The organism is Streptomyces sp. NPDC089799, assembly GCF_040684755.1.
GTDB lineage: Bacteria > Actinomycetota > Actinomycetes > Streptomycetales > Streptomycetaceae > Streptomyces.
The window spans coordinates 1-54643 of sequence record NZ_JBFBGR010000003.1 but is presented as its reverse complement, the minus strand read 5'-3'; the positions used below and the strand labels follow the sequence as shown (position 1 = coordinate 54643).

Below are 54643 nucleotides of genomic sequence, written 5' to 3'. Positions count from 1 at the left end.
GGAGGCCGTCGCCCTTGGCCGGCCTGTCGGCCGCGCCCGGGAGACCGGGCTCGGGAGCCCGGCCGACCGTAGAGCGGCTTTCGGGCCGACCGCACCGAGCCGTCGGCTGGTCGGCGAAGCCGGACCACCGCTCGGACGTCGGGCCCGTACGTCGGGACCGAAGGCTGGCCCGTACGTCCGGCTGCGCGCCGTTCCCCGACCTACCGCGGACCGAGCCGTCGGCCGGACATCGAAGCCGGCCGCGGCCCGGGCGCCGGGTCCGCAGGAGCGGGATCGGTCCGGGCCAACCTTCGGACCACGCTCCGATTCCCGCCCGAGCGCGGACCGCACCACGGTCCTGGGACAGGTAGGGACGTGTGCCGGACGGCAGGCCGTCCGAGCCCCCGCCTGCCCGCGGACGGTGCAGTGCGCCGGAGCGCCGGCCCGTGGACCGGAACTCCATCCGAGCCACGTCCCCGGACGGAGCCCGGGACGGATGCCTGACCGACAGCTGTCCGGGTCGCCCCCGCCTGCCGGCGGGCCAGGCCTCACTCGGGACGCCGGACCGGGCAGAGGGCCCGACGGTGAGCCGGGCCGGCGCTCGGTGTGCGGGTCGCTGCGAGGTCCGGACGAGGGTCAGTCGACCGAGGAGGCGCGGACTTCGGGCCAGACGAGGACCGTCGAGCCCCACGACAGGCCGGCGCCGAAGGCGGAGAGCAGCACCCGCTGGCCCGCCTTGAGGTCGCCGCGGGCCGCGTAGTCGTTGAGCAGCAGCGGCACGGACGCCGACAGGGTGTTCCCGACCCGGTCGATGTTCACCGCGACCCGCTCCTCGGGCAGCTCCAGTTCCTCGGCCACCGCCGACACGATGCGGATGTTGGCCTGGTGGCCGACGAACCAGTCGACGTCGTCCACGCTCCAGTCGGCCCGCTTGAGGACCGCCTGCGCCGACTGCGTCATCCGCTCGACGGCCTGGGTGTAGAGGGCCCGGCCCTCCATCCGCAGGTACCAGTCCTCCGTGGGGACGGAGGAGTGGCCGAGACCGCCGTCGGCGGACCGCTGGCGCGAGCCGCCGGCCGGGATCGCCAGCAGGTCGGCGAGCGCACCGTCGCTGCCGAGGTCGAACGGGCCCAGCGCACCGGGCTCGTCGGGGGTCCCGCGGCGCAGCACCACCGCCCCGGCGCCGTCGCCGAAGATGGGCGCGGTGGCCCGGTCGGCCTGGTTCACCAGCGTGGTGAACGCCTCGGACCCGATGAACAGCACCGTGTCGGCGGTGCCGGACTCGATCAGTCCGGCCGCGGTGGCGAGCCCGTAGAGGAACCCGCTGCACGCCGACGTCAGGTCGAACGCGGCGATCGTGCCCAGCCCCAGCCGGGAGGCGACCTCCGGTGCGACCGCGGGGCAGAGCCGCTCGGGCGAGGTGGTCGCCACCACGAGTGCGTCGACACCGCTCAGCCCGGCCGATTCCAGGGCCCGGGCGCCGGCCCGCACCGCGAGCTCGCCCGTCGACAAGCCCTCGGAGACGACCCGCCGTTCCCGGATGCCGGTCCGGGTACGTATCCACTCGTCGGTCGTGTCCAGCGTCCGCGAGAGGTCGTCGTTGGTGACCGCCCTGGGCGGGAGGTACCCCCCGATCCCGGTGACCACTGCCGCCATTGACCCACCCCTTCGCTTCTGCCGCATCCACGGCCCGATCTGGCGTCAACAGACTTGCCGACACGGCTGTGACCAGGCAATTGGCCCTTGGTACACCTCCCCTTCGACCGTGTACCAAGGGTCAATTGACCCCGTCCCGGGCCGGTGCGAGCCTCCCGGCTATGAGCACGACATCCTCTGAAACCGCCGGGCTCCTCACCTCCGATCTCGCCGGGCTGCTCCCCGCCGGACGCGTGGTCACCGACCCGGCCGTGCTGGCGTCCTACGCACACGACGAGGCCGCCGGCGCCCCCTGGGTGCTGCCCGCGGCGGCGGTGGAACCGCGCGACACCGCCGAGGTCGCAGCCGTGGTCGCCTACTGCGCCGAACGCGGCGTACCCGTCGTCGCCCGCGGCGCGGGCACCGGCCTGTCCGGCGGTGCCAACGCCGTGGAGGGCTGCGTGGTGGTCTCCTTCGCGGCCATGGACCGGATCCTGCGGATCGACGCGGACGAGCGGCTCGCGGTGGTCCAGCCGGGCGTCGTCAACGACGACCTGCGCACCGCCTGCGCCGCCGAGGGCCTGTGGTACCCGCCCGACCCGGCGAGCGCGCCCTGGTCCACGATCGGCGGGAACGTGGCCACCAACGCGGGCGGGCTGTGCTGCGTGAAGTACGGCGTGACGCGCGACTACGTGCTGGGCATGGAGGCCGTGACCGGCAGCGGCGAGGTGGTCCGGCTGGGCCGGCGTACGGCGAAGAGCAGCGCGGGGTTCGAACTGGCCGGCCTGCTGGTCGGTTCGGAGGGAACGCTCGGGCTGGTCACCGAGATCACCGTGCGGCTGCGCGGGGAGCGGGCACCCGAGCACACGGTGGTCGGCGCCTTCGACGACCTGCCGGCCGCGGGCCGGGCCGTCGCCCGGGTGGTGGCCTCCGGAGTGGTCCCCAGCGCCCTGGAGCTCGTCGACCGGTACTGCCTGCGGGCCGTCGACGAGTGGAAGAACACCGGCCTGGGCGACACCGGCAACGTACTGCTGCTGGCCCGCTGCGACGCGCCCGGTGACGCCGGGGTCCAGGAGGCGGAAACCGTGCTGGCCTGCTTCCGGGACGCGGGCGCCGGCTGGAGCGCACGCTCGGAGGACCAGGCCGAGGCGGACGCCCTGTTCGCGGCGCGGCGCCTGGTCTACCCGGCGCTGGAACGCCAGGGCATGGTGCTGAGCGAGGACATCTGCGTCCCGCGGACCCTCGTCCCCGAGATGCTGGCGCGGCTGGAGGCCACCGGCCGCGAGCAGGACGTACGGATCGCCGGCCTGGCCCACGCGGGGGACGGCAATCTGCACCCGATGATCGTGGTGCCGCGCGGCGACGAGCGCGAACTGGCCAGGTGCCGGGAGGTGTTCGAGACGATCGTCGAGGAGGCGGTCGCGCTCGGCGGCACGGTCACCGGCGAGCACGGCGTGGGACTGCTCAAGATGCGCGGGCTGGTGTCCGAACTCGGACCGGCCGTGCTGGACCTGCACCGGGGCATCAAGCGGGTCTGGGACCCGGCGGGCATCCTCAACCCGGGGAAGGTGTTCACGGCCTCGCGGTGAGGGAGGACCCGGCGGGGCCGGTGGCGCCGCCTGACGCTCACGACCGGAGCCCTGCGGTCCCGGACGTCCGGGACCGCAGGGCTCTGGGGTGTGGCTGCGGTGCGGGGATCAGCCGAGGGCCGACGCCGGCTGCGGAGCCGTGGCCTCCGTACCGGCCGGGTCGGTGCGGTGGGCCAGGAGCCGCTGGGCGAGGACGCCGAAGACGACCCCGAACACGGCCCACATCACGACCTGGACGGACACCGACGCGACCCGGAACTCCCACAGCAGGGCCGCGGGGAACTCGGGCTTCACCGCGTCGGTGTTGTCCGGGAGGACCAGGAAGGCCAGCCCGGTGGCGACGACGAAGCCGGCGCCGGCCGCCAGGGTGGCGTTCCAGTTGCCCAGGGGCGGTGCCAGCCGGCGTCCCAGGATGATCGCGCCCACGCCGAGCAGCACGCTCAGCAGGATCATCAGGAAGAACAGCGTGGTGCGCTGCCCGATCGTGTCGGGATTGCCGACCGCCGGCGGGGCCGCCGGGTACTTCAGGAACGGCACGAAGTAGACGGTGGTGAAGGCGCCCGCGGCCGTGAGCGCCGCCGTGGCCCGCGGGCTGAACCCGCCGACGCGCCCGAGCACGAAGGAGAACGCGAGGGAGGCGATGCCGCCCAGGGCCACCCCGTAGACCAGGACACCGGTGGCCAGGCCGACGGTGGACTGGACGGGACGGCTGACGAGTTCTTCCTCTTCCTCGGCGGCGGCCGCCGGGGCGGCACCGTGACCGGAGTGACCGGCGGCGTGGCCGGCCGCCGGGGCGGCTTCCTTGGCGGCCGTGGCCTCCTCGACGGCGATGGAGCCCCGGACGGGGGGCTCACCGACCGCGTAGGCGACGGCGAAGGCGAACAGTCCGGCGATCAGGCCCGCGAGCATGCCGCGGACCAGCAGACCTCTGACAGTGGAGGCGTACATGGTGCGCGTGCCTCTCAATGGCAGGGGAAGCCGAGCAGGTGGCGGCCGTCGTGCACCCACTCGTGCACGCCCTCGCCGGAGAACACGGCGGTGGCGCCCTGCTCGGCACCGACGAAGTACAGGGCCACGAGCATCAGGAGGCCGACGAACAGGGCCCAGGGCAGGACGGCCTTGACGGGCAGCGGAGCCGACGGGGAGACGGCGGGGGTGGGTATGGCAGCGGAAGCGACGGCCTCGGCCATGGTGGAACCTCCTCGGGGAACAACGCGTCCCATGTGGTGGTGCGGATCGACGGTCCGAGGGTCTGACTCGCCGCGGCCGCCCCCCGGAGGGGTGCCGCCGCAGCACACAGTGGCGCGACCATGCCGGATTCTCACCGGACTTCCGTCTCGCCGTCGTCGCTATGTGTTTATGTCGCCGCGACGCTACAGCCCCGCCCGCCGCCGCACCAAGCGGATGAGTTCCTGATCACATGCGCTGCCCGCGCCGCGAGACGGCACGGCGACCCGCAAGGTGTGGCACCTCCCGGACCTCCGAGGGTGCGCTGCCCGGGCACGGCATCCGGAGCGGCATCGGCCGATGGGGGCCGCACCTGCCCCGGCCCGCCCGCTGCCGCCGCCGGCACCGGTGCCTGCGGCGGCACCGCCGACGCGTCCGAACTAGTCGATGGCGGGGAAGAGCTCGACGAAGGCGCGGACCCGCACGGTCTCTCCCGACGCGGGCCAGAGGAAGCCGAAGTCCACGGGCGGGGCGTCGTGGAACGGCACCCAGGTGATGCCCGGGCGGCCGGTGTAGCGCTCCGCCGTCGCGCAGGCCGGTGAGATGCCCGCTCCCGCCGCCACGAGGGACTGCAGCTCGGCCCAGTACATGGCGGTGGGCCCTCGGGGGACGGTCCTGCCGGCGGGGGTGTGCTGCGGATAGTGGTAGTCCAGCCAGTACGGCGGGACCGCGCCGGCGATGGCCACGAGGGGCGCTTCGGCGAAGTCTTCGAGGGAGACGGACGTGCGCCGGGCGAGGGGGTGCCGGTCGGGGACCATGAGCGCGCGGGGAGCGGAGAGCACGAGGGGACCCATCGTCAGATCCGGCTCGCTGCAAGGTCGTTCGGTGATCTGCATGTGCACCTGACCGCTCCGGATCGGGCCGAAGGGGTCGGAGAGCTGCACCTCCTGGATCCGTACGTCGCTGCCGGGGTAGCGGGCACGGAACTTCTCGGCCGCCTTCAGGATCAACTCGGCGACCATCGGCCCCGAGTAGCCCACGCGGAGCGTCCCGCCGATCCCCCGTCCGGCCTCGGTGGCGCGGGCGACGGCGTGCTGGATCTGCCGGTAGCCGGGGAGCAGGTCGTCGCGGAGCTGTGCGCCGATCGCGGTCAGGGCGACGTGGCGGCTGGTGCGCTCGAAGAGGGGTACGCCGATGCGGCGCTCCAGCTTCTTGATGGTCTGACTCACGCGCCCCTGCGCCAACCCGAGCCGTTCGGAGGTGCGCCGGAAGTGGAGTTCCTCGGCGAGCGTCAGAAACGCCTCGATCTCGTGCCGCTCCAACCCAGGCCCCCGTTCGGTGAGTTCCGGTCACCGATCGTAGCCCTTTTCGATCTTGATGGGCCGGTCGGGGCGCCGGAGAGTGGACATCGGCCGCTCGGCCCGCCCAACGTCACCCGCCGACCGCACCCTCCCCACTTTCCGTGGGCAGGGTGCCCCGCCCTGCTTGGAGCAACGACCTTGTCCGTCAACCCTTCCCGGTCCCCCCTCTTCCAGCCGACCCGACTGGGTCCCCTGCGCCTGCCGAACCGGCTGGTGATGGCGCCCATGACCCGCAGCCGGGCCTCGGCGGACGGCGTCCCGCAGCCGGTCATGGAGACGTACTACGCACAGCGCGCCACGGCCGGGCTGATCATCGCCGAGGCGTCGACGCCGAACGCCGTGGGGCAGACCTACCCGAACATCACCGCCATCCACCTCCCGTCCCACGTGGACGGCTGGAGAAGGGTCACCGACGCGGTGCGCGAGGCCGGCGGCCGCATGTTCCTCCAGATCCAGCACGGCGGACGGGTCGGTCACCCCGACAACAGCGGGCTGACCCCGGTCGCACCGTCGCCCGTCCCGCTCCCGGAGCAGATCTCGACCCCCTCCGGTCCTCAGGACGCCGTCGTCCCCCGCGAGATGACCCTCGACGAGATCCGCTCCACCGTGGCCGACTTCGCCGCCGCCGCCCGCCACGCCGTGGACGCGGGCTTCGCCGGAGTGGAGGTGCACGCCGCCAACGGCTACCTGCTCCACCAGTTCCTCGCCCAGGGCAGCAACCGGCGTACGGACGCCTACGGCGGCCCGGTGGCGCACCGCATCCGGTTCACCGTCGAGGTGGTCCGGGCGGTCGCGGAGGCCATCGGCCCCGAGCGGGTGGGTGTGCGCATCGCGCCGGGACTCACCGTCAACGGCATCGAGGAGGGCGATACGGAGGCCATCTACCCGGCCCTGATCGACGCCCTGGCCGACGCGGGCCTCGCCTATGTCCACGTGGTCTTCGCCGACCCCGACCAGCCCGTCTTCCGGCGCATCCGCACGATGTGGTCCGGCACGATCATCGCCAACCCGGTGCTCGGCTGGGGGCAGCCGCTGCCCGCCGACGGCGGCCGGGAGGCGGCCGAGCGGCTGCTCGCCGCGGGAGCCGACCTGATTTCCCTCGGCCGGCCCTTCCTCGCGAACCCGGACCTGGTCGAGCGGCTCCGTACCGGCGCGCCCGTCAACCAGGTGCGCGACGCGGGCCTCTTCTACACGGGTGGGGCGGACGGCTACACCGACTACCCCACGCTCGACGGCGAGCACGCCGGGCACCGGGGACTGGCGGCCTGAGCGCCGGGCACCGGGCACCTTGGACCGGCGGCCTGGTTGCCATGCCGCCGCCCGCAGGCCGCAGGCCCTGAACCCGCGCCCCGCCCTACTCCACGACGACGATCCGGTGCTCCGCGTCCCGGTCGCGGACGGCTCCGCCACCCGGCGCGGCCGCCGGCTCCTTCCGGACGCGGACGTACCCGGCCTTGACCCCCCACACGCCCAGGTCGGCGGTGTCGGCCCGGTACTCCTGCCAGGTCCTGCCGCGCCGGCCGTCGTCCGGCGGCCACGCGTGCGGCCTGGACGCCCACACCGTGACGGCGGTGATCCAGCCCGGCTCCTGCCGGAAGGGGTCGTCGGGGTCGGCGGGGAAGGCGGGGGCCCGCAGGGAGCCGAGCCGGCTCAGACCCAGGCGGGCCAGCGAGTACGCGACGACCTGCCCGCCCTCGTCGGACCTGTCGGGCCGGACCGCGACACCGGTTCCGCCGTAATCCGCCGCGTCGAACAGCGTCGCCTCGATCACCGGGCTCCCGTTGCCCGTCATGCCTCGACCTCCCACATGGTTCGGAATTCCTTATTCGGGCAGATGGCTTCGTGAAGGATTCAAGAAAAGGGAAGCGAGGGGCCATGAGCATCATCGGCTGGATTCTGATGGGATTGATCGCCGGAATCATCGCGAAACTCCTGATGCCGGGCAAGGACCCGGGCGGCTGCCTCCTCACGCCTCTCATCGGCATTGCGGGGGGCCTTCTGGGCGGATGGCTCGGAAAGGTCATTTTCGGCGTCGAATCCATCGACGGATTCTTCGAACTCTCGACCTGGGTCGCCGCCATTGTCGGTTCGCTCATCCTCCTGCTCGTCTACCGCCTGATCGCCGGCCGGAAGAACTCGTGATGTTCGGCAAAAGGAAACGCATACGCAAGAGGATCAAGCGGCGGGTCCGGCGTCGGGTCGCCGGGGGCTGGGGCCCTCGCGCCCTGGTCCGCCGGATGTCCATGCGGCTGACGGTGTGGGGCGTGGGCGTGATGATGTGGGGGATGCGGCGGACGCTGCGGCGTTTGCTGCGCGCCGCGTTCCTGCTCCGTTCCGGCCCCTTGTCCTTGTCGGCCCGGCCCGGCTGAATTCGCGCGGAGCGCCGGCGTCCGTCGAGGACGGGGCCGTGATGGCCCGGGGGTGCCGTCAACGGCGGCGACGGCGCCGACGGGGAGAAGGTTCCGCATCCTCGTCGACTTCTTCCTCCTCGTCCCCTTCTTCCTGCTCATTCTCTTCGCCCTCGCCTTCACTGGCGCTTTCGTCCTCGTCCTCGTATGCGTCGGGTTCTTCCTCGTCTTCCTCTGCTTCGGCGTACTCCCCGCCCTCGTCCTCGTACTCCTCGGCCCCTTCCTCGGCCCCTTCCCCGGCCTCTTCCTCTTCCTCCTCCACGGCCTCCTCATGGGTGCGTACGACCTCGCCGTCGCGTATCTCGCCGCGCCATCCGTCGGGCTCGCCGTCCGAGAGGGTGACATGACGGGCGAAGTGCTTGAGGTCCAGGCGCAGGCGCCGTCCCTGTGCGCGCCAGATGTTGCCCGTCCGTTCGAACAGGCCGGAGGGGTAGTACTCGACGATCACGAGAACGCGAGTGAGGGAGGGGGCGAGCTCGTGGAAGCTGACGCATCCCCGCGTGGTGCCCTTGGAGCCCTGGGAGCTCCACAGGATGCGTTCGTCGGGGACCTGTTCCTGGACGGTCGCCTTCCAGTTGCGGGTGGAGGGGCCGACCTTGACCTTCCAGTCCGAGGTCGTGTCATCGCTCTGGGAGACGCTGCGCACGCCCTTGGCGAAGGTGCTGAAGTCCTCGTACAGCGTCCACTGGTCGTAGGCGGTGCGCAGCGGGACTCCGATGTCGATGGATTCGCAGATGTGGATCGGCTTGGATCCGCTCTTGCGGCTCTTGCCTCCGCCGGTCAGCGCGCTGCCGATGTCCTTGACCTTGTCCTTGACGCTGTCGATGGTGGTGCCGACGGCGGCCTTGAGGGGTGAGTCGCCCTGGAGGAGGCGGCCGCCGATGTCCGCGAGCGAGCCTCCGTTGTCGGCCACGTCGAAGAGCTGTTCGGTGACGTCGCCGAGCTTGTCGACGGCCTTGTCGGCCAGCTGGCCCGCCTGGGCGGACAGGAACCCGCCGAGCTCGTCGAACAGCTGGTCCATGGCGGACCGTGTGTCCTCGGGCTCGATGGCACGGTGTGTGGTGGCCATGGCACTACCTCCGCGTCGACGACTTGCGTGCCGACGTCCTCTTGGCCGGCGCGCGCTTCGCCGCCGCCTTCTTGGCCGGGGGCCGGGCGGAGGCGGTCTTCTTGGTGCCGGTGCGGCTCGCGGAAGAGGACTTCTTCGGGGTCTCCTTGGCCCGGGTGCGCCTGGCGGCACTCTTCGTGGGCGGAGCCGTCTTCTTGGCTGCCGGGGCCTTCTTGGCCGGTGCGGCCTTCTTCCGTGCCGGTGTGGCCTTCTTGGCCGGTGCGGCCTTCCTCCCGGCCGGTGCGGTCTTCCCGGCCGGTGCAGCCGTCTTCTTGGCTGCCGGGGCCTTTTTGGCCGGTGCGGCCTTCTTCCGCGCCGGCGTGGCCTTCTTGGCCGGTGCCGCCTTCTTCCCGGCCGCCGGCTTCCCGGCCGCCGTGTCCGCCTTCTTCGCCGGTGTGCGGCGGCGGGAGGGGGATGCCTTGGACGGTTCGGCGCCACGACCGCTGCTGCGCCCGGAAGCGCCGGCCGATCCGGCGGTACGGGTGCCACTGCCGCGGGCCCGTGCACGGGGACGAGGCTCCTCGGCCTCCTCCTCGTCCTCCCCCTCTTCGTCCTCTTCCTCCTCCGGCTCCTCCTCGTCCCGGTAGGCCCCTTCTTCCTCTTCCTCGTCCTCCTCCTCATAGGGCCCCTCGTCCTCGTAGCGCCCTTCTCCCTCCTCCTCCGGCTCCTCCTCGTACGCATCGTCGTCCGCGGGGGCTTCGTCCTCGTAGGGCTCCTCCTCGTACTCCTCGTCCTCGTACCGCTCTTCCTCGTCGGCGCCTTCGTCCTCGTCCGACTCCTTGCGGCCACGGGTGAGTTCGAGCGTGCGCTGGTGCAGGTTGTCGGCCAGACCGGCGATCTGACGGGTGGCCGCGGTCGTGAGCGCCGAGCGGGCCGCGTCGAGTGCCTCGCCACGGAGCTGTTCGCCCAGTTCGGCGGTCTGGGGCATCTCCCCGAGCTTGCGGACGCCCTGCGCGATGAGCTGGCCGGGGTCCAGCGCGAATCTGCGGCCGGCGAGATACGTCGCCAGCGACAGGGCCATGCGGCCCTTCTTCGCCCGTCCCAGGAGGTAGCCCCCGGCAATGGCGGCTGCCAGGGCGAGCTTCGTCGTGTCGTCCATCTGCCTGTTCCCTTCCCACGCTGGTCAATCACCGGGCCGCTGCCCGGCGGTGGGGTCGAGCACCGGGGTGTCCCCGGTGCGGGTACTCATAGGGCGGCTGCTCGCCCTGCGGCCGGATATTCCGTTTGATGCGGAGAAATTCCCGAATGTGAGGTGTGGTGCGGATATGTCGGGGGAGGCGCCCATAGTCCACGGAGATCCGGCAGAGAGAAGCACATGGCCACGCCAGAACCGGCACGTCGCCGGCGCCGACCGTCCTCGGAGGGCGGCGGTGAGCCACCGGCTCGCACGCCCCCGCGCAGGAAGGCCGCCTCCCGGAAGGGCGGAAACGCACCCGGCGCGGCGGCCGCGCTCCGGGCAGCTGCGGAGCAGCTGTCGGAACTGCTCGGCCGGCGCCCGGAGTCGGTTTCGTCCCTCAAGCCCACCGATGACGGCTGGGAGGCGGTGGTGGAGGTGGTCGAACTTGAACGCATTCCGGACACCACCAGCGTCATGGGCAGCTACAGGGTCGCACTCGACGAGGAGGGTGAGCTGATCTCCTACGAACGGACCCGGAGGTACAGCCGGGGCATGATCGACCGGCCGGGCGGCTGACGCCACCCAGCCGGGAAGGGAAGCGCCATGACGGTGATGCCGCAGGGGGCGAGCGGAGGCCTCAGCCGCGCCGGCGGAGGCAACACGAGCAGCCTCTACGACGTCCTGGAACTCATTCTCGACCGGGGGCTGGTCATCGACGCCTTCGTACGGGTCTCCCTGGTCGGGATCGAGATCCTCAAGATCGACGCCCGGATCGTGATCGCGAGCGTCGACACCTACCTCCGCTTCGCCGAGGCGTGCAACCGGCTGGACCTGGAATCCGGCCCCGGTACGCCCGCCCAGCTCCCGGACGTAGCGGAGAAGTTGATGGAGGGCGGAAGCCGGGGCAAGACCAAGGGCGCGCTCGGCGGCGCGATCGATGCCGTGACGAAGTCCCTCACGGGCAAGAGCGAGGACGAGGGCGGGCAGGAGGACGAGCAGGAGGACGAACGCGAGCAGGAGGACGAGCGCGAGCAGGAGGCAGAGGAACCTCCTCGGCGCCGGCGGCCGGCCCGGCGGCCGGTGCGGCGGGAGAGGGAGTGAACCGTGGCCGTCTACGTGTATGCCATCACCCTGCGCGAACACCCCTGCCGGACCGACGGCATCACCGGCGTCGGTGCCCACGCCGGACCGGTACGGGTCGTCTCCACGCAGGAGCTGAACGCCGTGGTCAGTGACGTCGACGAGGAAATCCGCCCCAAGAGGCGCGATGTCGCCGCTCACCAGGCCGTCCAGAACGGCCTCATGGCGGACGGGACTCCGCTGCCGCTCCAGTTCGGATACACCGCACCCGACGACGAGGCCGTCCGCCACGTGCTCCGGGAACAGGAACCGGCCTACCGGGCCGCGCTGGAACGGGTACAGGGCTGCGCCGAGTACAACGTGAAGGCGTCCTGGGAGCAGGACCGCCTGCTCCGCCGGATCCTGGACGATTCGCCCCGGGGGCGCGGGCTCAACGAGGAGATCCTCGCCGGATCCCAGGACCCGCGTCTGCCCCTGGAGCTGGGGCGCATGATCGCCGACGAAGTGGACGTGCGGCGCTCGAACGCGGCCGCGGAACTGTGCCGGGCGCTGATGCCGCTCGGACGCGAGAGCATCCTCCACACCCCCGGCGGCGAGGACTTCCTGAACCTGTCGGTGCTCGTGCCCCGGGGCGGCGAGGACGCCCTGCTCAAGGCCCACGCCGACCTCGGCCGGGCCCCCGACGACGGGGTCACGGTCCGCCTGGTCGGACCGCTGCCGCCGTACAGCTTCGTGGCGTAGGCCGCCGCCACGTCCACCGGGCCGCCCCACGTCCACCGGGTCGGCCGGAGAGAGGAGGGTCCGGCGATGGGCCTGCTGGAGAAACTGCTCACCGCGCCGCTGCTCCCGGTCCGGGGCGTGGTCTGGGTGGCCCAGCGCGTCGCGGAGACCGCCGAGGCCGAGTACTACGACCCGGCGCCGGTCCTGGCCCGGCTCGCGGAGCTGGAGCGCCGACTGACCGCGGGCGAGATCGACGAGGAGACCTTCGAGCGTGAGGAAGACCTGCTGATCGACCGCCTGGTGGAGATCGACCACTACCGCAGGGGCGAACCGTGACCGCGCGCAGGCACCGACCGTGCAGGCCGGTCCGGGCCGGCCGCCGGACGACCGGGAGGTGAACCGGATGACGAACCCCTTGGACCGCAGGTTCGGTACGGGGCCGCCGATGGCCGGCTATCCGCCGAGCTCCTCGGCGAGCCTGGCCGACATCCTCGAACGCGTCCTGGACAAGGGCATCGTCATCGCCGGCGACATCCGCATCAACCTGCTCGACATCGAGCTGCTCACCATCAAGCTGCGGATCCTGATCGCCTCGGTGGACAAGGCGAAGGAGATGGGCATCGACTGGTGGGAGCACGATCCGTCGCTGTCCTCCCGGCATGACGGCGGGTCGCTGGCCGCCGAGAACCGCCGCCTGCGCGCCGAGCTGGAACAGCTGCGCCGCGACGGGGAGCAGGACGTGGAGCAGGGCGAAGGGGAGCAGGACGAAGGGGAGCAGGACCACCGGGCCCGGGAGCGGCGGCCCACGCGCGCCGCGGGCAGGCGGAGGACCGAGTGATGCACACCCCCGTCGCAGCCACGCTGACCTACGTCTACGCCGCCACGCCACCCGCTCCGGTGCTGGACGACCTCCTGCCGACGCTCGACGGGGTGGCCGGCAGCCCGGTCGGCCTCCTGCTGCCGCCGGGCGAGGAGTCCGGGCCCGTCGCCTTCGTCATCAGCGAGGTTCCGCGCGCCGACTGGGCCGAGGACGTGCTCAGGGACCGCTTCGAGGACCTCCGCTGGCTCGAGGACACCGCGCGCGCCCACCACCGCGTGGTGGAGGCGCTCGCCGTACGCACCACCGTCCTGCCGCTGCGGATGGCCACGCTCTACGAAGACCACGCCGGCGCGCTGCGGGCACTGCACGAGGAGGCGCAGGAACTCGCCACGCGGCTGGCCCGGCTCAGCTCGCGCACCGAGTACGGCGTCAAGGTCTACGTACGCCCCGCCGCCGCACCCGACCCACCCGCCGCATCCGCTGCCGCCGCGGAACCCGCCCCCGTGAGCCCCGGCAAGGCGTACCTGCGGGCACGCCGGGCCCAGCACGACATCCGCGAGGACCACTACCGGCAGGCGCAGCTGGCCGCCGAGCGCATCGCCGCCGTCGGCCGGGAGTACGGGGCGGCCCGGGTGAGCCATGCCCCGCAGAGCGGTCCCCTGGCCGAGTCGGCCGTGGGGGAGAACGTGCTCAACGACGCCTTCCTCGTGCCCGACGGCGAAGCCGACGCCTTCAGGGCGGCGGTCCACCGTGCGGGCGAGGACCTTCCCGGGATCCGGGTCGAGGTCACCGGCCCGTGGGCCCCGTACTCGTTCGCCGCCTCGCTGCCGGACCCCTCGTCACAGCCATGACGTCCGTCGACCGCCGCCCCGACCCGGTCCTGCCGGCCCGGCAGGTCGCCCTCGTCGACCTGCTCGACCGGCTGCTGGCCGGGGGCGTCGTCATCACCGGCGACATCGTCCTGTCCATCGCGGACATCGACCTCGTCCGCATCTCCCTGCGTGCCCTCATCAGCTCGGTCACGACCGTCGGCTCCGTCACGACCGTCGACTCCGTGGCCACCGTCGGTCCCGACGCCAGGGCCGCCCCGTCCCGACCCGCACCGGGAGGTGGAGCACCATGAGCGAGGAGACCCCGCGCCCGCCCCCTCCCCCCGTCCCGGGGCCGGATCTGAAGGCCGTGAGCGACACCATGGCCGACGCGGTGCGGTTGCTGCCGGCTTCCCCGGCCGACCGGCCGCCCGCGGGCAGCGGCTCCGGCGGCCGCCGCATCCGCACCGACCCCGACACGGTCGGGGAGGACCTGGTCAAGCTCGTCCTGACCGTGGTCGAACTGCTGAGGCAACTCATCGAGCGGCAGGCCGTCCGGCGTGTCGAAGCGGGCGGGCTCAGCGACGAACAGGAGGAGGAGCTGGGAGCGACCCTCCTCGCCCTCCATGACCGCATGATCGAATTGTGTGCGCAGCACGGCTTCGGCCTTGAGGAGCTCAACATCGACCTCGGCCCCCTCGGCCCGCTGCTGCCGCCGCCCGCACCGTGAGGCCGCTCTCTTCCGCCCAACAGGTCTCTTTGGCCACCACCGGTCTCCTCCGCCACCACCGGTCTCCGTCACCACCCGTCCACCGCAGTGGAGTCGTCAGTGTGGCCGGAGCCGTCCGTGTGGCCGGTGGACGGCAGGGCGTGTGAGGCAACGCGCGGGACGGCTGCGCGGCCCGCCCAGAGGGCGGCTTGTTCCAGCTGTGCGATCGTCAGCCCGGACTCGCGGGCCAGGTCTTCCAGGCCCATGTCGCGGGGGTGCGCCGCCTGTATCCGGGCGATCCGTCCTGCCCACAGCTCCGGATAGTGGAAGGGACGCCGCTGGAGTGCGGCAGAGACCTGCGTCATGTGGGTGGGGTTGCACGCGGCCACGGGCCGGCGGCCGTCACCCGCCGGGTCGACGGGATCGAGGTAGGAGGAGTCGGGAGCGTTCGCATGGAGCGTGGCTGCTCTCCCGCACCAGCCGCACCTGTCGGCGCGGGGCCTTTGACCGATGGCAGGCGTCATGTGCCACCTCCGGAGAAGAGGCGAGTCCCCGTCATCCGGCGGGTGCCTGACGGGCCGGTCGGCGGCGGGAACGGTCACGGGAGTCGTTCGCTCCCTGAGCAGCATTGTGGCTTTTTGCACCTTATGCGTCAATACTTACGTGAAAACCATTACATATGATCGCTTAGCGTCCGGAAATGGGGCACACGTATCTCATGGAAGGATCTGGATCTGGATCTGATCGCCGGTCGGAGTGGACGTTCCTCACCAACCACGCCCGCGTCCTGCTCGCGATCGCCCGCGACCCGGGCGTACGGCTCCGCGAGGTCGCACTCACCTGCGGCGTCACCGAACGCACCGTGCAGGGAATCGTCGCGGACCTCGAAGAGGCCGGGTACCTCACGCGGAGCCGCGCCGAGGACGGCCGCCGCAACCACTACACCATCGTGCCCGGGTCGCTGTTCCGCCACCCGGCCGAAGCCGGTCATGAGATCGCCGGCCTCCTGGAGCTCTTCCGCGCACCGCACGGCACGGAACAGGACGGCACCTGACCGGCGCAGGCACGTCGACGCGGCACGCGGGCACGTCCGCGCGGCACACGGCCGCGGACACGCTCCCTACGCGGTGATCCGTGAGAAGGGCCCGGAGCCGAGCGAATGCAGGAGCTCTGCCGGGTCCCTGACCACGGAGTCCGCCCCGGCGGACCGCAGGTCCTCGGCCGGGACGCCGCCGCAGAGCAGACCGACGCAGCAGTTCACCGACGCCCGGCGTCCGGCCTGCATGTCCCAGACGCTGTCCCCGACCAGGACCGCCCGGTCGGGCGCCGCGCCCGCCAGTTCCAGGGCCCGGTGCACGGGCTCCGGATGCGGCTTGCCGCGTTCGACGTCGTCCGCGCTGGTGGTCGCGCGGATGGCGTCGTCTGCATCGACGGCCCGGCGCAGTGCCGACAGTTCGGCGCCGGAGGCCGAGGTGACCAGGACGATGCGCCAGCCGTCGGCGGCGAGCGCGTGCAGCAGATCGCCGGCGCGGGGAAGGGCCGCGATCCGGTCGAAGTAGGTGGCGTAGAGCGCGTCGTGCGCGGCGCTGATGCCGTCCTTCTCCTCCTGGTCGTGGCCCTTGCCGAGGAGGCGTTCGAGCAGGGCCGGGCCGGGCAGGCCGAGGGCGTGGTGCACGGTGTGCATGGGGACGGTGTGTCCGGCCTGCCGGAACGCCTCCCACCAGCTCGTCACGTGCAGGGGGTTGGTGTCGGTGAGCGTTCCGTCGACGTCGAACAGCGCCGCGCGCACACGGGAGGCCGCGGCCGCCCCGGGGAGCGGACCGGACGTGGTGGTCATCGGCATGCATCCGATGTGGGCCATGCCCCGCGCCTACCCGCGGGAGCTCCTTCACACTCCGTGCGGGTACGCGTGTGTGTACGAGCGGGCTCCGCGGGCAGGCGCGTCGGCGGAAGACGACTGCGCAACGAGATGACGCAGCGAGATCGTCCCGGAAGGGAGCCCCGTGATGTCTGCGAAGGCCAAGGGCAAGATGGAACAGCTGAAGGGCAAGGCCAAGGAAACCATGGGCAAGGCCAAGGACCGGGCCCTCGGCATCGACGACTCCCTGCGCGGCCGGTAGCGGCAGCGGACCGGCCCGCCGAGCCGAGTCGACACACATGACCAGCCTCACCCTGCTGCCGGGCGTCTACCGTCCCGCAGCCGACACCGGACTCCTCGCCGACGCCCTCGCCGAGGAGGAGATCGAGCCCGGCTGCGCCGTCCTGGAGGTCGGAACCGGTTCCGGCTTCCTGGCCCTGCTGGCCGCGCGCCGGGGCGCGGCGGTCACCGCCGTGGACGTCTCCCGGCAAGCGGTGCTCACGGCCCGGCTGAACGCCCGGCGCAGCCGGCTCCCCCTGCACGTCGAACGGGCCGACGCCGCCACCTGCGCTCAAGGGCGCCGCTTCGACCTCGTGATCAGCAACCCGCCCTACGTCCCCGCTCCATGCGTGCGCGGCGCGGGCGATGCGGTGGCGTGGGACGCCGGTCCGGACGGCCGCGCCGTCATCGACCAGTTGTGCCGGCGTGCCGCCGGCTGGCTGGAGTCGGGCGGCGTCCTGCTGGTCGTGCACTCCGCGCTGTGCGGTGCCGCGACGACGGTGCCCGCCTAAAGGAGCAGGGCCTGGCGGCCCGCATCGTGCGGCGCGCCGACATCCCCTGGGGGCCGGTCCTGACGGGCGAGGAGGGCCTGGCTGCACCGGCAGGGCCTGGTCCCCGAGTCCGCAACCAGGGAGAAGCTGGTGGTGATCCGTGCAGAGCGCCCCTGATCCCCGACGGGCCGGACATCCGTCCGTCCGCCGCGTACTGATCGACCCCCGGGGCCCGGTCCTGGTGGAAGGGCCGGTCGAGGTCGTCACCCCCGACGGTACGACGGTCCGCAGCGACCGCTTCATGGTCGCCCTGTGCACCTGTCGCCGTAGCCGCACCTACCCGTGGTGCGACACCAGCCACCGGCGCAAGGAGCGCCGATGAGCGCCGTCCCCACGACCGCCCTCCCCACGACCGCCCTCCCACCGTGGCGGGCGGAGCCCCGCGGCCCGTTGAGCACCGCCGTCGGCAACGCCCTGCTCACCGGCGGCACCATCGGCAACCACGCCGCGGGTCCCGACGGCACCGACGCCGGCGGCCGCGGAGCGACCGGCCCCGTGGCGGAGGCCGACCCCTGGGGAGAGGACCTCCACCTGGCCCTCTACCTCCTGTACGAACTCCACTACCGCGGCCTGCCGGACGTACCCGACGCCCTGGAGTGGGACCCGGACCTGCTGCGTTTCCGCGCCCGACTCGAACAGTGCTTCCTGGCGGAGCTCGCACGGGCCCTGCCCGGCGACCGCACCGTCGCCGAGGCGTTCGCACCGCTGCTCCGCGAGCCCGCCGACACGTCCGGCAGCGTCAGCGCCCACCTCGCCGAGCAGGCCGACCTGGAACTCGTGCGCGAGTACGCCGTCCTGCGTTCCCTCTACCAGCTCAAGGAGGCCGACCCCCACGCCTGGGCCCTCCCGCGGCTGACCGGCAGGCCCAAGGCCGCCCTCGCCGCGATCGAGTACGACGAGTTCGGCGCCGGCCGCCCCGACGCCGTACACGCCCGGCTGTTCGCCGAGCTCATGGCCGAGCTCGGCCTGGACCCGGCCTACGGCCACTACCTGGGCCGCGCCCCGGCCGCCGCCCTCGCCACCGTCAACCTGATGTCCCTCTTCGGACTCCACCGGGCATGGCGCGGCGCACTCGCCGGCCATTTCGCCTGTGTGGAGACCACCTCGTCGCCCGGTGCCCGGCGCATGGTCGAGGCGCTCACCGCCTGCCGGGCCGGACCGGCCGCGATCCGTTTCTACGCCGAGCACGTCACCGCCGACGCCGTCCACGAACAGGTCGCACGGCGCGAGGTGATAGGCGGCCTGCTGGAGCAGGAGCCCGGGCTGGAGGGCCAGGTGGCCTTCGGCTGCGACGCCACGGTGCTCGTGGAGCAGCGGCTCGCCGAGCACGTCCTGAACGCCTGGCGGCACGGCCGCAGCGCACTGCGCCGCCGCCCGTCGGCGTGACGGGGCGTCGGGGAGTCGGGGAGTCGGAGGCTGACCCGCGTCGCACGGCCGGGTGCCGCCGGTGGACGCTCGGTCGAGCGGCCACCGGCGATCGGTCCGGTGGACGAGCCGGGTTGCCCCGTGGTCCGGTGGCCCGGCGGACGGACCGGGCGTACGGCGGCCCGCCGGTCAGGGATCGCCGGGCATCGGACCGGAGCCGACCCGTGCGGTGGCCGTGCTCATCAGCCGTGACCCCCTCAATGTTCCAGAGGCGGCCGGCCCGGCGCTTCGTACGATCCGATGAAAGGGACCCCCTGATTTTCCGACCTCTTTGGTGGCGGGAGACCCGGATCTGACCGGATCGCGCGCGTCCGCCACCGCCCCGGGGTGCCGCTCAGTGCGGGTCCGCCCCGGAGGCGGGCGGGTGGGGCGGGACATGGGCGATGACATCGGCGATGACGAGGGCGACGTCGTCGGCCGCGTCCGGGTGCCGCAGCGCGGCCAGCAGCCGGTCGCAGGTCGCCTCCGGAGGGAGGCCGGGATCGGCGAGGAGGCTGAGGAGCTGGTCGAGGCGGTCGTCCAGCGCGTGGTCGCGGGTCTCGACGAGGCCGTCGGTGTACAGGACCAGCCGGTCGCCGGGCACCAGGTTCAGGACGGCGGTCTCGAAATCGGGGCCCCCGAGGCCGCCCGTGCCCAGCGGCACGCCCACGGGAAGGTCGACCAGTTCGGGGGCCCGCCCCGCCCGGACGGCGACGGGCGGCGGGTGGCCGGCGAGGGCGACGCGGCAGCGGGAGAGGTGCGGGTCCCAGGTGGCGTAGACACAGGTCGCGATGGTCTGGTCCAGCTCGGCGGTGATGTGGTCGAGGTGGCGCAGGACCCGGGCCGGGTCGAGGCCGAGGTCCGCGAGGGTGCGGGTGGCCGTGCGCAGCTGTCCCATGGTGGCGGCGGCGTGGACGCCGTGCCCCATGACGTCACCGACGACGAGGGCGGTCCTGCCCCCGGGCTGGGGGATCGCGTCGAACCAGTCGCCGCCGATCCCGCTCGCGGCCGCCGCCGGCTGGTAGCGGTAGGCGATCCGGAGGCCGGTGGCCCGCGGCGGGGGGTGCGGGAGGAGGTGGCGCTGAAGGGCCAGGGCGGTGCCGGCGGCGTGGTGGTACCAGCGGGCGTTGTCGATGGCGATGGCGGCGCGGGTGGCCAGTTCGCCGGCCAGGGTGACGTCGTCGTCGTCGAAGGGGCGCGGATTGCGGGTGCGCAGGAGGCCGAGGGCGCCGAGGACCTGACCGCGGGCGATGAGCGGTACGGCCAGGTAGGAGTGCACGCCTTCCCGGGCGAGGAGGTCCGCGGCGGCTCCGTCGCGCGCGATCTGCGCCAGTTCCGTGCCGGTGACGTGCGAGACCCGCACGGGATGGCCGGTGCTCACGCAGCGGGTGACCAGGCGCTCGGCCGAATACGTGGTGCGCTTGCCCACCGGGTCCGCGGCGCCCAGGGCGGCCGTCTCGTACGAGGCCGACAACGCCAGGGCCATGAAGAGCGCCTGCCCCGTGCCGAGGCCGGGCGCCTCGGCCTCGCTGCCTTCCAGCACGGAGTCGAGGACGTCGACCGAGGCGATGTCGGCCAGGTCGGCCACGACCAGGTCGGCGAGCTCGCGTGCGGTGCGCTCCAGGTCCAGCGTCGTTCCCACGGTCACCGACGCCCGGACCAGGAGGTCCAGGCGCCTGCGGGCTTCGGCGGCCTCCCTGGCCGCGCGGTAGCTGTCGGTGACGTCCACCACCACCAGGGCGATGCCGATCACCCGGCCGCGCGGGTCCTCCAGCCGGTAGTACGAGCCCGACCAGGCGTGCTCCCGGTGGGGATCGGCGGGGGTGTGCCCGATGTCGTACTGGTCCAGCAGCGGTGTGCCGGTGTCGAGCACCTGGCGCATGGACGCCTCGATCACGTCCGTGTCGAGGAACGGCAGCGCCTCGTGGGGCGTGCGGCCCAGGTGCTGCTCGGCGGGCAGGCCGTTGATCCGCTCCAGCGTCGGGTTGACCATGACGTAGTGCAGGTCGGTGTCCAGTACCGCCAGCCCCAGCGGAGACTGCGCCACCAGCGGCACCGACAGCGCCAGATCCCGCTCCACGCCCCGCAGCACGGCCTCGTCGCAGGCGATCCCCAGGGCGTACACGCCGCCGTGCTCGTCCTGCAGCCGTATGTTGCGGAACTCCGCCAGCCTCGTGGAACCGTCCTTGTGACGTACGGGGAACACCCCGGCCCAGGCGCCGCCCCCCTCCATGACCTTGGCGAACAGGTCGAGGACCAGGCCGACGTACTCGTCGGCGACCAGCAGTTCCGCCGCGGGCCGGCCCAGTGCTTCGTCGGCCGACCAGCCGAACAGGTCCTCCGCCTGGGGGCTCCACAGTGCGATCCGCCCCTCGGCGTCCAGGACCACCGCGGCCACGCTCAGCACGTCCAGCAGACCGCCCGGCTCGGCGGGAACCACTCTCGCCGGGCCGGAATCGGCCCGGAACGCCTCGGACGCGACCACGACCGGACCTCCTTCGCCCACTGCGGCGGGCCCGGAGCCGACGGGCCGGGGTCAGCACCCGCGCGTCGGCCCCCTCACATCCTCATCTTCCTCCCGCCCACCGGAATCCGGGATTCGGGTGAGAGCGATATATCGCCCACACGGGAATCCATGACCCATTTCGGCAACGGGTCATGCAGGTGCACGTTGATTTGGCCGGTGGCCCTGGCAGATGCTTGATCAAGAACGTAGGAGCGGCTCCGCAGCGTGACCCGGCAAGAGGGAAGAGGGGCAGGACCATGGGCGTACCCACCCGCATGGACGAGCAGCTGCGCGTCCGGGGACTCGTCGAGGCGCAGGCCAAGGCCGAACGCCTCTTCGCCGAGGTCGAGGCCCGCGGCCTGGTGTCACCCGGAGCGGGAGAGCGGGAGGTCAGCGACCGGATCCGGGACCTCGCGAACGAGATGTTCGGGACGACGAAGCACTGGCACAAGCGGATCGTCCGCTCGGGCCCGCACACGCTGTTCCCGTACAAGGAGAACCCGCCGGACCGCACCATCGGCGAGGACGACATCGCCTTCGCGGACTTCGGCCCGATCTTCGAGGAATACGAGGCCGACTTCGGCCGGACCTTCGTCTTCGGCGAGGACCCGGCCAAGCACCGCCTGCGCGACGACCTCGAAAAGGTCTTCGCCGCCGGCCGTCACGCCTTCCACGCCGACCTGCGGATCACCGGACGGCAGCTGTACGCGGAGGTCGAACGGCTCGCCGCCGAGGCGGGCTGGAGCCTGGGCGGGTGGCACGCGGGCCATCTCGTGGGGGAGTTCCCCCACGAGACCGTCGACGGAGCGAGGTTCGAGTCCTACGTCGTCCCGGACAACGACACGCCGCTGCGCCGGACCGACCGCGCGGGCCGCCCCTGCCACTGGATCCTCGAAATCCACCTCGTGGACCAGGAGCGCGGCTTCGGCGGCTTCCACGAGCAGCTCCTCGACCTGGCCTGAAAAAGATTCCGGCGGCGATGTCGAGAAACCGTTTCGGGCTCCGTCCCCGGGGTGAGTGCGACCAGAATGGGCCGCACCGGCACCGAGGAGAAACACGATGGCCAAGTACCTGCTGCTCAAGCACTACCGCGGCGCCCCGGCTGCGGTGAACGACGTGCCCATGGACCGGTGGACGCCGGAGGAGATCTCGGCGCACGTGCAGTACATGAACGACTTCGCGGCCCGGCTGGAGAAGACGGGCGAGTTCGTCGACGGCCAGGCGCTCGCCCCCGACGGCATGTGGGTCCGCTACGACGGCGAGGGGCGCCCGCCGGTGACGGACGGCCCGTTCGCCGAGACCAAGGACCTCATCGCCGGCTGGATGGTGATCGACGTCGACACCCGCGAGCGCGCCGTCGAGCTGGCCGGGGAGCTGTCGGCCGCCCCCGGGGCCGGCGGGAAGCCGATCCACGAGTGGCTGGAGGTGCGCCCGTTCCTGGCCGCGCCGCCCACCACCGCGGACTGCCACGGCTGACCGCAGCCGCGACCGCCGAGTGACCACTTGTCACCACTGGTGACCAGTGGTGACCGCCGCATGACGACGGAGTGACCGCATCGATGGACGAGGTCCTGCTGAGGAGCCTCACGCCGGCCGTGCTCACCGTCCTCGTCCGCCGCGGAGCCGATTTCGCGGCGGCCGAGGACGCGGTGCAGGAGGCGCTGATCGAGGCGGTCCGCACCTGGCCGGCCGAGCTTCCGAGGGACCCCAAGGGCTGGCTGGTCACCGTGGCCTGGCGCCGCTTCCTCGACGCTACGCGCGCGGACGCGGCCCGCCGCAGACGGGAGGACCGGGCCGAGGAGGAACCGGCCCCCGGGCCGGCGCCCGCGGTGGACGACACGCTCCGGCTCTACTTCCTGTGCGCCCACCCTTCGCTGACGCCCTCGTCGGCGGTCGCGCTCACCCTGCGCGCCGTCGGCGGCCTCACCACCCGTCAGATCGCCCGGGCCTACCTCGTGCCCGAGTCCACCATGGCGCAGCGCATCAGCCGGGCCAAGCGCACCGTCTCCGGCGTGCGGTTCGACCGGCCCGGCGACGTCGCCACCGTGCTGCGCGTCCTCTACCTGGTCTTCAACGAGGGCTACTCCGGCGACGTCGACCTCGCCGCCGAGGCCATCCGGCTGACCCGGCAGCTCGCGGACGTGATCGACCACCCCGAGGTGTCCGGGCTGCTCGCCCTCATGCTGCTCCACCACGCCCGGCGTGCCGCCCGGACCGCCGCCGACGGCAGCCTGGTGCCGCTGGCCGAGCAGGACCGCCGCCAATGGGACACCGCGCTGATCACCGAGGGCACCGGGATCCTGCAGGCGGCCCTCGCCCGCGACCGGCTGGGCGAGTTCCAGGCCCAGGCCGCCATCGCGGCACTCCACGCCGACGCGCCCACTGCCGGGGAGACCGACTGGGTGCAGATCGTCGAGTGGTACGACGAGCTCACGCGCCTGACCGACAGTCCGGTCGTCCGGCTCAACCGCGCGGTCGCCGTGGGGGAGGCGGACGGGCCGCGCGCCGGCCTGGCGGCGCTCGCCGAACTGGACGCCGCCCTGCCCCGCCGCACGGCGGTGGCGGCGTACCTCCACGAGCGCGACGGCGACCTGGTGACGGCGGCCCGGCTCTACGCCGAGGCCGCCCACGAGGCACCCAACCTCGCCGAGCGCGACCACCTGACCCGCCAGGCCGCCCGCCTCAACACCCGCCGAAGCCCCTGAAGCGCCGCGGCGCTTCAGTCACGGAACCCGTGATCGGCCCGCGGGCGGGAGGGTGAAGGCCGGGCGGCAAACACCCGGTTGGGTGACTGCGCCGCACGTCGCGGGCAGGCAAAGATCATTTCCATGCGAGCTTCCCTGACGCGCCGCGCGTGCGCCACAGCCCTCCTGCTCACCTCGATGCTGACTCCCGCCGTGGCCGCGGCCGCCCGACCCGGCGGCCCGGAAGCGCAGTCGGAGCGCGCGGTATCCGCGCGTCTGCTCGGCGAGAGGACCGTCCCGTACAAGCTCGACTTCCAGGGCACCACGGTCGGCGGCCTCTCCGGGGTGGACCGCAACCGCTGCACCGGCGAGTACGTGTTCATCAGCGACGACCGCTCCGCCCTGCAGCCCGCACGTTTCTACACGGCCAGGCTGGACGTGGACGCCGACGGCGTGCACGCGGTCGACTTCACGGGCACCCACCCGTTCCGTCAGGCGGACGGCTCGGTCTACCCGCCGCCGTCCCTCGGGGACGGCAAGGCCGTCGATCCGGAGGAGATCCGGGTCGACCCGCGCACCTGCCGCTACTGGTGGGCGCAGGAGGGCGACCGGCCCCGGGCGGCCGGCGCCCCCGTGATCCAGCCGTCGGTCCAGTTCGCCTCCCCGACCGGCGCCTACCTCGGGCAGCTGCGGCTGCCGCAGAACTACGAGGTCACCCTGGAGGAGCGCGGGCCGCGCCGGAACCAGGCGATCGAGGCGATCACCTTCGGCGCCCACGGCGCGCTGCTGACCAGCGCCGTCGAGGGCCCGCTGCTCCAGGACGGCCCGGTCCCCGACCTGGAGCACGGCGCGCTCGTCCGGGTCACCCAGCAGACCCGCACCGGCGGGGTGCTCCGGCAGTTCGCGTACCCGATCGAGAAGATCTTCGCCGAGTCCGACCCGAACAGTCCCTGGGGCCCGGACACCGGAGTCCCGTCCCTCCTCGCCTTCCCCGACGACCCCGACCGCTACCTCGTGCTCGAACGCACCTGGGTCGCCGGTGCGGGATACAGGATCCGGCTCTACGACGCCACCACGCGCGGGGCGACCGACGTACGGACGGTGGACTCCCTGGCCGGCCGGCCCGTCGTGCCGATGAGCAAGACGCTGGTCGCCGACTTCGACACGCTGGGCCTCTCCACCGTGGACAACACCGAAGGCATGACCTGGGGCCCGGACCTTCCGTCCGGCGAACGCTCCCTGATCCTGGTCAGCGACGACAACTTCGCCGAGGACGCGGTCACCCAGATCGTCGCCCTCGCCGTCCGCTGAAGCCCGGCGAGCGCCCGGCACCGCCGCGGCGGCACCGAGGCGCCGGTCAGCTCCGCGGGGCACCGGGCACCGGGGCGCCCGAGCCGGGCCGGGTGGTGCCGTGGCCGTGGCCCGTCCACCACCCGGCCCGGGATCCCGGGCCGCCTCCGCGATGTGTCCCGCTACCAGGAGGACTTGGTCACTCCCTGAAGGAATCCCGCGTGCGCCCGGCGCGTGCCCGCGGGTTCCGTCGAGCTCGCCCGGGCCGCGCTCGCCGGTTTCGACGTGGAGGCCGCCGCGGCCGCCCAGCACCCCGCGTGCGCGCTGCTGCCGCAGGAGGCGGACGAGGCCGGCGTCGCCACCCTCGTCTGGCGCCGCCGGCGGCCGTTCCATCCCGAACGCCTCTACCGGGCGCTGGAGGACCTGTGCTGCGCGGCAGCCCGCAGCCGCGGCCGGTTCTGGCTCGCCGACCGCCCCGACACCCTGCTCGCCTGGGACGCGGCCGGCGGAGCGCTGTGCGTGGAGAGCGCAGGACCGTGGCTGGCGTCGCTGCCCGACGCGGCCTGGGAGATGGTCCCGCCCGTACGCCGGGCGGCGGCCGCCCTCGACTGGCACCCCGACCACGGGGACTGCTGCCAGCACCTCGTCTTCACTTCACCCGGCCTCGACCGGGACGGCCTGGAGCGGCTCCTCGACTCCTGCCTCCTGACGGACGCGGAGTACCGGTCCGGGCCCGAAGCCTGGAAGGAGCTCCCCGCGGCCTTCGACACCCTCCTCGACGCCGCCTGACACCGGCTCGGTACCACCCGGCCTTCCGGCCGCGGCCCGTGAAGGCCGCAGCCTCCCGACGTTCCCTCGCACGGCCCGCCCAAGGAGACACCCCCATGGCCCGACGCCACGACCCCCGCAAACCCGTCAAGTCCCGCCCCGGCCCGCTGGACACCGCCGGGATCACGTACGTCGACTACAAGGACACCGACCTGCTGCGGAAGTTCGTCTCCGACCGGGGGAAGATCCGCAGCCGCCGGGTCACCCGGGTGACCGTGCGGCAGCAGCGCGCCCTCGCCACCGCCGTCAAGAACGCGCGCGAGATGGCGCTGCTGCCCTACGCCGGCCGCTGACCGGTGCCACCCGCGGACGAGGGGCCGGCCCGCCGCACCGATAGAGTGGCGGTGGTGTGCCGGGAAGCCTGGTCGGCGAAGAGCGGCTCACCATGGGCCGCGCGGGATGAGGGAGCGGCCGTGAGTGAGCGACAGATACGCGAGAACCCTGCCGGCAGGGGTCTGGGCCTGTGGTCGGCGGGGGTCCTGGCCGTCGTCACGAGCCTGCCCTGGGCCGCGAGTTCAGGACTGCCGGACCGGCTCGCGACGCACTGGAGCAGCAACTCCGGGCCCGACGAGGCGGTGCCCTTCTGGGCCGCGGCGTTCGTGCCGGGGCTGATCTGGACCGTGACCGTGCTGGTCGTCCTGCTGGTGCGGTGGCGCGGCGGAGCGGCCGCGAACGTGCGGCTGCGGGCGGGCACCACGGCCGCCCTGCTCGGCGGCGGTGTCTTCCTCGTCGGTGTGCAGGTGTGCGTGGTCCTGGCCAACCTGGGCCACGAGGACTGGCGCGAGGCCGATTCGCCGACGGCGTGGGCCGTGGCGGCCGGCCTGTCGGCCACGCTGGCCGGACTGGCCGGGTGGCAGGGCGTCATCCGCTCCACCCGCAGCCGGACGACATGACCCGGGGCACCTGCACGGTGCCCGGGTGAACGTCCGCGGGACGGCCCGTCCGGAGGGCCGCCCCGCAGGCGTTCGTACCCGCCGTATGCGTCGTACCGGCCGTGACGTCGGCTCCCGCCCTCAGCCGAGGGCCGAGGGCGGGAGCCGTGCCGCCACGGGCGGCCCGTCTCCCGCCCTGGGCAGGGTGAGGACCATGGTCAGACCGCCGCCGGGGGTGTCCTCCGCGGTGACGGTGCCGCCGACCGCCTCGGTGAAGCCGCGCGCCACGGCGAGACCGAGCCCGACGCCGGCGCCGCGCGGGGCGTCACCGTGGCGCTGGAAGGGCTCGAAGATGCGGTCCTTGGCCTCGTCCGGGACACCGGGGCCGCGGTCCACCACGCGCAGTTCCACACGGTCGCGCAGGGCGCTGGCGGTGACCAGGACCGGCCGGCCGGCGGGGCTGTACTTGACGGCGTTCTCGACGATGTTGGCGACGGCGCGTTCGAGCAGGCCCCGGTCCACGGCGACCATGGGGAGCGTCTCGGGTATGTCGAGTTCGACGCTGTCCTCCGGTACGCCGCCCAGCGCCATGGGCACGACCTCGTCGAGGTCGGTCTCGCGGACGAGGGGCACGACGGTGCCGGTGTTGAGCCGGGACATGTCCAGGAGGTTGCCGATGAGGTGGGCGAGCCGGTCGGCCCCCTGCTCGATGCCGACCAGCAGCTCCGCCCGGTCCTCCTCGGACCACTCCACGTCCTCCGAACGCAGGGAGGTCACGGATGCCTTGATCCCGGCCAGCGGCGTGCGCAGGTCATGGCTGACGGCGGCGAGCAGGGCCGTGCGGATGCGGTTCGCCTCGGCCAGCCTGCGCGCTTCCTCGGCCTCGCCGAGCAGCCGCTGGCGGTCGAGCGCCACGGCGGCCTGGGCGGCGAACGCCCCCAGCACGCGCCGGTCCTCCGCCGGCAGTACCCGCCCCGACAGGGCCAGGGCCATGTTCTCCCCGATCGGCATGTCGACGTCCGCGTCCTCCGGACGGTCGACCGGATGCCGCCCGACCGAGGCCGCGGCGGTCCACGGGGCCACGTCGTCGGCCCGTTCCAGCAGCGCCACCGAGTCCATGGCGAAGGTCTCGCGCAGCCGCTCCAGCAGGGCCGGGACGGAGTCCTCACCGCGCAGCACGCTGCCGGCGAGCACGGACAGGATCTCGGACTCGGCGCGCAGCCGCGCCGCCTGGTGGGTGCGGCGGGCGGCCAGGTCCACCACGGAGGCCACCGACACCGCGACCCCGACGAAGATCGCGATGGCGACGATGTTGCGGGGGTCGGAGACGGTGAGCCGGTGGAGGGGCGGGGTGAAGAAGTAGTTCAGCAGGAGCGAGCCGACGGCGGCCGAGCCGAGCGCGGGCAGTAGTCCCCCCAGCAGCGCGGCCGCCACGGTGCAAGTGAGGAACAGCAGCATGTCGTTGGCCAGCCCGAGATCGGGAAGGACCCCGCTGAGCAGCAGCGAGAGCACGACGGGGCCGGCGATCCCGGTGATCCAGCCCCGGATGATGCGGGAGCGGCCCAGCCGCGCCCCCGGGCGGGCGACCGGCAGACCGCGTCCCCTGGCGGCCTCGTCGTGGGTGACGATGTGCACGTCGAGGTCCGGACCGGACTCCCGGGCGACGGTGGCGCTGACGCCCGGCCCGAAGACGTACTGCCAGGAGCGGCGGCGGCTCACGCCGAGCACGATCTGGGTGGCGTTGACCCCTCGGGCGAACTCCAGCAGCGCGTCGGAGACGTCGTCGCCGATGACGTGGTGGAAGGTGCCGCCGAGGTCCTCGACCAGGGTGCGCTGGAGGGCGAGCTCCTTGGGCGACGCCGAGCCGAGGCCGTCACTGGCCGCGATGTAGACCGCGAGGACCTCGCCGCCGGCGCCCTTCTCCGCCAGGCGGGCCGCGCGGCGGATGAGCGTACGGCCCTCGGGGCCGCCCGTCAGGCCGACGACGATGCGTTCGCGGGCCTGCCAGGTGGCGCGGATGTCGTGCTCTCCGCGGTACTCGCGCAGGTACTCGTCGACCCGGTCCGCCGTCCACAGCAGCGCCAGCTCGCGCAGGGCGGTGAGGTTGCCGGGCCGGAAGTAGTTGGAGAGGGCCGCGTCGACCTTGTCGGGCTTGTAGACGTTGCCGTGGGCCATGCGGCGGCGCAGCGCCTGCGGGGACATGTCGACGAGCTCGATCTGGTCGGCCCGCCGCACCACCTCGTCCGGGACGGTTTCCTGCTGCCGGACCCCGGTTATCGTCTCGACTACGTCGCCGAGGGATTCCAGGTGCTGGATGTTGACCGTGGAGACCACGTCGATGCCGGCCCGGAGCAGTTCCTCGACGTCCTGCCACCGCTTGGTGTTGCGGGAGCCGGGGACGTTGGTGTGCGCGAGCTCGTCGACGAGGGCCACCGCCGGACGCCGCGCGAGGACCGCGTCGACGTCCATCTCGGTGAAGGTGCCGCCCCGGTACGCGATCTCGCGCCGTGCGACCGTCTCCAGGCCGTGGAGCATGACCTCGGTGCGGGGCCGGCGGTGGTGCTCGACGAAGCCGACGACGCAGTCGGTGCCCCGTTCGATCCGGCGGTGGGCCTCGGCGAGCATGGCGTACGTCTTGCCGACGCCCGGTGCCGCACCGAGGTAGATGCGGAGCTTTCCGCGTCCCATGATCGTGACTCTTCTTCCGTCCGGGGCTCGAAGCGCGTTCAGGGTTCGAAGCGGTAGCCCATGCCGGGCTCGGTGATCAGGTACCGGGGGTGGGAGGGGTCCGCCTCCAGCTTCCGCCGGAGCTGGGCCATGTAGACCCGCAGGTAGTTGGTGTTGTCCGAGTACGTCGGCCCCCAGACCTCCAGCAGCAGCTGCCGCTGGGAGACCAGGTGCCCCGGATGGGTGACCAGGATCTCCAGCAGGTGCCATTCGGTGGGGGTCAGCCGTACGGCGCGGTCTTCGCGCCGGACCTTTTTGGCGAGCAGGTCGATGCTGAAGCCGTCGGTCGTGACCGCGGTGACCTCGTCGGCCCTCCGGTCCGGTTCCGCCTGTCGGCGGGTGGCCGCCCGCAGCCGGGCCAGGAGCTCGTTCATGCTGAACGGCTTGGTCACGTAGTCGTCGGCTCCGGCGTCCAGGGCCCGGATCTTGTCCTCCGACGTGTGCCGGGCGGACAGGACCAGGATCGGGACCCTGCTGGAGCCGCGCACCCCCCTGATGACCTCGATGCCGTCCATGTCGGGCAGCCCGAGGTCCAGGACGATGACGTCGGGTCTGCGGGCGGCGGCGAGCCGCAGGGCCGTACCGCCGTCGGACGCCTCCTCGACGTCGAACTTGCGTGCCTGGAGGTTGATCCTCAGTGCGCGGACGAGCTGGGGATCGTCCTCCACCACCAGCACCCGGGTCATCGGTGTACAGCCTTTCCTTCGTGCGGGCGGACCGTTCAGTTGCCGGCAAGTGCCCTGAGGGCGGTGTTGAGTTCGAGGACGTTGACGCGGGGTTCGCCCATGAAGCCCAGTTGGCGGCCCCGGGTGGTGTCCCGGACGAGCTTCTCGACCTGCGGGATGGTCAGTCCGTTCCTCTCCGCGACGCGGTGGACCTGGAGCTTCGCGTAGGCGGGGGAGATGTCGGGGTCGAGGCCGGAGCCGGAGGAGGTGACGGCGTCGGCCGGCACGTCCTGCGGCCTGACCCTGTAGGTGGTGGTGGAGTTGTCGGTGACGACGGCTCTTTCGGCGGCCAGGACCTGGGCGCAGAGGGTGCCTTCCCCGGAGTCCCCGGTGCACTTGCCGTCGAGGGCGCCGTTGTCGCCGGAGCGGTTGGTGGCGCCGGAGAGGACGAGGGAGTACTGCGTGTTGACGCTGTTGGTGCCGAGGCCGTTGGACGGGCGGGGCTGGAACCACCTGAGGTCCGGCCGGGCCGCCTCGTCGGCGTCGTCCGGGTCCTTCTTCGGGAGGTCGTACCTCTGTCCGATGAGGGAGGAGCCGACGACCCGGCCGCTCCCGTCCTTGACTTCCGAGCCGTTGGCCTTGTCGTGGAAGAGGGCCTGGGCGATCCCGGTGACGGCGAGCGGGTAGACGATCCCGCAGATCACGGTCAGGACGAGCAGGGCTCGCAGCCCCGCCCCGACCAACCGTGCCGTGCTGCCTACGGAGTTGTTCATGGTCGTGTCTCAGCCGATTCCGGGGATGAGGGAGATGAGCAGGTCGATGAGCTTGATGCCGACGAACGGGGCGATCAGGCCGCCCAGCCCGTAGAGGCAGAGGTTCCGGCGGAGCATCCGGTCCGCGCTGGTGGGCCTGTACCGCACGCCCTTGAGGGCGAGCGGGACGAGCGCCACGATGATCAGCGCGTTGAAGACGACGGCGGAGAGGATCGCGGACTCGGGGGAGGCCAGGCCCATGATGTTGAGCTTGTCCAGGCCCGGGTGGACCACCGCGAACATGGCCGGGATGATCGCGAAGTACTTCGCGACGTCGTTGGCGATGGAGAAGGTGGTCAGCGCTCCCCGCGTGATGAGCAGCTGCTTGCCGATCTCGACGATCTCGATGAGCTTGGTGGGGTTGGAGTCGAGGTCGACCATGTTGCCGGCCTCCTTGGCGGCCGACGTACCGGTGTTCATCGCGACGCCGACGTCCGCCTGGGCCAGTGCCGGGGCGTCGTTGGTGCCGTCGCCGGTCATCGCGACCAGCTTGCCGCCGGCCTGCTCCCGCTTGATGAGGGCCATCTTGTCCTCGGGAGTGGCCTCGGCGAGGAAGTCGTCGACACCCGCCTCCTCGGCGATGGCCTTCGCGGTCAGCGGGTTGTCACCCGTGATCATGACCGTCTTGATGCCCATGCGGCGCAGCTCGTCGAACCGCTCCCGCATACCGTCCTTGACCACGTCCTTGAGGTGGATGACGCCCAGGACCCGGGGGCCGTCTGCGTCCTCCGCGGCCACCAGCAGCGGGGTGCCACCGGCCTGGGAGATCGTGTCGGCGAGCGTCCGGGCGTCGTCCGCGACCTCGCCCCCGCGCTCGGTCACCCAGGCGATGACGGACCCGGTCGCGCCCTTGCGGACCTTCCGGCCGTCGACGTCCACGCCCGACATGCGGGTCTGGGCGGTGAAGGCGATCCATTCGGCGTGGGAGAGCTCGCCCCGGTGGCGTTCGCGCAGTCCGTACTTCTGCTTCGCCAGGACGACGACGGAGCGGCCCTCGGGGGTTTCGTCGGCGAGGGAGGACAGCTGGGCCGCATCGGCCAGTTCAGCCTCCGTCGTGCCCTTGACGGGTACGAACTCGGCGGCCTGGCGGTTGCCGAGGGTGATGGTGCCGGTCTTGTCGAGGAGGAGGGTGGAGACGTCACCGGCGGCCTCGACGGCCCGCCCGGACATGGCCAGTACGTTGCGCTGGACGAGCCGGTCCATGCCCGCGATGCCGATGGCGGAGAGCAGGGCGCCGATGGTGGTCGGGATCAGGCAGACCAGCAGGGCGGTCAGCACGATCATCGACTGCTCGGCACCGGCGTGGATGGCGAAGGGCTGGAGGGTGACCACGGCCAGCAGGAAGACGATGGTGAGGGACGCGAGGAGGATGTTCAGCGCGATCTCGTTGGGCGTCTTCTGCCGGGCCGCGCCCTCGACCAGGGCGATCATCCGGTCGATGAAGGTCTCGCCGGGCTTGGTGGTGATCTTGATGACGATCCGGTCGGAGAGCACCTTGGTGCCACCGGTCACGGCCGAGCGGTCGCCGCCGGACTCGCGGATCACCGGGGCGGACTCGCCCGTGATGGCGGACTCGTCGACGGACGCGACGCCCTCGACGACGTCACCGTCGCCGGGGATGATGTCGCCGGCCTCGCACACCACCAGGTCGCCGATCCTCAGCCCGGTGCCCGGGACCTGCTCTTCGCCCCTGCCGTCCGCGGTGAGGCGGCGGGCGACGGAATCGGTCTTGGCCTTGCGGAGGGTGTCGGCCTGGGCCTTGCCGCGGCCTTCGGCCACGGCCTCGGCGAGGTTGGCGAAGACCGTGGTCAGCCACAGCCAGGCGGTGATGGCCCAGCCGAACCAGTCCGTGGGGTCCTTGACCGCGAGGACGGTGGTGACCACCGACCCGACGAGGACCACGAACATGACCGGCGACTTGATCATCACGCGCGGGTCGAGCTTGCGGAGCGCGTCCGGGAAGGACTTCAGCAGCAGCTTGGGGTCGAACAGGCCGCCGCCCACGCGTCCGGCGCCCGCCCCGTGTCCGCCGGGCACGTCCTGGTGCGGGGCACGGGTGGGAGCGGCTGCGGCGGTGACGGTGTCCTTGGCCGGGGGCATGGTGTCCTGCTTCTTGACGTCGGAGGTCATGACGCGAGCCCTTCGGCGAGCGGTCCCAGCGCCAGGGCCGGGAAGTAGGTCAGACCCGTGATGATGAGGATCGTGCCGACGAGGAGGCCGGCGTAGAGCGGTTTGTCCGTGCGCAGGGTGCCCGCCGTCTCGGGGACGGGCTTCTGCCCGGCGAGCGAGCCCGCCAGGGCCAGGACGAACACCATGGGCAGGAAGCGGCCCAGCAGCATGGCGATGCCGATGGTCGAGTTGAACCACTGGGTGTCGGCGTTCAGGCCGGCGAAGGCGGAGCCGTTGTTGTTGGCGCCCGAGGTGTAGGCGTAGAGCACTTCGGAGAAGCCGTGCGCGCCGGAGTTGAGCATCGAGTGCGGCGGGGTGGGCAGGGCCATGGCGGCGGCCGTGAAGCCGAGGACGAGCGCCGGGGTGACGAGGATGTAGCAGGCGGCGAGTTTGATCTCGCGGGTTCCGATCTTCTTGCCCAGGTACTCGGGCGTGCGGCCGACCATGAGCCCGGCGACGAACACCGCGATGACCGCCATGACCAGCATGCCGTAGAGGCCGGATCCGACACCGCCGGGGGCGATCTCGCCGAGCTGCATGCCCAGCAGCTGGATGCCGCCGCCCAGGCCGGTGTAGGAGGAGTGGAAGGAGTTGACCGCACCCGTCGAGGTGAGCGTGGTGGCGACCGAGAAGATCGCGGAGGCGCCGATGCCGAAGCGGGTCTCCTTGCCCTCCATCGCCCCGCCCGCGACCTCGAACGCCGGTCCGTGGTGGGCGAATTCGGTCCACATCATCAGCGCGGTGAAACCGACCCAGATCGTCGCCATCGTGGCGAGGATCGCGTAGCCCTGGCGCAGGTTTCCGACCATGCGGCCGAAGGTGCGGGTCAGCGCGAACGGGATGAGGAGGATGAGGAAGACCTCGAACAGGTTGGAGAAGGGGGTGGGGTTCTCGAAGGGGTGGGCGGAGTTGGCGTTAAAGTAGCCGCCGCCGTTGGTGCCCAGCTCCTTGATGACCTCCTGCGAGGCCACGGCCCCGCCGTTCCACTGCTGCGTGCCGCCGGTGAACTGGCCGACCTCGTGGATCCCGGCGAAGTTCTGGATGGCGCCGCAGGCCACGAGCACGATCGCGCCGATGACGGCGATGGGCAGGAGGACGCGGACGGTGCCGCGGACCAGGTCGGCCCAGAAGTTGCCGAGTTCACCGGTGCGGGAGCGCGCGAAGCCCCGTACGAGGGCCACGGCGACGGCCATGCCGACGGCGGCGGAAACGAAGTTCTGCACCGCCAGGCCGCCGGTCTGCACGACGTGGCCCATGGCCTGCTCGCCGTAGTACGACTGCCAGTTCGTGTTCGCCACGAACGATGCGGCGGTGTTGAACGCCTGGTCCGGGTCGATCGAGGAGAAGCCGAGCGAGCCGGGCAGGACGCCCTGCAGGCGCTGCAGGAGGTAGAGGAAGAGGACGCTCACCGCGGAGAAGGCGAGGACCCCGCGGAGATAGGCGGGCCAGCGCATCTCGGCGTTCGGGTCGGCGCCGATGGCCTTGTAGATCCACTTCTCCGGCCTGTGGTGCTTCCCGGAGGAGTAGACGCGGGCCATGTGATCGCCGAGCGGGCGGTAGGCCAGCGCGAGCGCCGCGATCAGCGCCAGGAGCTGGAGCACGCCAGCGGTCTGGGGACTCATGCCGGCTCAGAACCTCTCCGGGTACACGAGGGCGAGGACGAGGTATCCGAGCAGGGCGACGGCCACGACGAGGCCGACGACGTTTTCGACGGTCACAGCCCGGTCACCCCCTTGGCGACGAGAGCCACCAGCGCGAAGACCGCGATCGTGGTGACGACGAAGGCCAGATCGGCCATCGTGAGCTCCTGATGAAGTGATGAAGTGGAATCGGCCGGAGTGGCCGAGACCGAGCAAACCGCGAGTCGGCCCCGGAGTTAAGACGCCTTGACGGGGTCCATACGGCGGCGGGCGAAGCTTTAACGCCGCCCTGACACCACCACCGTGACCTGCGGCGAAGTGCGCCTCTCAACCCCCCGCGGGCCGTTCCGGGCGAGATCCTCCGCCGCGGCTCGTAGGCCGGCCCGGCCCCGGGGGTATGGGCGGCATGACCGAGTCGGCCCGCCTGTGGCAGTGGATCCTGCAGAACCGGCGCGGCTCGGTCGTCGCCCGCGCGGTGCGCCGGGACGCCGACGCGGTGATCTGCCGCCTGCGGTTCCGCATCACCACCGATGCCCGCTGACGTGCCGGCGGGACGGCCCGGGCAGCCGGGCGGCCGAGCCGTAAGGATTCCGTCATCGGGTCCCGGTGGAGCACCGGCCGTTCCGGAGGGTTGAATCGGTACGGAACACACGGATGGACGGACGAAGGCGGTCGTGGTGGCGGGCAACGGGAAGCGGCGGAGGCCGGTGCTGATCGGCGCGGTACTGGTGGCGGCGGTGTTGGCCGGCGCCGGGGTGTACTGGTTCCAGCCGTGGAAACTCTGGACGGACCGGACGGTCGACGAGGCGCTGCCGGCCGCATCGGGCGCATCGGCCCCGGCGCCCTCCGCGGCGGGCACGCCCCCGCCCGCCGGGCCGGCCGGGCCCCGCACCATCGCCGAGGGCGAGCTGATCAGCCACGAGCACACCACCACGGGCAAGGTCAGGCTCGTCGAACTGCCCGACGGTTCCCGCACCCTCCGGCTGGAGGACCTCGACACCAGCAACGGACCGGACCTGCGGGTCTGGCTGACCGACGCGCCCGTGAAGGAGGGCACCGCGGGCTGGCGCGTGTTCGACGACGGGAAGCACGTCAGCCTGGGCAAGCTCAAGGGCAACAGGGGCAACCAGAACTACACGGTCCCCGCGGACGTCCGCCCGGCCGACTACACGAGCGTGACCATCTGGTGCGACCGCTTCGACGTCTCCTTCGGCGCCGCGGAGCTCCACCGGGTCTGAGGCGCCGTGCCCGGCACGGGTCAGCGCCGGGCACCCAGCGCCAGACCGACCAGGACGGCGGCCAGGAGCGCCCACACCAGCCCCGGCCCGGCGGCCTGCCGCCAGCCCACCACCCCGAGGAGGACGGCCGTGACACCGGCGGCGGTCAACGCCCCCGGATCCCTGAGGAACCGCCACTGCTCGCGCGCGCTGCCGGGACGCCGCAGCTCCGCGACGGCGGAACGGATCGTGAGCGCTGCCAGGACGAGGGCGGCACTCACCACGGCGGCAGCGGTGGCAGCGTCCATCGGCGGGCCTCCTCCGCGCCCGGGACGTGCCTTCCGGACCGTGCCGGGGCGCGCGTGACTTCGTGTGCCTCGTACGTGTGCCTCGTACGTGTGTCTCGTAGGAGTGACGGTACCCGGGAATGGCGAAGGGGCGACCCGCACGTGCGTGTGTGCACGTGCGGGCCGCCCCCGGTGGTCCGCCGCCGGTCCGTCGCCGGACCGGCAGGAGGGCCGGACGGTCAGACCGATTCGGTCTCGAAGGTCCGCAGCAGGTCCGCGGCCACGCTCACGGCAATGGTCGCGGGCTCCTTGCCGGTGATCTCCGACAGGCCGATGGGGGTCTTGATCCGGTTGATGGTCGCCTCGTCGTGACCGCCTTCGGTGGCCAGCCGCTTCTTGAACCGCACCCACTTGGCCGCGGAACCGATCAGCCCGATCGAACCGAGATGGTCCGTGCGCAGGGCGGCGTCGCACAGCGCGGCGTCCTCGGCGTGATCATGGGTCATGATCAGGACGTGCGTGCCGCGCGGCAGCTGCTCCAGCACCTCCTCCGGCAGCAGCGGCGTATGGTGCGCGTGCACCTGCGCCACCGCATCGTCGAGCACCTCCAGCCGCTCCTTGGTGAGCATGTCGGAGCGGGTGTCGATCAGGTGCAGGTCGAGGTCCTGACGCGACAGGATGCGCGCCAGTTCCAGCCCGACGTGACCGACGCCGAAGATCGCCACGGCCCGCACCACCGGCAGCGGTTCGAGCAGGACCGCGACCGTGCCGCCGCAGCACTGCACACCGTGCGTGTTGACGACCTTGTCGTTCAGGGCGAAGTCGATCAGCTCGGGCTCGGGCTTGGACGCCGCGATCATCTCCCGGGCCCGGTCGATCGCGACGGCCTCGACGTTGCCGCCACCGATCGAGCCCCACGTACCGGTTTCCCCCACGACGAGCTTCGCGCCGGCGTCGCGCGGGGCGTGACCGCGCACGGTCGCGACGGTCACGAGTACGCCGGTCTCCCGGCGTGCCCGCAACCGCGCGACCGCGGCGACCCACGTCATGTCAGGCACCGCTCAGCACTTCTTCGCCGGCGGGGACGGCGTCGTCGACACCGTTCCCGCTGACAACGGCAGCGCCGTCCGTCGAGCCCTCGGCCCGGCGGGCCTCCTGGATCGCCCAGAAGACGCTCTCCGGCGTCGCCGGAGCCCCCAGCTCGACACTGACCCCGTTCGGACCGAACTCCGCGGCGGCCTGACGCAGCGCCTCGCGCACGCAGAACGCCAGCATCAGCGGAGGCTCACCGACGGCCTTGGAGCCGTACACGGCCCCCTCTTCGTGGGCGTTCTCCATCAGCGAGACGTTGAACTCCGCGGGCATCTCCGAGAAGCTCGGCAGCTTGTACGTGCTCGCCGCCTGGGTCAGCAGCCGACCGCGGCCCGGACCGTCGCTGACGTCCCAGCGCATGTCCTCCAGCGTCAGCCAGCCCGCACCCTGCACGAAGCCGCCCTCGACCTGACCGATGTCGATCATCGGGGAGAGGCTGTCGCCGACGTCGTGGACGATGTCCACCCGACGGATCTTGTACTTGCCGGTGAAGCCGTCGACCTCGACCTCGGCCGCCGCGGCGCCGTAGGAGAAGTACTTGAACGGCGAGCCGCGGAACGTCTTCGCGTCCCAGTGCAGGCCCTGGGTCCGGTAGTAACCGGAGGCCGACAGCTGGACCCGCTGGAAGTACGCGGTGCGCACCAGGTCGTCCCAGGCGAGCTCCTTGTCGCTGCCCAGGGTGCGCGCGACGCCCTCGACGATGCGCACGTCCTCGGCGTTCGACCCCAGCTGGCTGGCGGCCACCTGCAGCAGGCGCGTACGCAGCTGCTCACAGGCGTTCTTGACCGCACCACCGTTGAGGTCGGCACCGGAGCTGGCCGCGGTGGCCGAGGTGTTGGGCACCTTGTCGGTCCGCGTCGGGGCCAGCCGCACCTTGCTCAGCGGGATGCCCAGCGTGGTCGCGGCCACCTGCAGCATCTTGGTGTGCAGGCCCTGGCCCATCTCCGTGCCACCGTGCGTGATCAGGACGGAACCGTCCTTGTAGATCAGCACCAGCGCACCGGCCTGGTTGAAGGCGGTGAGGTTGAACGAGATGCCGAACTTGATGCCGGTGATCGCCAGCGACCGCTTGGTGTTCGGGTGCGCGGCGTTGAAGGCGGCGATCTCGCGCTTGCGCTCGGCGATGCCGCCCTTCTCCTCGACCTGCGACCAGACGGCGGAGATGCGCTCCGCCTGGGTGACCGGCTGGCCGTACGGCGTGTGCTGACCCAGACCCGGCTGGTAGAAGTTGCGCTTCCGCAGCTCCATCGCGTCCAGGCCCAGCTTCGGCGCGACGCGGCCGAGGATGTCCTCCATCACCAGCATGCCCTGGGGGCCGCCGAAGCCGCGGAAGGCGGTGTTGGAGACCTTGTTGGTCTTGGCGATGAGACCGGCGACGCGGGCGTTGGGGATCCAGTACGTGTTGTCGATGTGACACAGCGCACGGGCGCACACGGGCTCGGACAGGTCCAGGCTCCAGCCGCCGTCGGCGACCAGGGTGGCGTCCAGGGCCTGGATGCGGCCCTCGGCGTCGAAGCCGATCTTCCACTTGGCGTGGAAACCGTGCCGCTTGCCCGACATGGTCAGGTCCTGGGTCCGGTTCAGGCGCAGCCGGACCGGCCGGCCGGTCAGCTTGGCACCGAGCGCGGCGATGGCCGCGAAGCCGTGCGGCTGCATCTCCTTGCCGCCGAAGCCGCCGCCCATCCGCAGGCACTGCACGGTGACCTCGTGGCTGTGCAGCCCGAGGACGTGCGCGACGATCTCCTGGGTCTCGGAGGGGTGCTGGGTGCTGCTCTGGATGAAGATCTGCTCGGCCTCGTCGACGTAGGCCAGAGCGGCGTGCGTCTCCAGGTAGAAGTGCTCCTGGTCGGCGAACTGGAACTCACCCTCGAAGACGTGCGCCGAGTCGGCGAAGCCGGCCTCGATGTCGCCGGTCTCCATCACGGGCCGGGCACCGTGGTAGCTCTCGGCCGCGATCGCTTCCTTCAGCGTCATGATCGAGGGCTCTTCGTCGAGCTCGACCTCGACGGCCGCGGCACCGAGCCGGGCGGCCTCGAGGGTCTCGCCGAGCACCCACGCCACCGAGTGGCCGTGGTACATGACCACGTCGGGGAACAGCGGCTCGTCGTGCTTGATGCCTGCGTCGTTGACGCCGGGCACGTCGGCGGCCGTCAGCACCTTGACCACGCCGGGCACGGCGTACGCCGGCTCGATGTTCAGCTTGGTGACCCGGCCACGGGTCTTCATGACCTGCACCGGGTACGCGTGCAGCGTGTCCTTGGTGCGGAAGACCAGGTCGTCCGTGTACAGCGCGGTGCCGGTGACGTGCTGGTAGGCACTCTCATGCGGCATCGAGACGCCGACAACCGGCTTCTCGGGACGTTCGGACAGATGGCTCATGACGACACCGCCTCGGTGGTTTCGGCGTGCAGCTTCAGCAGGCTCTGGCCGAGCATCGCGGATCGGTACGCGGCGCTGGCACGGTGGTCGCTCATCGGCGTGCCCTCGGCCTCGAGGAGGCGGGACGCGGCCTCGGCGGTCTCGGCCGTCCACGGCTGACCCTCCAGGGCAGCCTCTACGGCGAGAGCGCGGAGCGGGGTGGCGGCGACGCCGCCCAGGCCGATGCGGGCCTTGCGGACGATTCCGTCCTGGATGTCCAGCGCGAAGGCGACCGCCACGCTGGAGATGTCGTCGAACCGGCGCTTGGCGATCTTGTGGAACGCCACGGTCGGCGACAGCGGCAGCGGGATGCGCACGGCGCGGATCAGCTCGCCGGGGCGGCGAACCGTCTGGCGGTAGCCGGTGAAGTACTCCGCCAGCGGGACCACGCGCTCCCCGTCGACGTCGGCGAGCACCAGCTGCGCCTCCAGCGCGAGCAGGACCGGCGGGCTGTCACCGATCGGGGAGCCGGTACCGAGGTTGCCGCCGAGGGTGCCGCTGTTGCGGATCAGCCGGGAGGCGAACTGCGGGAACAGCTCGGCCAGCAGCGGGACGCTGCCGTCGAGGCGGCGCTCGATCTCGGTCAGCGTGACCGCGGCACCGATCTCGATGTGGTCGGACTCGACGCGGAGCTCACGGAGCTCGGGCAGCCGGTCGATGGCGACCACCAGCTGCTCGCGGCGCGAGCGGATGTTCACCTCGACGCCGTAGTCCGTGGAGCCCGCGACCACGACCGCGTCGGGACGCTCGCGCAGCAGCTCCAGCGTCTCGGCCAGGGTGCTCTTCCGCAGGAAGGTGGCCTCGCCCTGGGTGTACTCGGTCTGGGCCGGCTCCGGCGGGGCCTGCTCGCGGCGCTGCGCCAGCGGGTCCTGCTCCTCCGGCTCACCGACGGCGTACGCGGCGTCACGGATCGGACGGTAGCCCGTGCAGCGGCACAGGTTGCCGCTGAGCGAGTGCAGGTCGAAGCCGTTCGGACCGTGCTCGTGGTCGCCGTCCTCGCCGTGCTCGGCGGCGTGCTCGGCGCCCGCGGCGTTCTCCACGGCTTCGTCGGAGGTCGTCTGCCCACAGCGACCGGGCCGGTAGTACTCGGCCGCCATGCTGCAGATGAACCCCGGCGTGCAGTAACCGCACTGCGAGCCGCCGCGGACCGCCATCTCCTGCTGCACCGGGTGCAGGGTGGCGGGCGTACCGGGCTCCCCGGGCGTGGCGAGGCCCTCGGAGGTGATGACCTCCTGGCCGTCGAGCGCCGCGACCGGGACCAGACAGGCGTTGACGGCCACCCAGTCGGTGGGCTTGTTCACGCCGGGACGGGCCACGAGGATCGAACAGGCGCCGCACTCACCCTCGGCGCAGCCTTCCTTGGAGCCGGTCAGACCACGGTCACGCAGGAAGTCCAGCGTGGTGGTGTGGGGCGCCGCCGGGGCGATGGGGGTTTCTTTCCCGTTGACGGTGATGCGTGCCGCTACCATGACGGACCTTCGTTCCAGAGCGTGATGAGTCGATTCATCATGTTTGCCAATTTTCAGGCAGCTTTCTGTGTTCAGACGCGCCACGAGACAGGAGTGGCCGCAAAACGGCACGTGACATCAACGTGCCAAAGGGGTGATGACGGGAAACCCGGGATGTGCCGCAGAAGGGCACTCAGAAACGGCGAATTCAGCAGCCGTGTGCGATACGACCCGACACCCAGACCGTGTTCTGCACGAGGCGAGCCAGGTCAGTGATGTTGTACATCTGCTGGTCGCCTCCTTCGGTGGGTATGGGTCGCTGTCTACGCAGAGTAATGGCCTGGGCCAGAGCAGGTCAAGGGGTCGACCTGCGTGTCTCGCGGGCCGCTCGACCGCCGGGTGGAGGGGAGGCCGTCCAGGCGCCACACAGATGTTTTGCAGGTGCCAAGCATGGCAAAGATCGGTCCGGGCTGCCACCCTCCGGTTGCCGGACGATCATCACGGACGGTAGTCATTTCGCCACGACGGCGGACCTGGCCGAGGGTCCTCCGCCGCCCCGCCTCGCCGTCGCCCGCGCCCGGGTGATCCGTGGGGGCGTGGCCCAACGGTGCGACTGCAGAGCTTTCCTGACTGGCCATCACCTACCGGGGTCTCGCGGCGGCCGGCCGGCGGAGGTCGCCCCGGAGGTGAGGCTTCGGTCGACGGGCCCGTCTGGTGCATCCGCCAGGGATGGGCCGCCCGGCGTGGCCGGTTTTCGTACGCACAGCCAATCCCTCCGGCCCGCCTGGACGGACCGGACACCGGGTCCCTGCGTGCCGACTACCGAGAACGGCACGCAGGGACCACCTGCCGGATGCCCCGGGTGGGGGAGAGCCGCTCTTCCGCCCGGGGCCGGTGTGGTTCGAGTCAATCAAGAACCGCCCCCGCCGGGGACTGGATTCGAACACGGAATCGAGTCGCCGTGTCGAGCGCCCCTCTGGTCAATCATCCAATGGCTACATTGGCCGAAGCGGCTGGCATTTGCAAGCTCTGGAGGCATCTTTGGGGCGCGTGTGCGGTCGGACGGCGGCGAAGGTGGGCGGGGGTGCAGCCGTCGGGCCGCGCCTCTTGTTGCACATATATTGCAACTACTCAATCAAGGCGAAAGGTGAGTGCATTGGCCGGACCGGTGGTGCTGGGGATCGAGTCGTCGTGCGACGAGACCGGCGCGGGCATCGTTCAGGACGGGAGGCTGCTCGCGCACGTGGTCGCGTCCAGCATGGACGAGCACGCGCGGTTCGGCGGGGTGGTGCCGGAGATCGCTGCCCGCGCCCACCTGCACTCCTTCAACCCGGTCGTCAGGCAGGCCCTGCACCAGGCCGGGCTGAGGGCCGGGCAGCTCGACGCGGTCGCCGTCACCACCGGCCCGGGCCTCTCCGGGGCCCTCCAGGTGGGGCTGGCCGGTGCGAAGTCCCTCGCCTTCGCGGCCGGGGTCCCGCTCTACGGGGTCCACCACCTGGCCGGCCACGTCGCCGCCGACACCCTGGAACACGGACCGCTGCCCGACCCCTGCGTGGTGCTGATCGTCTCCGGCGGACACACTTCGCTCCTCCTCGTCCGGGACCTGGTCCGCGAACCGATCCTGCACCTCGGCGACACCCTGGACGACGCGGCCGGGGAGTGCTTCGACAAGGTCGCCCGGATCCTGGGCCTGCCCTATCCCGGCGGCCCCGCCATCGACGCGGCGGCCCGCCGGGGCGACCCCGAGGCCGTGGCCTTCCCGCGCCCGCTCACCCGGCCCGGCGACGACCCGTACGCCTTCTCCTTCTCCGGCCTGAAGACGGCCGCAGCCCGCTGGGTCGAGCAGCACCGGCAGCGCGGCGCGGAAGTGCCCGTGGCCGACGGGGCCGCCGCCCTCCAGGAGGCCGTGGCCGACGTCCTGACCCGCAAGGCCCTGGCGGCCTGCAAGGCGTACGAGGTCACGACGCTCGTCGTGGTCGGGGGAGTGGCCGCCAACTCCCGCGTCCGTGCGCTGGCGGAGAGGCGCTGCGCCTCGGCGGGCATCGAGCTGCGCGTCCCGTCGATGACGCTGTGCACCGACAACGGGGCGATGATCGCCGCCGTCGGCGACCTCCTCGTCCGCTCCGGCGCGGAGCCGGCCCCGCTCGACGTGTCCGTCGACCCGTCGGCACCCCTGGAGTACGCCGCCCTGACGCCGATGGCCCGCACCGCCGTACGGGCTGCCTGAGCTGCCGCGGCGCCATGGCCGCGGCTCCGGCCCGGGCTCGTGGTCAGGCGGTCGCTTCCCAGGCGGTGGTCAGGCCGTCGAGCCAGGCGGGCGGCAGTTCGGCCGCGTCCCATTCCTCGCGCAGCGGCGACGGAGCCACGAGCAGACGCTCCAGCACCGCGATGTCGGTGGGGGAGTGGAGGAGGGAGTAGCGGCCGTGGATCGCGGTCGGGCTGCCGGGTCCGTACTGCGCGTAGAGCCGCTCCAGGTGCGCGCGGTGGGTCGAGGCGAACCGTGTCAGCCGTCCGGCGTACGCCGCCCGCTGCCGCGCGCCCAAGGTGCCGAGGACGGCGTTGAGCACCTGCTCGGAGACCTCCGGGTCGAGGTCGGAGAGCGCGGCGAACGAGAGGTGGATGGGTGTCACCGCGACCTTGGCGCGCTCCACCTCCATCCTCCCGACGGGGGTACGGGCCTCCGCGGCGTCAGCCGGGGCGGCCTCGCCGACCGCGTCCCGCAGGGCCCGGTCGGCGAGGCCGCCGAGTTCGTCGGCCGCGGCCTGGGCGCCGTCGAGCCAGCCGGCGGCGTACAGCTCGCCCTTGTCCTCCGGGGGCTGTTCCTCGCTCCGGCCGATCTCTTCGTGTGCCACGGCGAGCGCGCCGGCCTCGACGAGCTTGATCAGCTCCTCCGCGTCGCCGGAGTAGACCCCCGCACGGGCGAGGAGCTGGACGAGGGTCGTCTTCGCGTTCAGGACGCTGGCAGCGTCCAGCTGCTGCAGGTCTTCGCCGGCGGCGGGCATGGGTTCCTCCTCGGTGACGGGGGCGCCGGGAGCGAGCCTACGCAGCCCGCCGCGCAGGCCCGTCACCCGCACCGGCGTGTGTGGCGGACGATGCGTTGCCCGGGGCCGGGCGGCCGGGTCTGCCGGGCGTGCCGGTCGGCGCTCCGGTGGTGCACCGTGTCCCGTGAGCGGGGCTTCGGCTGGGCGGGTGCAATTGCCGGACGGCGGTGTCCCGGTGTGCCCACCTCCCCCAGACTCCGTCCGGGGGGATCCCCACCCCCGAGTTCTCGGCTTCGCTCGAACAGGGGGACCCCCATCGCCCTGCGGGACGTTTGCCCACACCGGGGGTGAGCACGGGACGCCTGCCCACACCCGGGGGCGACCGCTCAGGTTCGGGGCGGGCGGTGGGTCGACCGGTTGAGTTCCAGCCAGACGGCGAGTCGGACTTCGGGTGCGTCGAGGTCCAGGCCGAACAGCTCGCGCACCCGTCGCAGCCGGTGCCGGAGGGTGTTCGGGTGGACCCGCAGCCGCTCGGCGGCCGTGGCGATGTCGCCCAGCTCGTCCAGCCAGGCCGTGACGGAGGCCCCGTAGCGGGTGCCGTGACCGGCGTCGTGGGCGACCAGCCCGTCGACCCCCGGCAGCCGCAGCCACGGGTCGCGTTCCAGCTCGTCGCCCAGCCGGTCGAGCAGGATCCGGTGGCGGACCTCCGCCACCGTCGCCGACGGCGCCCCGTCCGGCGCGTCCGCCGTCGCCCGCAGGATCGCCTCCGCCTCCCTGCGCAGCGCCGCCGACGCGGCCGGGTCACGCCCCGGCCCGGTGAGCGCCGCCCGGACCCCCGGCTCCACCGCGCGCCGTACGGCGGCCAGGGCGGCGTCGGCGAACCGCCGGCCGGCACCCTCCTCCGCCGAGTGCGGCAGGAGGGCGAAGACCACGCCGCCCGTGGCCGCGACGGTGACGTCCGGCCGGTGCGCCGCCCCGTACCGGACCAGTTCCGCCTCCGTGTGTTCGAGGACGGTCGCCAGCGCGGCCGGACCGGCCGGGAACCCCTCCCGGCCGGCACCGGTCCCGGCCGGCGCGAAGCCGAGCAGCCGGAACGGGAGCCCCGTACGGACCCCGAGGAGCGCGCAGGCGTCCTCCGGTGCTCCTCCCGGGCCCAGCAGCGCGAGGAAGGCGTCCCGGCGGAGCCGCCGTTCGGCCTCCGGCAGACTCAGCTGCCGCAACAGGTGCGGGGCGACGAGCCGCGCGGTCTCCGCCAGTGCCGCCACGCCCTCGTCGGTGATGCCGGTCTCCGGTTCGATCACCCACAGGGTGCCCAGCGGCAGCGTCCCGGCGCGCACGGCCACCGCGGCCCGGGGCAGTTCCTCGCCGATCGCGGGGAACCGCACCACCGTCGGCGAGGCCAGCACCTGCCGGTACTGCCGGTGCTGCACGGGCAGTTCCGGCAGGTCCTCGGTGCGGCGCTGGAGGATGCCCCGCTCCCGGGGCGCGTCGATGCGGACACCGGGGACGGTGGAGTACGCGACGACCCGCCTGGCCAGGTCCTCCACCACGGCCGCGCCGCCCACCGACGCCGCCAGATGGTCGGCGAGGGCGTACAGCTCCCCTCCGGCCGGCACCGCCCCGAACGCGGCGGCCGTCCCGGAACCGGTGAGGGCGCAGCTCAGTACGGCGTCGACGTTGCGCCACGGCAGATCGTCCTCGGCGGCGAGCACCGCGACACCGTGCCGGTCGGACTCGCGCAGGAACGCCTCCACGTCCTGCCCGCGGCGCTTGACCACGACGGCGGTGCAGCCGTGCGCGGCGGCACGGGCCGGGAGGGAGAGCGCGCGGGGGTCGGACGGCTCGACACCGACGAGCAGCAGGAGCCCGCCGGCGGCCTCCGAGATGCGGTCCCCGGCATCGTGGATGACCGTGCCCCGCACGGGCACGCCGAGTCCGGCCGGGGCGGTCAGCAGGCGGATGCCCGCGGGCCCGGCACCGTCGAGTACGCCGCCCAGGGTGGCGGACTCCATCGGGGCGGAGCCCGCCCGCGCGGACCCCTCCCCGGGCGTTGTGAGATCGGACAATGCGGGCCCCGTTTCGTCGGCCGATCGGCAGCGGCGCTCCCCTGGAAGCCTTGCCAGGATAACGAGCCGGAGACACCGCCGGACCGAAGGCAAGAGCGGCCGACGGCCTTCGGAACAGGGGCCGCCGCCACCCGGAAACGGTTGCCCGCGCCCCTTCCCGGACGGCACCGCCGCCCGGTACGCCATTGGCCGAACAGCCAATCGATCCCGTCACTGCACCGCCGCACCGCCGCACCGCCGCACCGCCGCATCACCGGACCACCGCGTCCCGAGCCCGGCCCCCCGGCGCCTCGCGGCCCCCGCACACCACGCGCCGCCCGTCGCGCACCGCACAACCGACCGGAGCCATCACCATGACCGCCACTCCCACTGCCGCCGTCACCCCCGTCACCTCAGTGACCGGTGAGGCCGTGCGTGCCGCCGAGGCCCACAGCGCCCGCAACTACCACCCGTTGCCCGTGGTCATCTCCTCCGCCGAGGGCGCCTGGACCACCGACGTCGAGGGACGGCGCCACCTGGACCTGCTCGCCGGGTACTCGGCCCTCAACTTCGGTCACGGGCACCCCCGGCTGATCGCCGCGGCCAAGGCACAGCTGGACCGGCTCACCCTCACCTCGCGCGCCTTCCACCACGACCGGTTCGCCGATTTCTGCACTCAGCTGGCGGACCTGTGCGGGATGGAGACCGTCCTCCCGATGAACACCGGCGCGGAAGCCGTCGAGACCGCCGTCAAGGTCGCGCGCAAGTGGGGCTACGAGGTCAAGGGCGTCGCACCGGGCGCCGCCCGGATCGTCGTGGCCGCCGGAAACTTCCACGGCCGCACCACCACCGTCGTGTCCTTCTCCTCCGACCCCGGGGCCAGGGACGGCTTCGGTCCCTTCACCCCAGGCTTCGACACGGTCCCCTTTGGGGACGCCGCCGCCCTGGAGACCGCCCTCACCGACGACACCGTCGCCGTGCTGATCGAACCCGTTCAGGGCGAGGCCGGAGTACTGGTGCCGCCGCCGGGATACCTGGCCCGCGTGCGCGAGCTCACCGCCCGCCGGAACGTCCTGCTGATCGCCGACGAGATCCAGTCCGGACTGGGCCGCACCGGCCGTACGTTCGCCTGCGAACACGAGGGGGTCACCCCGGACGTGTACCTGCTCGGCAAGGCCCTCGGCGGAGGTGTGGTCCCGGTGTCCGCCGTGGTCTCCTCGCGCGAGGTGCTCGGTGTCCTGCGGCCGGGCCAGCATGGCTCCACCTTCGGCGGCAACCCCCTCGCCTGCGCCGTCGCCCTGGAGGTCATCGCCATGCTGCGCACCGGAGAGTTCCAGCAGCGCGCCGCGGACCTCGGCGCCCGGCTGCACGCCCGGCTGCACGAGATGACCACCGCGGGGCTGGTGGAGGCGAGCCGCGGCCGCGGTCTGTGGGCCGGGGTCGACGTCCCCGCACACCACGGGGGCGGCGGCGCGGTCGCCCGGCGGCTGCTGGAACACGGGGTGCTGGTGAAGGACACCCACGGATCCACGATCAGGCTGGCCCCACCCCTGGTCATCACGGAGGACGACCTGGAGTGGGGTCTCGACCGGCTCGCGGAGGTCCTGGCCCGGCCCGCCTGACGGATCCCGGATCCGTCGGACGGGGATCAGACGGACCAGCGCTCGCGCATGGTCGCGATCTCGCCCTTCGCGTTGAGCGTGACCTCGTAGATGTTGCCGTAGCAGGAGAAGGGCTGCTTGACCCGCGAGTAGTCCTCGCGCAGGCAGGCGTCGATGTGCATCGACAGCTCTTCGCGCGTCACCTTCTTGTGCTGCCCCGGGCCGACGGCGAGCTCGGCCTTGACGTCCGCCGGGAGCTTGTAGCTCTTCGGGTCGCCCTCGCCGTGGTAGATCCAGTCGTTCGGCGTGCACTTCGGCTGGGCGTCGAACGCCTCGATGGCGCTGATGTCGCGGTGCAGGCCCACCTGGATGATCTTCTGGCCGGCGGGCAGCTTCGGCGGTGCGCCGCAGTCGTGGTCGTCGAGGTCGTCACCGGCCCCGCCGGTCCCCGTGCCCTTGGACGCCTGGGCGCCCTTGGAGGGCTTCGCGTCCTTCGGGTCCTTCGACGGCTGGGCGGACGTCGAGGCGGACGGATCGGAGCTCGCCGACGCGGAGGCGGCCGGCGCGGCGCCACCCGCCTTGTCGTCCGTGGGGCCGCAGGCGGTCAGACCGCCTCCGACCGCCAGGACGAGTGCGAGCGTGCCGAATACGTGCTGGTTGGAGCGCATGCGGAAGATCCCCCGTACAAGGTTTGTCGCGATCATGATCGATCGATCGATGCAGTGTTCTATACGAGGAACGGGCGAAGGTCCAATCCGCAACCAACCGCTCGTTATGCCGAACTTCCGCCGGTGGCAGGTGTGATGGGCCGGCGGCCCGTGGCCGGGCCGTGGCCGGGCCCTCAGTCGGTGAAGGAACCGTGCCGGCCGGCCCCGGAGGAGAACCGCGCGGCACCGGAGAGCGTCTCTCCGGCCGAGAGCGGAACCATGCCGTGCCGGAGCTCGGCGGCCAGCGCCCCGGGCTCTGGCAGGCCGTGCTGCTCCCGTACGGACAGGCGGTCGTGCCGGAGGCAGAGCTGGGGGAACGCGGCGATCTCGCGCGCGAGTTGCTCGGCGGCGTCCCGGGACCGTCCCGGCGGTACGAGACGGTTGGCGAGCCCGATGGCATGGGCCTCGGCGGCCGGGACCGGGCGGCCCGTCAGGATCAGGTCCATGGCCCGGCTCTCGCCGATCAGCCGGGGCAGCCGGACCGTGCCGCCGTCGATCAGCGGCACTCCCCAGCGGCGGCAGAAGACCCCGAAGACCGCGTCCTCCTCGACCACCCGCAGGTCGCACCAGAGGGCCAGTTCCAGTCCGCCGGCCACGGCGTGGCCGGCCACCGCGGCGATCACCGGCTTGGTCAGGCTCAGCCGGGTCGGCCCCATCGGGCCGTCGCCGTCGGGCTCGATGCGGTTCCCGCGCCCGGTGCCGATGGCCTTGAGGTCGGCGCCCGCGCAGAAGGTGCCGCCCTCGCCCCACAGCACCGCGACCGACGCTCCGGCGTCCGCCTCGAACTCCCGGAAGGCGTCCGCCAGCTGCCGGGCCATGGGGCCGTCCACGGCATTGCGGGCGGCGGGCCGCGACAACACGACCGTCGTCACGGGGCCGTCCCGCTCGACACGGACCGCGGGGGCGGCAGGGGCGGCGGAGCCGGTGTCCGCCGGGGTGTTCGGGGTGGCCGGGGTGGCCGGGGTGTCTGGGGTATCGGTCATGGTGGCATCTTCACGCGGCCACGGCGGGGAGACCAGACCGGTGATCAACCGGCGTGCGTCGCACCGTGCGCCCTCAACACCACGGCACGACGGTGTAGTTGTGCACGAACCGTGCCGACACCCAGCCGGACTTTCCGTGCAGCCGGTACCAGAGGTTGTTGCCCTCCACCCACTGGCCGTTGGCCTGGCAGGACAGCCGGACCTCCTTCCACGGGTCCAGCGTGCCGACCACCCGGGCGGACGTGCTCGCGTGGGCGCGGACCTTCACCCCCGAGGAACTCACGACCAGGCCGTTCGCGTAGGACGTCGCCGTCGCGCTCCCGGCGAAGGCGACCGCCGACATGCCGGCCACCGCGCCCGCCACCACGATCCTGCCGAACCCGCCCACGAGCGTCTCCCATCCCACGACCGACGGGGCCGCGGGACAGCGGCACCGGGGACGACCCTGCGCCACCGTCGGCCGTGCCGGACGCCCGGCGCACCGCCCGTTCCCCCGATCGGCGCAAGCCGCGGCCGGGAGCGGCCCTCAGCTTCCGGAGGCGGGGGCCAGCACCACGAAGTCCGCGTTCGCCGGGTCGAGGCAGATCGCCAGGCGGCCGACTCCCTCCATGTCCTGGGGGCCCATCTGGACCGAGCCCCCGTTCTCCGTGACCTTGGCGACCGCCGTGTCGCAGTCGGCCACGGCGAACACCGGGTGCCAGTACGGCCGGCCCTTGGTCAGGGTGAGGTGCTCCGCGGCCAGCTCCATCAGGCCGCCGTGCATGCGGTCCTCGGGGAGCCCGGCCGGGGTGATGAGGGAGTACGTGCCCCCGCCGCCGGGCAGCCCCATGTCGCCGTACTGCCAACCGAGGACACCGCCGTAGAACTCCTTGGCGGCCGCCGCGTCGGTGGTGTACAGCTCCGTCCAGGACAGTGAGCCCGGATCGTCCACCAGCTCCACCCCCGCGCTCGTCCCCGGCTGCCAGACGGCGAATTCCCCGCCCAGCGGGTCGGTGTACTGGGCCATCCGGCCCCATTCGTCGAGGTCCGTCGGAGGCACCCGCACCGCGCCGCCGGCCTGCTCGACCGCCCGGGTCGTGGCATCGGCGTCGGCGACGCTGTAGTAGATCATCCAGGCCGGGCGCGCGCCCTCCTCGGTCAGCTTGCCGAGTCCGGCGACGATCTTGCCGTCCTTGCGGAACATCCCGCCTTCCATGTCCTCCCCCTCGCCCATGGACTCGTAGTCCCAGCCGAGGACGGCGCCGTAGAAGGCCGCGGCGGCCGGGACGTCGGGCGCACCGAGGTCGATCCAGCAGGGCGAACCGGGAACGAAGTCGGTGGTGATCATGGAAGTGTCCTTTCGCAGACCTCGTGTGACCTCAGCCTGGCACGGGGCACTGACACCCGCTCCTCGACCGCCCCCGTCCTCCCGGCGCCGGGAGGACGGGGGGCGGGGAAGCGGGGAGGGAGGGCGACCGCCCGCCGCGGCGGTCCCGGGGGAGGGGCGGGAGCCGTGGCGGGCGGTCGCCGGCCGGTGACGGGTTCAGGAGGCGCCCGGCTCCACGTTGTAGTTGACCCGGAAGGTGTTGGACGGGTCGTGCACCGCCTTGAGGCGGACCAGGCGGGCGTGGTCGTCGGCGTCGTACGCCGAACGCACCTGCTCCGGGCCGGCGTTCTCGCCGCAGCCCATGAAGTTCAGGAACCGCCCGAGCGTGCGCGGCGCCAGGCCGTCGAAGAGCGCCCGGTGCACCGGCCGGATCTTCTCGGGGGTGAAGGGGCCGACCAGCGGCGAGAGCGCGAACAGCATGTACTGCGCATCGCGGTGGCCGACCGCGTTCGGAGACCCCTTGCGGTGCGCCAGCGCGCCGCCGAGATGGCGCAGTTCGAGGATGCACGGGACGGGCGAGCCGGGGCCGGCCGTGTCCAGGACGGTCCGTACGTCGGCTGCGGTGAGCTCGCTCAGCATGGCGTCGTCGGAGACGAACGCCACGGGCTCCTTCCGGTCGTGGTGGATGGACCCGCTCTCGGAGTACGGCATCTCCGCGACGGTGTCCAGCAGCCGGGGGGCGACCGCGCGCAGCGGAGCGAGCAGGGCTTCGCACTCCTCCGCGCTCCCCGTGTGGGCGATGCGGACGTGGGCGACGTACCGGCCGCGCAGGGGCTCCGGGACGGCCGGCGAGTCCGGCACCGGCATCAGGGCGAGGGAGGAGTTCATGGCGTCGGGGACGGTGGCCGTCCAGCGGCGCCAGGCGTCGAGGACGTCCCCGGCGTGCGGTGCGTCGAAGTAGAGGCCGCCGCCGTGGATGCGGCCCTGGGGCACGAGCGCGATCTCCAGGGCGGTGACGATGCCGAAGTTGTCCCGGCCGCCGAGGAGGGCCCAGAAGAGGTCGGGGTCGCGTTCGGGGGTGACCTGCCGCATCCGTGCGTCGGCGGTGACCACTTCGATGCTCCGCACGTGGTCGGCGGCGTACCCGTAGGTGCGACCGAGGAGGGGCATACCGCCGCCGAGCACGTAGGAGACGGCGCCGACGTGCGGTGCCGAGCCGCTGAGCGGGGCCAGGCCGTGCCGGGCCGTCTCGGCGGTCACCTGCTCCCAGCGCACTCCGGCCTCCAGCCGGACGGTGCGGGCCGCCGCGTCGACGCGTATCCCGTCCATGCGGCGGGTGGAGACCAGCACGCCTTCGTCCATCGCGACGGACAGGCCGTGTCCGGTGGCCTGGACCGCCACGGGCAGGCCCCGGCCGGCCGCGAACGCCACCGCCGTGGCCACGTCCCGGGCCGACGCCGCTCCCACGATCACGTCCGGCCGGTGCACCAGCGCACGCTGGAAACCCGCCCGTTCCTCCTCGAAACCCTCCTGACCGGGCAGCAGGACCACGCCCTCGACCTGCGACACCAGCGATGCGAACCCACTCGACCCACCCATGCGACACCTTCCCTCGGAGGCGGGACGGTGCCCCGCCTGCCCCCAGTAGATGCGGTCGGAGGGGTCGGCGGGCGGAATTCGAAAGGATCTGTGCGGGTCTGTGCGCGAGGCGTGCGTTCTTCACACGAGGGGCGCGGGCCGCGGCGCGCGCGGGCCGGGCCCGGGGTGGCCGTGGGGCGGGCCCGGGGTGGCCGCGGGGCGGGACGGGGTGGGCGTCAGCGGGACGCGCCGAAGTCCTGGGTCCAGTAGCTGTTCGGCTGGGCGAGGCCGACGCCGATCTCCTTGAAGGAGCAGTTGAGGATGTTCTGGCGGTGGCCGGGGCTGTTCATCCAGCCGGTCATGACCTGCTGGGGCGTGGCGTAGCCGTAGGCGACGTTCTCGCCGTAGGTGCTCCACAGGTAGCCGGCGCGGGTAATGCGGGTGCCGGGGTCGGATCCGTCTGAGCCGGTGTGCGACATGTTCCCGTGGGCGGCCATGTCCTTGCTGTGGTTCTGGGCGGCCGTCATCAGCTTCGCGTTCACGGCGAGGGACGGGCAACCGACCTTGGCGCGCTCCTTGTTGACCAGCGCGACGACCTCGGCGACCGGGCCGGTGACCGGCGCGGGGGCGGTGGCGGTCGGCTTGGTGGGCGTCGGGGTGGGAGCCGGGGCCGTGGGCTTCCGCGTCGGCTTCTTCGTGGGCTTCGCGGACGGCTTCGGGGCGGTCGTCGCCACCGGCGGGGTGGAGGTGGGGCGCGGCGACTTGGTCACCGGGGTCCGGGAGCGGCCGGCGTGGCCGCCGTCGGCGGTGCGCTCCTGGCCGCCGGGGGTCCAGGACGGGGTGGACCGGATCGCGACGGGGGCGGCCTGCCGCTCCGCTTGGGCCTGGTGCGTGCCCTTTCCGGAACCGGAGTCCTGCGTGTTCAGACACGCCATCGCGGCCGTGGGGACGCCCACGATGCCCACGGCGAGGGCGGCTATCGATATTTTCCTGTAATGCGTGCTCTTGCGGTGCTTCGTCATGCGTGACCTCACTCGCTGTTCGCAAAGCTCCCGGCCCCCGAGCTCCCGGGGCGCAGGGCGGGCGGCCATTCTTAGAAGCCCCGCCGCGCCGTCGCAAGTCACCGCCGTCACCGCCGGAAAACTTGTTGAAACCGAGCTTGAAATGCGCGGACGGACATGCACCCCGCCCTCCGGACCGCCTGCAGAAGGGCGATGACAGCCGATCAGAACCCTTCCTGAACTGCCCGGATGCTGAGATGCGGCACCAGGGGTGGAGTGCGCATTCCGGCGGACAACGGGAATGTCGAGGTCAAACCAGACAAATCTCGATATTGCGTTGGCGTGGCCCCGGACCCGGCCCCGCATTCCGCCGGAATCGCGCGTGACGCTTGTCACGGATTCCGGAGGGAACCACGAAGCGGAATCGTCCGCCGGGCGTCGGCGTCACGTTCCGCGGTGTTCCGACGGGCCGCCGGCCGCCCGCCGCCGCCCTCTGGCGGGTGCGCCGGGGGGTCGGGCACCATCGCTGTGCCCCGATGCCCGACAGACTCCGTCACGTCCGCAGGAGGCGCCCCAAGTGAAGACCCGTTCCCTCGTCACCGCCCTGCTCCTGGTCCTCGGCGCGCTGTTCGCCCCCGGCTTCGGGGTGCTGACCGTCGCGACCGAGGCGCGAGCCGCCACCAGGATCAGTCACGCCACCGCCACGTCCATGTTCCGGCAGGCCGGGATCACCTGGTCCTCCTCGGGGAACTGCTCCGACCGGAACAATCCGACGTGCACCTCCTTCGAGCAGCTCAACCTGGCCACGGCGCAGGGCGCCCAGACCCTGCGGCGCGCGAGCGGATGCGCCCTCAACATCACCGGGGGCACCGAGACCGGTCACGCGAGCGGCACCTACTCGCACTGGAACGGCTACAAGCTCGACTTCGCCAGGACCACCTGCCTGACCAACTACGTCAAGAACACCTTCGCCTACGCCGGAGTGCGCGGCGACGGCGCACCGATGTGGAAGTCCGGGGCGGGCAACGTCTACGCCGACGAGGGCAACCACTGGGACGTCCTCTACTACAACTGCGGCGGCTGCTGAGCCGTCCCGGCACCCGCGGGGCCGGGGTAGGGGGGCTAATGGGGGGGGGGGGGGTGGGGGTAGCTCACGACTGAAAAACCGGACACCGACGATTAAATATGGTTG

Annotated in this window: 53 protein-coding genes, 2 pseudogenes and 1 riboswitch; of the genes and pseudogenes, 27 read left to right on the top strand and 28 right to left on the bottom strand. The window is 72.4% G+C overall.

Annotated elements, in window-relative coordinates; translation table 11 throughout:
* Positions 1 to 615: 615 nt before the first annotated feature.
* Complete coding sequence (locus AB0O36_RS03435; protein WP_365103418.1) at positions 616 to 1635, bottom strand: beta-ketoacyl-ACP synthase III; 1020 nt, start codon at positions 1633 to 1635, stop codon at positions 616 to 618.
* 161 nt (positions 1636 to 1796) lie between these two features.
* On the opposite strand from AB0O36_RS03435, the gene AB0O36_RS03430 reads away from it, so the two are divergent.
* On the top strand, positions 1797 to 3203 hold the full coding sequence (locus tag AB0O36_RS03430) for an FAD-linked oxidase C-terminal domain-containing protein (RefSeq protein WP_365103415.1): 1407 nt from the start codon (positions 1797 to 1799) through the stop codon (positions 3201 to 3203).
* 108 nt (positions 3204 to 3311) lie between these two features.
* On the opposite strand, the gene AB0O36_RS03425 is transcribed toward AB0O36_RS03430, so the two are convergent.
* From AB0O36_RS03425 to AB0O36_RS03415, 3 genes are all read right to left on the bottom strand, one after another.
* Positions 3312 to 4151 carry a CbtA family protein gene (locus tag AB0O36_RS03425; protein ID WP_365103412.1) on the bottom strand — a complete coding sequence of 280 codons (840 nt, stop codon included), beginning with the start codon at positions 4149 to 4151 and terminating at the stop codon, positions 3312 to 3314.
* Between the two features lie 14 nt (positions 4152 to 4165).
* Entirely contained in the window at positions 4166 to 4393 is a 228-nt protein-coding gene (locus AB0O36_RS03420) for a CbtB-domain containing protein (RefSeq protein WP_365103409.1), read from the bottom strand.
* 60 nt (positions 4394 to 4453) lie between these two features.
* A riboswitch (cobalamin riboswitch) is annotated at positions 4454 to 4537 on the bottom strand.
* A gap of 273 nt (positions 4538 to 4810) precedes the next feature.
* Entirely contained in the window at positions 4811 to 5692 is an 882-nt protein-coding gene (locus tag AB0O36_RS03415) for a LysR family transcriptional regulator (RefSeq protein ID WP_365103407.1), read from the bottom strand.
* A gap of 177 nt (positions 5693 to 5869) precedes the next feature.
* Here AB0O36_RS03415 and AB0O36_RS03410 point away from each other — a divergent pair, with 177 nt between their 5' ends.
* A complete protein-coding gene (locus tag AB0O36_RS03410; protein WP_365103405.1) occupies positions 5870 to 7000 on the top strand; it encodes an alkene reductase in 1131 nt (376 codons plus the stop codon).
* An 85-nt stretch (positions 7001 to 7085) separates the two neighbouring features.
* Here the strand turns inward: AB0O36_RS03410 and AB0O36_RS03405 are convergent, their stop codons facing one another.
* Positions 7086 to 7523: a hypothetical protein gene (locus AB0O36_RS03405; protein WP_365103402.1), complete on the bottom strand. Its 438-nt coding sequence runs from the start codon at positions 7521 to 7523 to the stop codon at positions 7086 to 7088.
* 83 nt (positions 7524 to 7606) lie between these two features.
* Between AB0O36_RS03405 and AB0O36_RS03400 the strand changes: the two genes are divergently transcribed.
* A complete protein-coding gene (locus tag AB0O36_RS03400; RefSeq protein ID WP_365103399.1) occupies positions 7607 to 7873 on the top strand; it encodes a GlsB/YeaQ/YmgE family stress response membrane protein in 267 nt (88 codons plus the stop codon).
* A 285-nt stretch (positions 7874 to 8158) separates the two neighbouring features.
* Here AB0O36_RS03400 and AB0O36_RS03395 read toward each other — a convergent pair whose 3' ends face one another.
* Positions 8159 to 9208, bottom strand: coding sequence for an SRPBCC family protein (locus AB0O36_RS03395; RefSeq protein WP_365103396.1), 1050 nt, complete (start codon positions 9206 to 9208; stop codon positions 8159 to 8161).
* Between the two features lie 4 nt (positions 9209 to 9212).
* A complete protein-coding gene (locus tag AB0O36_RS03390; protein WP_365103394.1) occupies positions 9213 to 10346 on the bottom strand; it encodes a histone protein in 1134 nt (377 codons plus the stop codon).
* A gap of 216 nt (positions 10347 to 10562) precedes the next feature.
* Here AB0O36_RS03390 and AB0O36_RS03385 point away from each other — a divergent pair, with 216 nt between their 5' ends.
* From AB0O36_RS03385 to AB0O36_RS03350, 8 genes are all read left to right on the top strand, one after another.
* The gene (locus AB0O36_RS03385; protein WP_365103392.1) at positions 10563 to 10940 is read left to right on the top strand and encodes a gas vesicle protein; all 378 of its coding nucleotides are present in this window, start codon (positions 10563 to 10565) and stop codon (positions 10938 to 10940) included.
* A gap of 27 nt (positions 10941 to 10967) precedes the next feature.
* Positions 10968 to 11465, top strand: coding sequence for a gas vesicle structural protein GvpA (locus tag AB0O36_RS03380; protein ID WP_365103389.1), 498 nt, complete (start codon positions 10968 to 10970; stop codon positions 11463 to 11465).
* 3 nt (positions 11466 to 11468) lie between these two features.
* Positions 11469 to 12185 carry a GvpL/GvpF family gas vesicle protein gene (locus AB0O36_RS03375; RefSeq protein WP_365103387.1) on the top strand — a complete coding sequence of 239 codons (717 nt, stop codon included), beginning with the start codon at positions 11469 to 11471 and terminating at the stop codon, positions 12183 to 12185.
* Positions 12186 to 12251: 66 nt separating this feature from the next.
* Positions 12252 to 12500, top strand: coding sequence for a gas vesicle protein GvpG (locus tag AB0O36_RS03370; RefSeq protein WP_365103384.1), 249 nt, complete (start codon positions 12252 to 12254; stop codon positions 12498 to 12500).
* Positions 12501 to 12609: 109 nt separating this feature from the next.
* Complete coding sequence (locus AB0O36_RS03365; protein WP_365103954.1) at positions 12610 to 13002, top strand: gas vesicle protein; 393 nt, start codon at positions 12610 to 12612, stop codon at positions 13000 to 13002.
* Positions 13002 to 13835 (top strand): GvpL/GvpF family gas vesicle protein, encoded by an 834-nt coding sequence (locus AB0O36_RS03360; RefSeq protein ID WP_365103381.1) that lies wholly within the window; start codon positions 13002 to 13004, stop codon positions 13833 to 13835. Before AB0O36_RS03365 ends, AB0O36_RS03360 begins: the two co-directional genes overlap by 1 nt.
* On the top strand, positions 13832 to 14107 hold the full coding sequence (locus tag AB0O36_RS03355) for a gas vesicle protein (protein ID WP_365103378.1): 276 nt from the start codon (positions 13832 to 13834) through the stop codon (positions 14105 to 14107). The genes AB0O36_RS03360 and AB0O36_RS03355 overlap by 4 nt, the downstream gene beginning before the upstream one ends.
* Complete coding sequence (locus AB0O36_RS03350) at positions 14104 to 14523, top strand: gas vesicle protein K (RefSeq protein ID WP_365103375.1); 420 nt, start codon at positions 14104 to 14106, stop codon at positions 14521 to 14523. Before AB0O36_RS03355 ends, AB0O36_RS03350 begins: the two co-directional genes overlap by 4 nt.
* A 68-nt stretch (positions 14524 to 14591) precedes the next feature.
* On the opposite strand, the gene AB0O36_RS03345 is transcribed toward AB0O36_RS03350, so the two are convergent.
* The gene (locus AB0O36_RS03345; protein WP_365103372.1) at positions 14592 to 14867 is read right to left on the bottom strand and encodes a hypothetical protein; all 276 of its coding nucleotides are present in this window, start codon (positions 14865 to 14867) and stop codon (positions 14592 to 14594) included.
* A gap of 335 nt (positions 14868 to 15202) precedes the next feature.
* Here AB0O36_RS03345 and AB0O36_RS03340 point away from each other — a divergent pair, with 335 nt between their 5' ends.
* Positions 15203 to 15556, top strand: a complete 354-nt coding sequence (locus tag AB0O36_RS03340) for a helix-turn-helix domain-containing protein (protein WP_365103369.1) — start codon at positions 15203 to 15205, stop codon at positions 15554 to 15556.
* Between the two features lie 66 nt (positions 15557 to 15622).
* Here AB0O36_RS03340 and AB0O36_RS03335 read toward each other — a convergent pair whose 3' ends face one another.
* On the bottom strand, positions 15623 to 16339 hold the full coding sequence (locus AB0O36_RS03335) for an HAD family hydrolase (RefSeq protein ID WP_365103366.1): 717 nt from the start codon (positions 16337 to 16339) through the stop codon (positions 15623 to 15625).
* 320 nt (positions 16340 to 16659) lie between these two features.
* On the opposite strand from AB0O36_RS03335, the pseudogene AB0O36_RS03330 reads away from it, so the two are divergent.
* From AB0O36_RS03330 to AB0O36_RS03320, 3 genes and pseudogenes are all read left to right on the top strand, one after another.
* Positions 16660 to 17307 (top strand): annotated as a pseudogene (locus AB0O36_RS03330) (HemK2/MTQ2 family protein methyltransferase).
* Positions 17291 to 17512, top strand: coding sequence for a CDGSH iron-sulfur domain-containing protein (locus AB0O36_RS03325; RefSeq protein ID WP_365103363.1), 222 nt, complete (start codon positions 17291 to 17293; stop codon positions 17510 to 17512). Before AB0O36_RS03330 ends, AB0O36_RS03325 begins: the two are co-directional and overlap by 17 nt.
* On the top strand, positions 17509 to 18576 hold the full coding sequence (locus AB0O36_RS03320; RefSeq protein ID WP_365103360.1) for an iron-containing redox enzyme family protein: 1068 nt from the start codon (positions 17509 to 17511) through the stop codon (positions 18574 to 18576). Before AB0O36_RS03325 ends, AB0O36_RS03320 begins: the two co-directional genes overlap by 4 nt.
* Positions 18577 to 18949: 373 nt before the next feature.
* Here the strand turns inward: AB0O36_RS03320 and AB0O36_RS03315 are convergent, their stop codons facing one another.
* Complete coding sequence (locus AB0O36_RS03315) at positions 18950 to 21079, bottom strand: SpoIIE family protein phosphatase (protein ID WP_365103357.1); 2130 nt, start codon at positions 21077 to 21079, stop codon at positions 18950 to 18952.
* Between the two features lie 278 nt (positions 21080 to 21357).
* On the opposite strand from AB0O36_RS03315, the gene AB0O36_RS03310 reads away from it, so the two are divergent.
* The 7 genes and pseudogenes from AB0O36_RS03310 to AB0O36_RS03280 all read left to right on the top strand — a co-directional run bounded on the left by AB0O36_RS03310 (position 21358) and on the right by AB0O36_RS03280 (position 26795).
* Complete coding sequence (locus AB0O36_RS03310) at positions 21358 to 22062, top strand: M24 family metallopeptidase (RefSeq protein WP_365103354.1); 705 nt, start codon at positions 21358 to 21360, stop codon at positions 22060 to 22062.
* Between the two features lie 97 nt (positions 22063 to 22159).
* Positions 22160 to 22576 (top strand): YciI family protein, encoded by a 417-nt coding sequence (locus tag AB0O36_RS03305; RefSeq protein ID WP_365103351.1) that lies wholly within the window; start codon positions 22160 to 22162, stop codon positions 22574 to 22576.
* An 83-nt stretch (positions 22577 to 22659) separates the two neighbouring features.
* Complete coding sequence (locus tag AB0O36_RS03300) at positions 22660 to 23805, top strand: DUF6596 domain-containing protein (RefSeq protein ID WP_365103951.1); 1146 nt, start codon at positions 22660 to 22662, stop codon at positions 23803 to 23805.
* A 123-nt stretch (positions 23806 to 23928) separates the two neighbouring features.
* On the top strand, positions 23929 to 25095 hold the full coding sequence (locus tag AB0O36_RS03295) for an esterase-like activity of phytase family protein (protein WP_365103348.1): 1167 nt from the start codon (positions 23929 to 23931) through the stop codon (positions 25093 to 25095).
* A gap of 231 nt (positions 25096 to 25326) precedes the next feature.
* Positions 25327 to 25863 (top strand): annotated as a pseudogene (locus AB0O36_RS03290) (GTP-binding protein); the annotation flags it as partial.
* A gap of 95 nt (positions 25864 to 25958) precedes the next feature.
* Positions 25959 to 26195, top strand: a complete 237-nt coding sequence (rpsR, locus tag AB0O36_RS03285; RefSeq protein WP_365103346.1) for a 30S ribosomal protein S18 — start codon at positions 25959 to 25961, stop codon at positions 26193 to 26195.
* Between the two features lie 120 nt (positions 26196 to 26315).
* A complete protein-coding gene (locus tag AB0O36_RS03280) occupies positions 26316 to 26795 on the top strand; it encodes a hypothetical protein (RefSeq protein WP_365103343.1) in 480 nt (159 codons plus the stop codon).
* 120 nt (positions 26796 to 26915) lie between these two features.
* Here the strand turns inward: AB0O36_RS03280 and AB0O36_RS03275 are convergent, their stop codons facing one another.
* From AB0O36_RS03275 to kdpF, 6 genes are read right to left on the bottom strand one after another with little or no spacing between them, the layout of a single operon-like run.
* A complete protein-coding gene (locus AB0O36_RS03275; protein WP_365103340.1) occupies positions 26916 to 29462 on the bottom strand; it encodes a sensor histidine kinase KdpD in 2547 nt (848 codons plus the stop codon).
* 38 nt (positions 29463 to 29500) lie between these two features.
* Positions 29501 to 30187: a response regulator gene (locus AB0O36_RS03270; RefSeq protein ID WP_365103337.1), complete on the bottom strand. Its 687-nt coding sequence runs from the start codon at positions 30185 to 30187 to the stop codon at positions 29501 to 29503.
* A gap of 35 nt (positions 30188 to 30222) precedes the next feature.
* Positions 30223 to 30939 carry a potassium-transporting ATPase subunit C gene (locus AB0O36_RS03265; RefSeq protein ID WP_365103334.1) on the bottom strand — a complete coding sequence of 239 codons (717 nt, stop codon included), beginning with the start codon at positions 30937 to 30939 and terminating at the stop codon, positions 30223 to 30225.
* A 9-nt stretch (positions 30940 to 30948) separates the two neighbouring features.
* A complete protein-coding gene (gene kdpB, locus AB0O36_RS03260) occupies positions 30949 to 33108 on the bottom strand; it encodes a potassium-transporting ATPase subunit KdpB (RefSeq protein ID WP_365103331.1) in 2160 nt (719 codons plus the stop codon).
* Complete coding sequence (gene kdpA / locus AB0O36_RS03255; protein ID WP_365103328.1) at positions 33105 to 34769, bottom strand: potassium-transporting ATPase subunit KdpA; 1665 nt, start codon at positions 34767 to 34769, stop codon at positions 33105 to 33107. Before kdpA ends, kdpB begins: the two co-directional genes overlap by 4 nt.
* Before the next feature lie 6 nt (positions 34770 to 34775).
* The gene (gene kdpF, locus AB0O36_RS03250) at positions 34776 to 34865 is read right to left on the bottom strand and encodes a K(+)-transporting ATPase subunit F (protein ID WP_365103326.1); all 90 of its coding nucleotides are present in this window, start codon (positions 34863 to 34865) and stop codon (positions 34776 to 34778) included.
* A 328-nt stretch (positions 34866 to 35193) separates the two neighbouring features.
* Between kdpF and AB0O36_RS03245 the strand changes: the two genes are divergently transcribed.
* Positions 35194 to 35328: a hypothetical protein gene (locus tag AB0O36_RS03245; protein ID WP_365103983.1), complete on the top strand. Its 135-nt coding sequence runs from the start codon at positions 35194 to 35196 to the stop codon at positions 35326 to 35328.
* A 136-nt stretch (positions 35329 to 35464) separates the two neighbouring features.
* Entirely contained in the window at positions 35465 to 36025 is a 561-nt protein-coding gene (locus AB0O36_RS03240; RefSeq protein ID WP_365103323.1) for a DM13 domain-containing protein, read from the top strand.
* A gap of 20 nt (positions 36026 to 36045) precedes the next feature.
* Here AB0O36_RS03240 and AB0O36_RS03235 read toward each other — a convergent pair whose 3' ends face one another.
* The 4 genes from AB0O36_RS03235 to AB0O36_RS03220 form a co-directional block, all read right to left on the bottom strand.
* Positions 36046 to 36312 carry a hypothetical protein gene (locus tag AB0O36_RS03235; protein ID WP_365103320.1) on the bottom strand — a complete coding sequence of 89 codons (267 nt, stop codon included), beginning with the start codon at positions 36310 to 36312 and terminating at the stop codon, positions 36046 to 36048.
* Between the two features lie 218 nt (positions 36313 to 36530).
* Entirely contained in the window at positions 36531 to 37340 is an 810-nt protein-coding gene (gene xdhC / locus AB0O36_RS03230; protein WP_365103949.1) for a xanthine dehydrogenase accessory protein XdhC, read from the bottom strand.
* A 1-nt stretch (position 37341) separates the two neighbouring features.
* Entirely contained in the window at positions 37342 to 39762 is a 2421-nt protein-coding gene (gene xdhB, locus AB0O36_RS03225) for a xanthine dehydrogenase molybdopterin binding subunit (RefSeq protein WP_365103317.1), read from the bottom strand.
* Positions 39759 to 41270, bottom strand: coding sequence for an FAD binding domain-containing protein (locus AB0O36_RS03220; RefSeq protein WP_365103314.1), 1512 nt, complete (start codon positions 41268 to 41270; stop codon positions 39759 to 39761). Before AB0O36_RS03220 ends, xdhB begins: the two co-directional genes overlap by 4 nt.
* Before the next feature lie 1135 nt (positions 41271 to 42405).
* Between AB0O36_RS03220 and tsaD the strand changes: the two genes are divergently transcribed.
* Entirely contained in the window at positions 42406 to 43476 is a 1071-nt protein-coding gene (gene tsaD, locus AB0O36_RS03215) for a tRNA (adenosine(37)-N6)-threonylcarbamoyltransferase complex transferase subunit TsaD (protein ID WP_365103946.1), read from the top strand.
* A gap of 43 nt (positions 43477 to 43519) precedes the next feature.
* Here the strand turns inward: tsaD and AB0O36_RS03210 are convergent, their stop codons facing one another.
* Positions 43520 to 44251: a hypothetical protein gene (locus AB0O36_RS03210; protein WP_365103311.1), complete on the bottom strand. Its 732-nt coding sequence runs from the start codon at positions 44249 to 44251 to the stop codon at positions 43520 to 43522.
* 365 nt (positions 44252 to 44616) lie between these two features.
* The gene (locus AB0O36_RS03205; protein ID WP_365103308.1) at positions 44617 to 46296 is read right to left on the bottom strand and encodes a helix-turn-helix domain-containing protein; all 1680 of its coding nucleotides are present in this window, start codon (positions 46294 to 46296) and stop codon (positions 44617 to 44619) included.
* Between the two features lie 353 nt (positions 46297 to 46649).
* On the opposite strand from AB0O36_RS03205, the gene rocD reads away from it, so the two are divergent.
* A complete protein-coding gene (gene rocD, locus AB0O36_RS03200) occupies positions 46650 to 47897 on the top strand; it encodes an ornithine--oxo-acid transaminase (protein ID WP_365103305.1) in 1248 nt (415 codons plus the stop codon).
* Between the two features lie 26 nt (positions 47898 to 47923).
* Here rocD and AB0O36_RS03195 read toward each other — a convergent pair whose 3' ends face one another.
* The 6 genes from AB0O36_RS03195 to AB0O36_RS03170 form a co-directional block, all read right to left on the bottom strand.
* Positions 47924 to 48544: a hypothetical protein gene (locus tag AB0O36_RS03195; RefSeq protein ID WP_365103302.1), complete on the bottom strand. Its 621-nt coding sequence runs from the start codon at positions 48542 to 48544 to the stop codon at positions 47924 to 47926.
* A 173-nt stretch (positions 48545 to 48717) separates the two neighbouring features.
* Positions 48718 to 49566, bottom strand: coding sequence for a crotonase/enoyl-CoA hydratase family protein (locus AB0O36_RS03190; protein WP_365103300.1), 849 nt, complete (start codon positions 49564 to 49566; stop codon positions 48718 to 48720).
* Between the two features lie 73 nt (positions 49567 to 49639).
* Complete coding sequence (locus AB0O36_RS03185) at positions 49640 to 49954, bottom strand: SH3 domain-containing protein (RefSeq protein WP_365103298.1); 315 nt, start codon at positions 49952 to 49954, stop codon at positions 49640 to 49642.
* 138 nt (positions 49955 to 50092) lie between these two features.
* Positions 50093 to 50893, bottom strand: coding sequence for a VOC family protein (locus AB0O36_RS03180; RefSeq protein WP_365103295.1), 801 nt, complete (start codon positions 50891 to 50893; stop codon positions 50093 to 50095).
* A 195-nt stretch (positions 50894 to 51088) separates the two neighbouring features.
* Entirely contained in the window at positions 51089 to 52471 is a 1383-nt protein-coding gene (locus AB0O36_RS03175) for an FAD-binding oxidoreductase (RefSeq protein ID WP_365103292.1), read from the bottom strand.
* Positions 52472 to 52686: 215 nt separating this feature from the next.
* Positions 52687 to 53472, bottom strand: coding sequence for a CAP domain-containing protein (locus AB0O36_RS03170; protein ID WP_365103290.1), 786 nt, complete (start codon positions 53470 to 53472; stop codon positions 52687 to 52689).
* A 556-nt stretch (positions 53473 to 54028) separates the two neighbouring features.
* Here AB0O36_RS03170 and AB0O36_RS03165 point away from each other — a divergent pair.
* Positions 54029 to 54538 (top strand): hypothetical protein, encoded by a 510-nt coding sequence (locus AB0O36_RS03165; protein WP_365103287.1) that lies wholly within the window; start codon positions 54029 to 54031, stop codon positions 54536 to 54538.
* Positions 54539 to 54643: the final 105 nt, after the last annotated feature.

Bases quoted from the DNA above. Each gene is read 5' to 3' on its own strand.
- AB0O36_RS03435 (WP_365103418.1), bottom strand. From the start codon at position 1,635: ATGGCGGCAGTGGTCACCGGGATCGGGGGGTACCTCCCGCCCAGGGCG.
- AB0O36_RS03430 (WP_365103415.1), top strand. From the start codon at position 1,797: ATGAGCACGACATCCTCTGAAACCGCCGGGCTCCTCACCTCCGATCTC.
- AB0O36_RS03425 (WP_365103412.1), bottom strand. From the start codon at position 4,151: ATGTACGCCTCCACTGTCAGAGGTCTGCTGGTCCGCGGCATGCTCGCG.
- AB0O36_RS03420 (WP_365103409.1), bottom strand. From the start codon at position 4,393: ATGGCCGAGGCCGTCGCTTCCGCTGCCATACCCACCCCCGCCGTCTCC.
- AB0O36_RS03405 (WP_365103402.1), bottom strand. From the start codon at position 7,523: ATGACGGGCAACGGGAGCCCGGTGATCGAGGCGACGCTGTTCGACGCG.
- AB0O36_RS03400 (WP_365103399.1), top strand. From the start codon at position 7,607: ATGAGCATCATCGGCTGGATTCTGATGGGATTGATCGCCGGAATCATC.
- AB0O36_RS03395 (WP_365103396.1), bottom strand. From the start codon at position 9,208: ATGGCCACCACACACCGTGCCATCGAGCCCGAGGACACACGGTCCGCC.
- AB0O36_RS03390 (WP_365103394.1), bottom strand. From the start codon at position 10,346: ATGGACGACACGACGAAGCTCGCCCTGGCAGCCGCCATTGCCGGGGGC.
- AB0O36_RS03385 (WP_365103392.1), top strand. From the start codon at position 10,563: ATGGCCACGCCAGAACCGGCACGTCGCCGGCGCCGACCGTCCTCGGAG.
- AB0O36_RS03380 (WP_365103389.1), top strand. From the start codon at position 10,968: ATGACGGTGATGCCGCAGGGGGCGAGCGGAGGCCTCAGCCGCGCCGGC.
- AB0O36_RS03370 (WP_365103384.1), top strand. From the start codon at position 12,252: ATGGGCCTGCTGGAGAAACTGCTCACCGCGCCGCTGCTCCCGGTCCGG.
- AB0O36_RS03365 (WP_365103954.1), top strand. From the start codon at position 12,610: ATGGCCGGCTATCCGCCGAGCTCCTCGGCGAGCCTGGCCGACATCCTC.
- AB0O36_RS03360 (WP_365103381.1), top strand. From the start codon at position 13,002: ATGCACACCCCCGTCGCAGCCACGCTGACCTACGTCTACGCCGCCACG.
- AB0O36_RS03355 (WP_365103378.1), top strand. From the start codon at position 13,832: ATGACGTCCGTCGACCGCCGCCCCGACCCGGTCCTGCCGGCCCGGCAG.
- AB0O36_RS03350 (WP_365103375.1), top strand. From the start codon at position 14,104: ATGAGCGAGGAGACCCCGCGCCCGCCCCCTCCCCCCGTCCCGGGGCCG.
- AB0O36_RS03345 (WP_365103372.1), bottom strand. From the start codon at position 14,867: ATGACGCAGGTCTCTGCCGCACTCCAGCGGCGTCCCTTCCACTATCCG.
- AB0O36_RS03340 (WP_365103369.1), top strand. From the start codon at position 15,203: ATGGGGCACACGTATCTCATGGAAGGATCTGGATCTGGATCTGATCGC.
- AB0O36_RS03335 (WP_365103366.1), bottom strand. From the start codon at position 16,339: ATGACCACCACGTCCGGTCCGCTCCCCGGGGCGGCCGCGGCCTCCCGT.
- AB0O36_RS03320 (WP_365103360.1), top strand. From the start codon at position 17,509: ATGAGCGCCGTCCCCACGACCGCCCTCCCCACGACCGCCCTCCCACCG.
- AB0O36_RS03310 (WP_365103354.1), top strand. From the start codon at position 21,358: ATGGGCGTACCCACCCGCATGGACGAGCAGCTGCGCGTCCGGGGACTC.
- AB0O36_RS03305 (WP_365103351.1), top strand. From the start codon at position 22,160: ATGGCCAAGTACCTGCTGCTCAAGCACTACCGCGGCGCCCCGGCTGCG.
- AB0O36_RS03300 (WP_365103951.1), top strand. From the start codon at position 22,660: ATGGACGAGGTCCTGCTGAGGAGCCTCACGCCGGCCGTGCTCACCGTC.
- AB0O36_RS03295 (WP_365103348.1), top strand. From the start codon at position 23,929: ATGCGAGCTTCCCTGACGCGCCGCGCGTGCGCCACAGCCCTCCTGCTC.
- rpsR (WP_365103346.1), top strand. From the start codon at position 25,959: ATGGCCCGACGCCACGACCCCCGCAAACCCGTCAAGTCCCGCCCCGGC.
- AB0O36_RS03275 (WP_365103340.1), bottom strand. From the start codon at position 29,462: ATGGGACGCGGAAAGCTCCGCATCTACCTCGGTGCGGCACCGGGCGTC.
- AB0O36_RS03270 (WP_365103337.1), bottom strand. From the start codon at position 30,187: ATGACCCGGGTGCTGGTGGTGGAGGACGATCCCCAGCTCGTCCGCGCA.
- AB0O36_RS03265 (WP_365103334.1), bottom strand. From the start codon at position 30,939: ATGAACAACTCCGTAGGCAGCACGGCACGGTTGGTCGGGGCGGGGCTG.
- kdpB (WP_365103331.1), bottom strand. From the start codon at position 33,108: ATGACCTCCGACGTCAAGAAGCAGGACACCATGCCCCCGGCCAAGGAC.
- kdpA (WP_365103328.1), bottom strand. From the start codon at position 34,769: ATGAGTCCCCAGACCGCTGGCGTGCTCCAGCTCCTGGCGCTGATCGCG.
- AB0O36_RS03245 (WP_365103983.1), top strand. From the start codon at position 35,194: ATGACCGAGTCGGCCCGCCTGTGGCAGTGGATCCTGCAGAACCGGCGC.
- AB0O36_RS03235 (WP_365103320.1), bottom strand. From the start codon at position 36,312: ATGGACGCTGCCACCGCTGCCGCCGTGGTGAGTGCCGCCCTCGTCCTG.
- xdhC (WP_365103949.1), bottom strand. From the start codon at position 37,340: ATGACGTGGGTCGCCGCGGTCGCGCGGTTGCGGGCACGCCGGGAGACC.
- xdhB (WP_365103317.1), bottom strand. From the start codon at position 39,762: ATGAGCCATCTGTCCGAACGTCCCGAGAAGCCGGTTGTCGGCGTCTCG.
- AB0O36_RS03220 (WP_365103314.1), bottom strand. From the start codon at position 41,270: ATGGTAGCGGCACGCATCACCGTCAACGGGAAAGAAACCCCCATCGCC.
- AB0O36_RS03210 (WP_365103311.1), bottom strand. From the start codon at position 44,251: ATGCCCGCCGCCGGCGAAGACCTGCAGCAGCTGGACGCTGCCAGCGTC.
- rocD (WP_365103305.1), top strand. From the start codon at position 46,650: ATGACCGCCACTCCCACTGCCGCCGTCACCCCCGTCACCTCAGTGACC.
- AB0O36_RS03195 (WP_365103302.1), bottom strand. From the start codon at position 48,544: ATGCGCTCCAACCAGCACGTATTCGGCACGCTCGCACTCGTCCTGGCG.
- AB0O36_RS03190 (WP_365103300.1), bottom strand. From the start codon at position 49,566: ATGACCGATACCCCAGACACCCCGGCCACCCCGGCCACCCCGAACACC.
- AB0O36_RS03180 (WP_365103295.1), bottom strand. From the start codon at position 50,893: ATGATCACCACCGACTTCGTTCCCGGTTCGCCCTGCTGGATCGACCTC.
- AB0O36_RS03175 (WP_365103292.1), bottom strand. From the start codon at position 52,471: ATGGGTGGGTCGAGTGGGTTCGCATCGCTGGTGTCGCAGGTCGAGGGC.
- AB0O36_RS03170 (WP_365103290.1), bottom strand. From the start codon at position 53,472: ATGACGAAGCACCGCAAGAGCACGCATTACAGGAAAATATCGATAGCC.